Origin of the sequence: Hymenobacter jejuensis, from assembly GCF_006337165.1 — a bacterium.
Lineage (GTDB): Bacteria > Bacteroidota > Bacteroidia > Cytophagales > Hymenobacteraceae > Hymenobacter > Hymenobacter jejuensis.
Window position 1 is genome coordinate 1,902,024 of record NZ_CP040896.1, and the last position, 57,072, is coordinate 1,959,095.

Sequence of the window (57,072 nt, forward strand, 5' to 3'; positions counted from 1 at the left end):
CGCGGCGAAACATGGCGGGCAATGCCAGAAGCGTAACCGGGTGAAGCGGATAGGCGGCGCGGGCCAAGTCTGGGAACCGATCGGCGAGGCCACTGGGCAGGAGGTAGGACTGTGGATTCAGGACGGGAGCCAGCTGTGCCGTGAAGGCACCATTGAGATGAAGTTCCGGCTTCTGTTCAAGGGCGCGACCAATTAGATCCATGCGCTCTACGTCGGATGGAAACAGCGGTAATTGCCTGAAGCGTTGAGCGACTTTCGCCCACTCCCCTTGTTGAGCCCGGCCGAGCCGGTGCGCATAGGCCTCCGCATTTTGGTGCAATATGGTCAGCACCCACAGTTGGCCCTGCTGAGGGGCGCGGGCGGCCGCTTCAGCCAACTCCTGCAGCACGAAAATATCACCAGCCTGAGGATGGTTGGCCGCATATTCTAGAAATTTGCCGGCCTCATCGACCAATAGCAATAAGCCCATGTGCTGACCGGCACCGGCTATGGCCTGGGCAGCAGCAAGATAAGCGTTGGCAAGGTTGCGCGGGGTCGGCTTGCTCTCTGCCGTAAGCAGGGCAGCAGGAATAGCTGGTGCGCCGGGGGCCGTTTCCAGAGCATGGCGCAAGGCTGTGAGCAGCACTGGTCCCAGCGCAGCGCGGGAGCCAACGACAGGCACGGGCAGCAAGTCTGGCGCTTCAGGTATATTATCGGGCAGCTTCGCCGTTTCACGGAACGCTGGCTCCGACACCAAACGAGCCAGGAAAGTAGCGAAAGCACTTTTACCTGCGCCGTAGGGACCGATCAAAGTAAGGGCGCGATCCGAGGGCGTATGCTGGGCCCGGAGCACCCCTTGTAGGGCTTCGAGGGCCGAAGTAGTGAGAAAGTAGCCGTTTGTGGCAGATCGAGCCGCCAAGTCGCGCTCTAAGTGCACCGACCGGCCAAAACGGGGCCGAACGGAAACGAAATTGGCAAGCGGTTTAAGGGTGATAGCGGGCATGAATACTTAAGCGAAGAGCTGGGCGGCGTAGTGTTGTTGCAGAAGGTCGGCAGGCTGAATCCCTTCCGTAGTGGTCTGCACAACCTGGCGTACCAAAGGGGTATCCTCGAAACGTAACGCACCAGCTGTGAGGGATTCTAACTGGTCGAGGTAAGCTAAAGCAGAATCCTCATCAAGCTTGAACACGACACCGGGTGAACCCTCGCCGTGGGCGATATCACGAACAGAAATAGTACTCGATCCAGGAAATTTCCACTCCCAGAATTTCAGCAGGGCCCAAGTAAAAATGGCGGCGGGCAAACTTGGTTTGGGGCCGATGGCGAAAGTGTATTGCTCCTGGCTACCGAAACCGGAGCGCAGCAAACCCAGCTCACGCAGGGGGCAATCGAGCCCATCTTCGGCATTTTGGCTACGCTCAGACGAGGCCACGTAGGTTTGCAGGAACACGTTTACATCGCGATCTACGGTTTCAGGCGAAGAAGTTTTGGCGCTGCTAGCCCGGGCAGCTGTAAGAATGGCTGTGCTGAGAGCCGGGCGGGTCCATTCCCACTCTCGCCATACATTAAAGGCATACGCCCAAGTGTAAGCTTGACTGCCGGGGCCACATAGGTTCCAATGGAGCACCCATAGGGTTGCAGGGTCTTCGAGGTAGGGGTCAGCCCCGTCGTCAGCAAGCAAGAAATGCCCGAGCTCGGTAGGGAGAATATAGCTGCTGCGTTCGGCAACTGGCTTTACCAGTTGAGTAGCCAGCAGCCAATGGCGAATGGCCGAAACCATGTTTTTACCAACGCCTAATTCTACCAGTGCTTCTTCGGAGGAGAAAATACTTGGATTGGTGGCCAGTGCATCTATTCCTTTTTTGAGCCAAGAAGAGCGCAGAGCAAATGTCTGGTGGCCCGCAAAGCTGGGCGGCTGAGGCAGTAAAGTTTGAGCGGTAGTTTCGAATAAAGTATGTACCTCAGTAACAGTCGAATGGACAGACATATAACTTAAACCAGCTTATTAGAGTAATCTTAGTCATTACTAACTAATAGGCAATGTCGGCAAAGAATGCGTAAGAAGCTACTATGGTTGTGTACTCGTTCCTAAGCTTTAAGAGCTGTAATGCAGGGCCACAAATGCACTCAAGGAGGCGAGATGAAGAATATACGGGCTTTGAATAGGCCAAGCAGCTACAAACCCTGCGTTAGCTATTCTAATTGGCAAAGTAAGGGAAGCCCAGCACCAGTTAGATCAGCAAAACAATTGGCTCAAGGGAAGAAGATTGGCAAAGTAACACAAATAGGACTATGCTTTGAAATTCACTTGGACGTCCTTATACCAAGATTTGTAACAGTATTTGTGAAGACGGGAGCAGAAATAGATCAACCGCCTCTGCCCTGCCCTATTTTTCACTAAGTAAGGGCACCTCACTTATTCCTCAATTGTAACATCATCTCTACCGCCAATAGTAACTACTACATCATAAAGGCCATTAAATTCTTCGTTTTGCGCAACGCGTTGCAATTTTGGAGTAAGGAACTCTGCCAACTTCGTATAGGCATCAAGGAATTCTTTGCCCTGAAGGCCCCGCAAATTCGCAAGTATCTCCTCAGCCGAGATGTTGGCTAGAACATCGTTGAGGACCTCGCGTACTTGCGCGGTCGCTACGTTAGCGGCACCTTGGGGCCGGCCCAGAGGGTTTCCGCTTATTCCGGGTTTGAAAGGCATATGATTGTTCTTTATTGTTCTTTACAATAGGGTGGCCCTTTCCTGCTAATTTTTCTCACTCGTCCCAATCCGGCGGGTAGCCTGGCCACTCGCCTAACAGCACATCAGCTGCGTCATAGCCGGCTTGCCGCTCGTCCTCAGTTACTATTTTTTCTAGCTCATCCGACACATCCACATTGAAACCCAGACCGCGCAATTCCAGTGCCTTCGTTTGCCACCTTTCATAAGCCCCCGCGTCTGGATACAGCACGATGCGACGTTTCCGTAGCGGTTCTAGTCGGCTAGGCGTCAGATATGAAATGCCCATTGTCGCCAGCCAAATGAATTCCGGCATGTAGACCGTTGTTACTATTGCAGTTTTGGCACTTTCTACCAAGGCTACGGGCTGTCCGGCGGGAGCATTGGTCAGCTGCGGCAGGCCAAACAAGCACGGGCTTTTTTCGCCGTACTCCTTATACTCTATTAGCCAACTGGGCAAGGGCTCTCCGCGCCGCTGATAGGCTTGGCTTAAGGCCGTGTGCACCCAGCCAGTATGGCGGCAAATGCTGCCGTCAGGTCGCTGATGTTTAAGAGTATGCCCCGTTTCATCGAATTGCACCACCTGACCGCCTCTCACCCGGCCTTGCTCGTCAATAAGCCAGAACACAGTGGCCCCCGGCCAGTAAGCACAAGTTCCAAGGCAGAACCGGTCCACCAATGCGTTGGCAGTGCCTACCCCGAAACGCTCCCGCAGCAGTTGGCCTAAGTTGTTGTCCTCGTAGCGTCGTAACGTGGCCGTGACTACCTCCAACGGAATACTCAACACGGGCTTCGGCGCGGGCGGCTTAGGCAAGCGTAGTGGCGGGGGCGATGCTATAGGCTGGCTCTGCTTCGCTTCCCGGCGTACCTGCTTCGCGTAGCTCAGACCTCCACTGGCCGGTCTAGTATAGGGATTAAGGTGATAGCCGCAGTTCGCTATCCGTTCGCATCGTCCATATGCATAGGGTAGCAGCTCGTTGGTTTCTGTGTCGACGTAGCGAGTAAAGCAGCCTGCTTTACCGCAGGAAGGACAGGAAACGTGTGATTTAAAGCCAGCGTAAGGCTGTAGCGTGTAACGATAAGATGAGAGAACCATAAAAAAAAGATGTTTTTAGCCTAGCACTTTTGACACCATTGACACCCATAGCCCAATAGATGTGCTAAGGGCGTCAGCGTAAAAGGTGTCAACGGTGTCGAAAGTGCTGGCCGGAAAAGAAGATATTTTATGCGGCCCTGCTTAAGTAGGAGGGCTGAGTCAGGAGTAGCACTCGGCCGGTTTTACGGCGCTCTTCGGCAATTCCTGCGGCGGCCATACGGGCCACAAACTTATGCCGAGACACGGGGAAGCGGTAGCCGAAGTCGGTACAGAACTGCCGATAGTTGCTGTACACTACCGCCGTGTGCTCATACAAGCGGGGGCTAGCTGTGTACTCGAACTCGTCAAGAAATAACTTCACGCTATCCGTTTGAAGCTTATACAAATCGAGTTGCTGCCGGGCGGCTTCGCAATCACTGAACCTTTGTTGAGCCTGTAGTCGCTTCAGGCCGTCTAATACCCAGTTAAATACGCCGGGCAGCTCTTCCTGAATAAGTTTTGTCGCTAAGGTTTTGTCCTGCTCCTCTTCAGGGATGGTGATGGGAAACGGCACGATCAAAAACCGCCGAAAGAAAGCAGGGGTTTGCTCAACTTCAGAAGGCAGCTCATTGCAGTTGAAAATCAACTTGGCGTAATCCGTTAAGATGAAAGGTTGCCCATACGGCAGCCGGGCTTCCACGGGTTCCCCTGAAACCAACTGTTTGAACGTGTCGGCTTCCAACCGGCCGTTTAATTCCGATGCATAGTTCACCAGCTTCGTTCCCAGGTGGGCGCGGGAGTAAGCTGGGTCGCCCGTAAGGGATTTAAGCGAATAATTGCTGATGTTCTCCGGGCCTAGGAGAGCGTTTACAACTTCGAAGAAGACCGATTTACCATTCGCACCCGTACCGTACAGCAGCAGGACTTTCTCCAGCTTTAATTGCGAGGGAGATGCGAATACATACCCTATGTATTCCGCCAGCAATTTCTGGCTAGCAACATCTGGAACAACGCGATTGAGAAACGACTGCCATTGGGGCGCGGTGGCTGCTGGGTCATAAGCAAAAGGCAACTGATGCGTTAAGAAATCCTCAGCCATCGGCAGGCGCAACTCCTGCGCTTTGGAGCCTACATCAAAGGTGCCGTTCAGCAGGTTGATCCTCACCACGGTGCGAGAGTTGGCTACGGGGACGGGCAGGTAAGCTGTGTCGAGGAACTGCTTATACAGCTGCTCGCTAAACCCATGATGCCGGGCAGTCATCCGAGGAACGCCCATCTGCTCCGCCGCTTTTTTAAGGAAGGCACGAAGCGTCGGTTCATCCAGCTGCTTCCAATAGGCCCCATTGTAAGAGTACAGAAACCCTTGTCGCTGGCAGAGGCCCCAGCTGTTGCGGAGGGCCAACTGTAGCAGTTCCTGCACGACCAGCACCACGTAATGCGCTGTGCGCAGTTTGTCTCTCTCAGCATCCAGCTCAGCTAAGGCACGGAAGTCTACAGGCTGCACCTGGCCCAATAAGTCCGCCAATACCTGCTCGTGCGTTACGGCGGCCGGCAGGGCAGCACGGCGCTTTGCGTCCGCCTGCAGCCGAGCCGTGAAAGTCTGAGGCGTGCCGGCATCCAATTGTGTATCTTTGGCTTGGCATCCCGCCATACCTAAAGATTTGGGGTCGTTGATCTGTTGCATCAGATTAACGACCCTTTTCTTGCCCGTTGCCGCGCTTACCGGCGGCGATCCAGGCCAGCAGATCGGCCCGGTTGAAGTACAGCTTATTTCCACGCTTAGCATGGGGAATGGCGCGCTCGGATACCAGCGAGTAGATGCGCGCTTTGCTGAGGCGAGTTACCGCTTGAGCCAACTCAAGTCCGCCTAGCTCTTCGGGTGGCTCTGGCGCATTACCATGCAGCGCTCGTTGTACCAACTCCTCAATGCTGTCCAGCCGGGAATTGATGATTTCAAAAGGGTTGCTCATACTTACCATCGTTTTGGTTTAGGATGGCAAGGTGATCAATGCTTATGAGTACTAGTTACCTAATAGGTAATTCAGGTAATTCAGGTAACATATTCATACATAGCTTATTAATTACTATCGATTACGCTTATCCTTTTCATATTTCTCCAGTTCCTTCTTTACGCCTTTAAAAACAATTATCTGAGTTTTCGAAAATTCCTCTGGTTGAAAGAAATCTTTGTTCCTTTTTAAAGTTTCAACTATAGAATTTAAACTACGCCCGCTGAATTGAGAAGCGATCGCCCAACGGTCAATTTCGGGTGGGCTTCCAACTAAATAATCGCCCACCGTGAGTGCGCGGAATGCCGCCGCCCACTCGCCCGGCTGATTATAAATTGAACCAATATTCAGGGATTTAAATATTTCTCGTACTTCATCGATACTGATATTTCTTAATACGGCTGCTTTAGCTTGGCGCCCCTTATGATTTGTCGCTGGCACAGGGGCTGCTGCCGGGCTGGGGCCCTGAGTAGGCTGTTCCCCTTCATGAAACTTATTCCACGCCAATCTGAAAAGGTCTATTGTCGCCCATAAATGGCCGAGGTAGTGCCATGCCTGCACATCGGTACCACTAAATATGGAAGAAAGCCTGCCTACTTTAAATTGCTTGATGCGGGTAATGAGATTGTCTTTTTGCCATTCGGGAACACGCGACTGCCAACCTACCCCGTATGCGGTTAGGTTGTGCCTTCCTTGCTCTGCGGTATCTAATCCGGTTTGGTGCTTCAGTCGAAGACTAACGAAGCGCAGTTCTTTTGCCCAGTAATGGCGCTCATCATTAACTAGGGCAATTTCCTTCTCATGGATGCGCACTTCGGCATCATATCGCTGTTTTCTACTTCTTTTAATTTCCTGATAGCCAGACCTCCTGTTTTTATTCTGCGCAGGTGTGTACCAACACGTTGAAAACTTCTTGGCAAAAGCTTCCATATCCAGATTGAGAAGTAATTGCCAAATGGGCATTACCTCTTTCTCGTAATCTGCTATCGCCCGGTAGTGTTCCTTCTCAACCGCCTCCATTGCTCTTTCCTAATAGCCTCGAAACTGATTAAACCACTATGCGCAATCGGACAGCCTGCTCATTTGCATCAGCTGTACCAGAGAGGTAGTATGGTCGGTACTGTTTCTGCTTCCTGCTGTTAACAGTGGAAAGTCCAGATCGCCAATCACAACCAGCTAAATATTAGCCCCTTCAGAGCAAGTGCTCGAAAGCGGAATCCACCGTAGTGGAAGCGAAGGAATCTAAATACACAGCGGTGACTGCTTCCGACTTGTGGCCCATCGCTTCACTGATCACGGCCGTTGCAATGCCTTCTCGTTTCAGGTGCGTAGCAAATGAGTGCCGCGCGACGTAAGTAGTCAGAGGGGAGGCAATGCCGGCTAGTGCGCCCAGTATTTTGAGATCCTGATTGACCTGCCCGAGAACTTTGTGCAATCTGTCTTGAATTTGCACGGGTGTTGAGTGTTTCGCGGCAGTAAGTACAGGAAACAGATAGCCGTCCGGACCGGTGTAAGTAAAAGGACGATAGGCAATTAGAATTGCCGCCGCCGGTGGCAGAAGGCGCAACGTGAACCTACCACCCGTTTTTTGGCGGATATAAGTAAGACGGGATACCTCGGCATCTAGGACCACGTTGCGCCAGCGAAGTTGACCCAAGTCCACGAAGTTGATGCCCCCGCAGTAGAACGAAAACAGAAAGACGTCCTTGGCTAAGCGGAGCCGCTCTGTAGCAGGCTCAATCATCTCCAACCGGCGGATATCCTCCCGGCTGATCGCCCGCTTTGTAGTGCTTACGTTAAATTTGCCCACGTTAAATTTATGGTGCTCCGCCACGTTGCGCGCAAAGGGATAGTGCTCCGGCTTGGCAACGCCATTGGCAATGGCTTTGTTCAGCACAGCCCGCAGCGTGCGGAAGCGCTGGGACAGGGTAATTTCCTCTACGCCGCTCGTGCGCAGGGCTCTCTCCCAATCGTTGCAGAAGGCCACTGTCATGCGGTCGAAGGCTAGGTCTTGGGAATCGTATTCTTTCTGCACATACTTGGCTAGCTGGTTGCGCAGGTCGCGGTACACGCTGGCGTTGCCAAGCTTCCGAGTTTCCATCATTGCCGCGACTAGTTCGTCAATGTAGGCCAGCAGTTTTATCCGCCGCGTCGCCTTCCGTTTTTCGATGGCCTTACTGGCCACCGCCCGGACATCGTGTACTTCGTCCGCCTCGGCCAGCTGTCCGGCCGCTGTCGCATACTTCTTTTCCCAATCCCGTAGATCCTCAATCAGCTTCTCACGGGCCAGATCGGGATAGCTGCGGCGCACTTCCTGCTTTTTCTCGTTCCAGTAATTAGGATGCAACGAGAGCCCAGTTGCAATGTATTTGCGTTTCCGGTCTTTGGTTATGCGTACGAGAAAAGGATGGCTACCATCAGCTAAAGTTTTGCTAGTAAAGTACACCACCTTTACACTCGCCTTTCCTTCTTTGTGCTCAGTTGTTTTGCTCATAGCGGCAAACCGCGTTGGTTTACACGTCGGTTTACACAAACCTAATAAAAAGCACAGTAACAACAACAACCAATGACAATTTAAGTACCTGTTTATCAGCAAATTATTATGATAAAATGATACTAACGACAACCGACAAGTACGGCTAAATTGGTGCATTACAAGCAGAGGGTCGTAGGTTCGAACCCTACATCTCCCACCAAAAGGACAGTCGGAAACGGCTGTCTTTTTTTCGTTTTAGCCGCTCAGTAATGCGGCTTGCACTCAGAATATGGGAACCGGCCTAAGGATTTGGCTTGGTGGCAAAGGCTCGGCATTACCGTGATCTTGCCCTACCTTTCGCGGACCATTGTTTTCATTTATTAAGCCTTTTTGTTGCTTGATGCCAACGGCTTCCGCTTCTGCCCAACCTTTGCGCCGTGTGGGAGTACCGCTCTTTTTTGGCTTGCTGTTGCTATTGGGAGTATGGGTGTACCGCGACTATGGGGTTTCTTGGGATGAGGCCAACAATCATCTCAATGGGCTAGTCGGCCTGAAATATGTGGCGCAGGTTTTGGTGCCCAAGCTGGCTGCGCGCGAAGCGCTCAATCGCCCTTGGATTCCGGATATCCGGCAGTTTCCGGACAGCGACCACGGCGCGGCTTTCGAAATGGCCGTTTCGGTATTAGGTTACTTATTTACCGACGGCGATTCCCGATCATTTTATCTCCTGCGCCATCTGTCTGTGTTTCTGATGTTTGTGATGGGCGTCTGGGCGCTCTACCAACTGGGGAAACTGCGCTTTCAGGATTGGCGATTGGGTCTGCTTGGAGCGAGCCTGCTGGTAGTATCGCCGCGGATGTTTGCCGAAGCTTTTTACAATGGCAAAGACATCGTGTACATGTCGTTGTTCCTGCTGGCGATCTATACCCTTGCCCGCCTGCTGCAACGTCCAACCTTGATGCGAGCGCTGGTTCACGGCGTGGCTACTGCCGCAGCCATTGACACCCGCGTACAAGGGTTACAGTTGATTATCATCACGTTCGCGATGCTGGCGTTGGAGGCTCGCTTCACCAAGCAACCCGTCAAGCTCTCTGGCTGCGTGTTGGTTTACCTAGTGGCTACGGTAGTTTTTGTGGTGATGGGATGGCCCTATTTGTGGGCTACTTCTGTTCCCGACCTGCTCACGGCCATTCCTAAAATGGGAGTGTACCCGTGGCCGATGACCAATCTGTACTTCGGGCACTTGATTCCGGCCAGTCGTGTGCCTTGGCATTACACGCTCGTCTGGATTTTCATTACCACACCGCTGCCATACAGCTTCGCCGCCGCAATAGGATTTGGCTCTTGGCTGAAGGAGGCTGTACGTACACGGCTCAACACCCTACATACATTCAGTGGCCGCCTCGATTTCTTGATAGTGCTTTGGCTATTGGCACCTATTACGTTTACAATCGTCTTCAAATCAGCGCTTTATGATGGATGGCGCCACCTCTATTTTGTCTATCCGGCCTTGTTGCTGCTGGCTATTCGAGGCTTGCTGAGTATTGGGAGAGTTGCCAAGCGCTACGGCCAGTGGCGCCGCTTGGCTCTTGGCACGCTCGTCCTGGCCGGCTCGGAAGTAGTGCACACGGCGGTGTGCATGGTGCAGATGCATCCGCACGAAAACGCCTACTTCAGCTTTTTGCCGGGCTCTGTTGCTGAACGCCTTTTCGAACGCGATTACTGGGGCTTGTCGTATAGGCAAGGGCTAGAATGGGTGCTCGCCAACGACCCCGCACCGCAAGTGCCAATCAGCGTACCGTGGTACATCACGTATTACAATAACTCCCTGATACTAACGCCCGAACAGCGGGCACGCCTGCTCTATTCGCACCGCGATTCGGCGCATTTCCGCTATTTCATCACGGCGTATCGCTGGCACCCGCAAAGCTACGGCGATAGTGTGGGGCACGAAGTACACGCCATCAGGGTAGGCGGCGTTAAAATATTGTCCGTATTCAAAAAGAATTAACTAATTGATTTACAATATATTACATAATCTCCATTCTATTAGGTGACTCTCTAACCAGTATACCCCGTTAATGCGCCGACGCTTTGTTTTTTCCCCGCCGCCCCAGCGCTTCGTTAGTCTGTTCTTTGGACTGCTGTTGCTGCTGGGCGTGTCGCTCTACCGCGACTACGGCGTTTCCTGGGATGAGCCCGTCGACCACCTCAATGGGTTGGTGAGCGCCCGCTACGTGGCTCACCGCCTGGCACCTAAGTGGGCCGAACGCCAAGCGGTGCTGGAGCGGGCGCCGGATTTTGAGAATTACCACGACAACGACCACGGCGTGCTGTTTGAGCTGCCGTTAGCATTCTGGGACCAGCTACGGCCTTCTTCCGACCTGCGCGCCTTTTACCAGCTGCGCCATCTGTGCATTTTCCTGACGTGCCTAGCCGGCACCTGGGCGCTCTTTCGCCTGGCGCGCATCCGGTTTCGGGATTGGCGGCTGGGCTTGCTGACGGCGGGTTTGCTGGTGCTCTCGCCGCGTATGTTCGCCGAATCGTTTTACAACGCCAAGGACCTTGTCTTTCTGTCGGTTTTTACCGTGGCCATGTACACCTTGGCACGGCTGATGCAGCGCCCCGGCCTGTGGCGCGCCTTGCTGCACGGCGTAGCCACGGCGATGGCCCTCGACATGCGGGTGCTGGGCATTTTGGTCGTTGGCCTGACGGTGGGCATGCTATCGCTGGAAGTCCTTTTTGCTCCTTCTCCTAAGCGTGCGGGTTTACGGATGGCAGGGTATGTTGCAGCTTATCTATCTGCTACAGTGGTCGTCACGATCATAGGTTGGCCGTATCTTTGGGAGGCACCCGTTGCCCATTTTTTGCTGGCTTATCAGCATCTGAGTCATTACCCGTGGCTGGGTGAAGTGTGGTACCTCGGGGCGCCGGTGTATGCGCTCAACCTGCCTTGGCACTACGCACCCGTCTGGATTGTAGTGACCACGCCGGTGCCGTACGTGCTGGCTTTCTGCCTCGGGATGCTTGTTTGGCTGTATACCATTGTGCGTAGCCGGCTGGCAGTGCTAGCCACTCTGGAGGGCCGCCTCGACCTGCTGTTCGCAGCTTGGTTCGGACTTCCACTGCTCATGGTAATTCTCTTGAAATCAGTATTATATGATGGCTGGCGGCATCTGTATTTTGTCTACCCAGCGTTGCTGCTGATTGCGGTGCGCGGTGGGCAAGCCTTGTGGCAGATCGCACGCTTACGCGCCCGCAGCCGGCAGGTGGTGTTGTTTCTGGGCCTGATTGCCAGCTTTGAAGTTGCCCACACGGCAGTGCGCATGATCCGGATGCACCCTAATCAGCAGGTTTATTTTAGCTTCCTGTCGGCCGGGCAGGCTGGCCGACTTTTTGAGCGCGATTACTGGGGTCTTTCGTATCGGCAAGGAGTAGAGTATTTGCTGAAACGCCACCCCACCGGCCGGATTCCCGTGGATAGCCCGCATCCGCTGCTACTCACCAATAACACGTTGCTGCTGAACCCAATAGATCGCGAGCGCTTTCAATTTACCGACTCGGCGCCCAACCGGTATTTCTTAGCCGACTACCGGATGCACCCCGGACCGTACCCCGACAGCGTGGGGCGGGAAGTGTATTCGGTGGCACCGGAAGGCCTCAAGATCTTGTCGGTTTTTCAGCGGCAGCCCAGGCGGCCATGACCGAAAGAAATCCATTCGGGCTCATCCTTTGTTGCAAAGCGTCGTACGTTTCTCCTTTTATTTCTCTTTAGCCGACCCCAATGCCCTTGCTCGAAGTTACAGATGCCCTGCGGGCGCGTCAGTTCCGCGACGTAGCCGCTCGCCTCTACCAAGGTTACTCGTATTACATCGCGCCGCTCGACGATGAAATTGAAGCGGTATTTGATCCGAAGCGCAATCCTAACTTCGACAACGGCGAAGCCATCCGCTGGATTCTGACCGATGAGAACGGCGTAGTACAAGGTCGGGTCGCGGCGTTCATCAACCATGCCACGCCCCAAGCCGATAGTACGCTGCCAACGGGCGGCATGGGCTTTTTTGAATGCATTGATAATCAGGAAGTTGCTAATCAACTATTTGATGCTTGCAAACAATGGCTAGCGGCGCGGGGCATGGCCGCCATGGACGGGCCGATCAACTTTGGGGAGCGCGACCGTTTTTGGGGGTTGCTGGTTTCGGGCTTTACCGAGCCTAACTACGGCATGTTCTACCACCCCGCTTATTACCAGCAACTCTTTGAAAACCATGGCTTTAAGGTATATTTCAAGCAGTACACTTACCATCGCCGCGTGGCCGAGCCGCTGCACCCCAGCTTTCATCGTACGGCCGAACGCTTTGCCCGAGAGTTGCCGGCTTACCGTTTCGCGCACGCCACCCTCCGCGACCCCGAACAGCTAGCCCGCGATTTTTTCCACGTTTATAACTTGGCTTGGGCCAACCACTCCGGCGTGAACCCCATGACGCTGGACAAAGCTCGCAAGCTGGTAGAGCAGATGCGCCCGGTTATGGACCCGCGCCTACTCTGGTTTGCCTATCATAACGATGAGCCGGTGGCGTTTTTTGTGAGCCTGCCCGAGCTAAACCAGATTTTCAAGCACGTTGGACGCCGGCTGAACTTGTGGGGCAAGCTGCGGTTTCTGTGGGAAAAGCGCCGGTTTGAGCGTCGTCAGCCGCGCAAAATGTTTGGCGTGATCTTCGGCGTTGTGCCTGAGCATCAGGGCAAAGGCGTAGAATCGGCCATGTTGGTGCATGCCCAGCAGGCGTTTATGGATATCGGCTACACCGACATCGAAATGAACTGGATCGGCGATTTCAACCCGCGCATGATGGCCGTGACACGCTCGATCGGCGCGCGTATTTACAAAACGCACATCACGTATCGTAAGCTATTCGACGAAAACCGGCCGTTCGAGCGCTGCCCTATTATCCGGTAGGCAGCGTCTGGTGGCTCAGCAGTTCGTGGTGGAGCTTCAACACCTGCGGAATCAGCAAGTGCTGATCATCGTTATACAGCACGTAATCAGCACGTTGCATCTTCTCCTCCTCGCTCATCTGCTTGCCCACAATGTTGAGAACATCGTCGGGAGTGCGGTGCGGATCGCGGTGCAGTACGCGGGTTTGCCGCACCGCCAGCGGCGCAAATACCGTAATGATCTTGTCGAGCTGCCGATAGGCGCCCGACTCATAAAGCAGCGCGGCTTCTTTCAAGACGTACGCGTGGCCGGCTTGTTGTTGCACGGTGGCCCACTGCTCAAAATCGCGGCCAACATGCGGATGCACCAACGCATTCAGCACTGCTAATTGCGCCGGATCGGTGAAGGCCATGCGGGCCAGATACGTGCGGTTGAGCTGGCCGTGGGCGTCGAACGTTTCGGAACCAAAGGCCATCTGCAATTCAGTGCGCAGCGATAAATCATTCGCCATCAGCCACTTGGCCTGATAATCGGAATCGTATACGGGCACGCCCAATAACTTAAACAGTCGGCACACTACACTTTTGCCCGAGCCGATTCCTCCGGTTATTCCAACGCGCAGCATACTCAATGGCTTCTAAAAACCCGCACGCGGGGCGTAAGCACTCGCACACCCCGGGCCAAGGTAGGTGCCTCCGACAACACGGGTTGCAACACCGAATCGGGGCCGACGAGCTGGCCAAAATGCAGAATCACATGCAGTTGGCTGAGTTCGATGCGAGCCGTATCCTCGGGGAAACTCTGAATTTGCACCCGCACCAGCGCCGGCCGCAAGCGAAAAGCCTGATCTTTGGGAAAGTCACGCAACTCAGGCGTTACCTGCACCGAACGCGTGATCAGGGGGCGCGGCTGTAGGCGAATGCGCACATCCTGCACGTTGGTCTGAACCAGCTCGGGGCCGCCAATGGGCACCCGAATTTCGCCGCTACTGCTACCTGCTGGCGCCTGCGGCAAATGCACCGGATATGGATTGGCCAGCTTGCTTACCGTGGCCTCAGGCCCCCGAAAAATAATGGTGGCTGGCACAAAACGCGCTGCATAGGGCAAGGCGGAGCCATCCGAGGCCGGACTGAGTGTGAGCGGCAACCGGCGCGATACCAAGCGATCAAACTGCACCCACAGCGTATCGGTCACGACGTAGTTGAACTGCAGCCCTTCCATGGCCGTTTGCAGGGCCGGCCGCAACGACTGCCCCGTGATGTAACGGGTGGCGGGCAACCGCGCCAAGCGCACTTCGGCTGGGCGCACATCCAGCGACAGGTTTTTGCGCAAGAGCTTCCAGCCCCGGCCCGTGACATTGACCGCCACTTCTCCCGGCAGCGACTGCACCGGAATGTAGCGGGATTCATCGTAACGCCACGCCAACGGATAGGTGATGCGCGTGGTGTAGGTCTTGTTCAGGGCGTTGAGCAGCCAGAACGTAGAAGCCGCTAGAAAACAGGCCGTTACCGCTCGCCAATAGCTGCCCTCCTGCCCGTAGAACGGGCTGGAAAACCAGCGAACCAGACGAACAGCACGAGTAAGCGGCAAGGCAACGGTTTTAAAAGTTAGGCGTTAGGCGCTGGGGCAGACGATTTTGAGGCGACTTCGCGGGCAATGGCCGTACGGTCGAACTTGAGGCGAGTGCCCCGATCAACTTCCACTATCACTGTTTCTTCGTTGACTTCCACCACTTTGCCGTGTAAGCCGCCAATCGTTACAACGGTAGCCCCTTTGGTAAGTGCCTCGCGGAATTTTTTGGCTTCGGAAGCCCGTTTCTGCTGGGGCCGAATCATGAAGAAATACACCACTAGGCCAATGGCAATAGGAAACAACAGCGAAGTATATCCTTCGCCGGCCGGCGCTTGCAGCAGGAGTGAAAGAAGCATTCTACAGGAAAGTTAGAGTGAGGGTAAGCTTAAAAAGGCCCTAGTTACAACCATTTGACAATCAATCAGTTGCAACTAGAGCCTTTCGGTAAGCTTATTTGGTAGCAGCAGCGGCAGCACCCGTCTCGGGCAGGATGTTGGCGCGAATGGCAATCTGGGTGATGCTGGGCTGAGTATTGGCCCGGATAGCTACCTGCTTGTTTTGCAGGCCGCTCTTGCCGTGGCTATCAAACTGCACCTCGATGGTGCCTTTGTTGCCGGGCGCGATGGGTTCTTTGGTCCAGTTAGGCGTGGTGCAGCCGCACGAAGCCGTCGCATTTTCGATGAGCAGCGGCTGCTTGCCGGTGTTGGTGAAGTTGAACGTGTGCTTGACCACGTCGCCGGGCTTAATGTCGCCGAAGTTGTACTCCGTCTCGGCAAAGCTCATAACCGGGGCGTTGGGGTTGGGCGCTTCGGTTTCGCTGGCCACATTGGGGTTGTCCACGGTGGGGTTGGCGGCGTCGGCGGCGTTGGTGGCCGCGGCGTTCATGCCTTCGGCTCCTACTTCAGCGGTTTTGTTGTTGTTGCAAGCGCCAAACAGCAGGGCACTGGACAGGAAAAGAGCAGAGAAAAGAGTGCGTTTCATGTAGTTATGTCGAAAGCCGAACGGCGGCTACCTGAATATAAAGTTAAAATTAAAAAGCCAGTGCCCCGCCTTAAAAGTAGGCGGGGCACTGGCTTTCGTCCTTAGTTTTTCGCTAGGTTATCGATGATGGCTTGCGCAAACTCGCTGGTCGAAGCCGAGCCGCCCAAATCGCCGGTGCACTTCTCTTTGTTCTTCAGCGTGGCTTCCAGTGCTTTCTCAATGCGGTCGGCGTACTGGTGCTCCCCGATGTGGTGCAGCATCATCAGAGCCGAGCGGAGCAATGCGGTCGGATTGGCTTTACCCTGACCCGCAATGTCTGGCGCAGAGCCGTGTACGGCCTCAAAAATGGCCATGTTGTCGCCAATGTTGGCCCCGGCTACCACACCCAAGCCACCTACCAAACCGGCGCAAAGATCGGAGAGCAAGTCACCAAACAGGTTGGTGGTCACGATCACATCAAACTGCTCGGGCTTGCCCACGAGCTGCATGCACATGTTGTCGATGATTTTGTCTTCGAACACGATCTGGGGAAACTCGTTGGCAGCTTCTCGGCAGGCGTTAAGCATCACAGTACCAGCCATTTTGATGATGTTGGCTTTGTGGGCCAACGTCACTTTTTTGCGGCCGTGCTTGGCGGCGTAAGCAAAGGCTGCGCGGCAGATTTTGCGAGAGCCGGCTACCGTCACGCGCGCGATTGCATCGGCAATACCCAGGCGCTCATCCCATACTTCCAGCCCCGAGTACAAGCCTTCGGTGTTTTCGCGGAACAGCACCAGATCAATGCCCTCGTAGCGCGTTTTGATGCCTTCGGTAGTTTTGGAAGGCCGCACGTTTTGGTAGAGGTCGTATTTCTGACGCAGCGTGACGTTGATCGAGCGAAAACCCTTGCCCACTGGCGTCGTGATAGGGCCTTTCAGGGCCACCCGGTTCTTTTCCAGCGAGTCCAACAGTGCCTGCGGAATCAGTTCGCCCGATTGGTCGAAGGTGGTTTGGCCGGCGTTCTGTTCTTCCCACTGTACGGGCACTTGGGCCGCGGCGAAAATATCCGTGACAGCCTTCGTGATTTCGGGGCCGATGCCATCGCCAGGGATCAGGGTAATGAGATGCATGGTATGTAATGTACTGATTTTAAGCTACTTATCTAAGCCACTAAACGTCTGTCATCCTGAGCTTAAGCGCAGGAACTTTACACGAGTGCTAAACACTACCAATAAAGATCCTGCACTTAGGCTCAGGATGACAGACGAAGGATTATAGCGCCGTTTTGCGCGAGTTGATTTGGTTGATGAGCTGATCAACGTCGCCAAGCAGCTGTTCGGCTTTGCTTTTGGCGTCCTGAATCACCCGTTGGCCTTCCGACTTGGCCGACGAAGGGCCCGAATCGGTGCGGCTGGTGACGAGGTTTTCAGTTAAGTCAGCGAGGATTTCGCGGTAGCGCTCAAGCTTGTAGCTGAGCCAGCTCCGGGTTTCGCGACCTTTTTCGGGGGCGTAAAGAAGCGCGACGGCAGCTCCGGTGAGGGCGCCGCCCGCGAAGCACAGAATGCCGGTAGTGGTTTTGCTACCCATAAATCGGAAAACGTGGCGTGGTGGGAAAATAGGAAAGGAAAGAATCTAAACTGTAGACGAAGTGAAGCCCCGGCGGGTTGTCGGGGGCTTACTGGTTGTCCAGCAGCCCGCGGCCCGACTTGCGGATGGCACCGCTGGCAGTCAAGTCTTGGGCCAATTTATCCAGAATACCGTTCACAAATTGCTTGCTCTTCGGTGTGCTGTACAACTTGCTGATTTCGATGTACTCGTTGATGGTCACTTTGACGGGAATGCTGCGGAATAGGTGCATTTCGCACAACGCCATCTTCAAGATAATCTTGTCGATGAGGGCCACGCGCTCCACGTCCCAGTTCTGCACCGAGCCTTCGATAAGCTTTTCGTATTGCTCGTCGGCCTGCAAGGTTTCCTTATAGAGTGTTTCGGCAAACTCCTTGTCGTCCTGCCAATTAGCCGACAACGACATCAGTTCCATGTTCTCGTCGGCCTGCTCGTCAAGCATTTTCAACGTCTTGACAACCAAGTTTTTAACCACCGAGCGGTTTTCTTCCCAGTTCAGGTCGTCTTCTTCGATGCGGTCGGGCAGGCTTTCGCCTTTGAACACAAACTCCTTAAACAGGTGCTTCAGAATCTCTTGGTCCTCGGCGTAGTTGCCGGCCGGGGCCGCGAGGTAACTCTGAAACTCGGCATCGGCCTTAATCTCCGAACGCCAGGCTTTGCGCAGGGCCTCCATCTCCTCTTCACCGTTCCATTTCAACGAACGACGAATGGTGAGATCCTGCAACTGCTTGTTGCTGAGCAACTTCTGCAAGGCAGCATTCTGTTCGAAGCGCGTCGTGTCGAGGGGTGCTTCGGTCGCGGGCGTGAAACGACGAGCCAACCGATCTTTCTCCTCCTCAATCACCCGCAACAAGGCTTCGGGCAAGTTGAGCAGATGAATGTACTGATCGTGAATGCTTTCGGCGCCGTGCACCATCTGCCCCGCGAAGAAAGTGGCGTCTTTGGCCTTCTGCTTCTGGTAGTACTTAATGGCATCTTCCACGGCGTCGTTTACGTCGGAGTCGTCGGTTTTTTCCGACTCGGCGCCGGTTTTATGCCACTCTTTGAAGATTACCTCGGCCATTTTGCGCTGTCCCTGCAACGTGCGCCGATCCTGTGGTTCGGGCGAGGTGAGGTCAGGCGCAAAAGCCTCCGCAATGCGGTCATTGGCCAACATAAAATCAGAGCCTACTGCCTGATGATAGGCGTAAAGGGCCTGCATGACCTTGATGCGAAGCGTGCGACGGTTTAACATGGGTTGGATTAAGGGCTTAGAGACTCGGAGGCTCAGAAGCTTAGGCCTTGATCAGCCAGTGAAGAAATGGCTAGTTCAGATTTCTAAGGTTCCGAGGCCCTAAGCCCCTAAAGTTTAATAGGTTGATTTGACTTTACCGATGGCCGCAATGCGCTCCTCGGCCTGCCGGATGGCAGCTTTTTGCGGGTGACTTCCCTCCTGCTCGGCTTTGTTGAGCACTTGCAGAGTGAAATCGTAAATTTTTTCAGTTTGGTTCAGTGCGGCCTGCCGGCTGGTGCCCACGACTTCCGAATACACGTTGATCAGACCGCCTGCATTGATCAGGAAATCAGGAGCGTATACGATGCCGCGGTCGACCAAGGCTGGGCCGTGAATGTCTTCGTTTTTGAGCTGGTTGTTGGCCGAGCCAGCAATCACGCGGCATTTCAAACGGCTGAGGGTATCGTCGTTGATGGTAGCTCCCAGCGCGCACGGCGAGTAGATGTCCATGTCCTGATCGTAGATCTCGTCGATGTCCACGGCGATGGCCTTGTATTTGGCCGCCATTTCCAGTTTCCGATCTTCGTAATAGTCGGTCAGGATAATTTTAGCGCCTTCCTTCGCGAGGTGCTCCAGCAGATAACCGCCCACATGGCCTACGCCCTGCACGGCAATGCGCTTGCCGGCGAGGCTATCCGAGCCAAACGCTTTTTTGGCGGCGGCTTTCATGCCCATGTAAGTGCCGTAAGCCGTTACGGGCGACGGGTCACCCGAGCCGCCCATGGATTCGGGCAGACCCGCTACGTGCTTGGTTTCCATGTGGATATACTCCATATCCTTGGTCGTCATCCCTACGTCTTCGGCCGTGATGTACTTGCCGTTGAGGTTTTGTACGAAGCGCCCAAACTTGCGGAGCAGGGCTTCGTTTTTCTGCGTTTTGGCGTCACCGATGATGACGGCTTTGCCACCGCCCAGGTTCAAACCCGAAATAGCGGCCTTATACGACATGCCACGCGAGAGGCGCAACACATCGTTCAGGGCTTCGGCGTCGGAGGCGTACTGCCACATGCGCGTACCGCCCAAAGCGGGCCCAAGTACCGTGTTGTGGATGCCAATAATGGCCCGCAAACCGGTTTCGTGATCGTGGCAAAAAACCACTTGTTCGTGCTGATGCTCGGCAATCTGACCGAAGACCGACGTATCGGTCAACTCTTGGATTTCAATCATTCGGGTGGGAGAAAAGGGTGGGTGGGGGGGGGTTGTTGTATCTTTGTGGAAGGGAGTGCGTAGCTCCTCCAATCCGGGTGCAAAAGTACCTGTTTTTTCCTTACGCCTACGGCATCCCGTAGCTTTTGCCTACTGCTGAGCCACCCGAATCGCCCGGCGTTTGCCCATCCCACAACTGCCCAATCCGTCTTTCTGTGCGCGCTTTAGCTTCTACCAATAAATACATCTACCGCTACAAATGGCACTTCCTTGGCGGGGTGTTGTTCGTGGCCCTGAGCACGCTGCTGGCCATCTTTCCGGCCCAGATCGTACGCTATGCCTTCGACCTGGTAAGCGAAGGCATTGACCTGTACCACCTCTACGCCGGCACCCAGGCACAAAGCTTTGTGTATGAGCTATTTGGCCGCAACATCTTGCTGTATGGCCTGCTGATTGTGACGATGGCTTTGCTGCGGGGTATTTTCCTGTTCTTCATGCGTCAGACGCTCATCGTGATGTCGAGGCACATTGAGAACGATCAGAAAAACGAGATTTTCCAGCATTATCAATCCCTGCCGCTGAGCTTCTATCGCCGCCACAGCACCGGCGATCTGATGTCGCGCATCTCCGAAGACGTAGGGCGCGTGCGCATGTATTTCGGGCCGGCCATCATGTACTTCCTGCAGCTGGTGGTGCTGTTCGTGCTGATCGTGCCGTTGATGCTGATGGTCAACGTAAAACTGAGCATCTATACGTTGCTGCCGCTCCCGATTCTGTCGGTGAGCATCTACTACGTCAACAACCTGATCGAGCGCAAATCCGACGAAATCCAGCGCTCGCTCTCCGACATGACGACGTTTGTGCAGGAAGCGTTTTCGGGCATTCGGGTGCTCAAGTCGTTTGTGCGCGAACAGGATTCGCACCAGCAGTTCACCGTGGCATCGGACAACTACCGGGAGAAGTCGCTGAGCCTGAACTTCGTCAATTCGCTGTTTTTCCCCTTGATCCTGTTCTTGGTGGGCTTGAGCACCATCATCACGGTTTGGATTGGTGGTCAAGAAGTTATCCGCGGCACCATCACCACGGGCAGCATTGCCGAGTTCCTGATTTACGTCAACCTGCTTACGTGGCCCGTTACGGCCTTGGGCTGGACCAGCAGCTTGGTGCAACGAGCCGAAGCGTCGCAGGCTCGCATCAACGAATTCCTCAACCAAAAAACGAATATCATTTCGCAGAAGAACGTCGAGCGCGAAATCCAGGGCGACATCGTCTTCGATCGCGTTTCGTTTACCTACCCCGACACCGGCATTCAGGCCCTGAAGGACGTGTCGTTCCGCATTCGGCCGGGCAACACGCTGGCTATCATTGGCAACACGGGTTCGGGCAAGAGCACCGTCGCGGCTCTGTTGTGCCGCCTCTACGACGTCACGGCGGGCGATATTCGGGTCGATGGCGTGGACGTGCGCGACTATGCGCTGGAGTCGCTGCGCGAGCAGATCGGCTACGTGCCGCAAGATGTTTTTCTGTTCTCCGACAGCATCCGCAACAACATCAACTTTGGGTTGGATAACCCGACCGAAGAACGCATGCTCCAGGCTGCCAAAGACGCCAATGTGTACGAGAACATCATTCGCTTCCCGGAAGGCTTCGATACCAAGCTCGGCGAGCGTGGCATTACGCTGTCGGGCGGGCAGAAGCAGCGCGTGAGCATCGCGCGGGCGCTGGTCAAAGAGCCCAAGATCCTGATTCTGGACGACTCCCTTTCGGCCGTGGACACCAACACCGAAAACGCCATCCTCAACAGCCTGCAGCGCATCATGACCAACCGCACCAGCCTGATTATCTCGCACCGGGTTAGCTCCGTAAAGCTTGCCGACCACATTCTGGTGCTCGACGATGGCACCATCGTGCAGCACGGCACCCACGAGGAGCTGATGGAACAGGAAGACGGCCTCTACCGCGCACTCTACGAGCGGCAGCTCCAGAGCGAGGAAGCATAGCCGCAAGGCTCTCTACAAATATTTAATAATCAATTAGTTATCTAAATGCAAAGCCCGTTTTCCCAACGTTGGGAAAACGGGCTTTGCATTTGAGTAAAACTTGTGGCTTACTGTCCTAGCAGAATGCGGCGCATACCCCGGCGCTCACCGGAAGAACAATGCACAATGTAAGAACCTGATGGCAAAGCACTTACGTCAAGCACGGCAACCTGATCGCCCACAATGAGATCGCGGGTAAGCACTGGGTGCCCTTCAGCATCGTTGACTTCCACGCGGGTTGGGCCGGTAGCGTCGGTGTGCACCGTGAGGCGCTTCGTGACGGGGTTGGTTTCCAGCCGCACCTTCAAGGCATCCGAAGAAGGCGTGGCCTGCTCCATTTTGTCCGTGATCAGTGCGGGCGGGGCAGCCTTGGGGGAGGTAGTATTAGCAGCTACGGGCTGCGTCTGGGCCTGCGCTGGCCGCACCCAGCAGGTCGCGGCAAAAAGGCAAAGTAGAAGAGTAACTGTTTTCATACGCGGCCCTAACGAAAAAGTGAATATTCCGGTATCTGGTAAAAGTAAAAATTTGACACCACTCTTTTGCAAAGAGTTTGGATTTTCTGCTTTAGCAAACTCATTGCCAAGCTTTAGCCAGCGCAAATTGCTACGCCAGCAGCACTGCTACAGCGTCGCTCAGATGATAAAAAAACAGGATTGCCTATCACAGATTCAATTTTTATCTCCTTTGACCTTGCGCCGATGCCGTACTATCTACTACATTTGCAACTCAATTCTCTCGGGGTGTAGCGTAGCCTGGTATCGCGCCAGCATGGGGTGCTGGAGGTCGTAGGTTCGAATCCTGCCACTCCGACTGAAGAGTTTTTGCTCGAAAAGCCTCTGGACTTCGGTTCGGAGGCTTTTTTCGGCAGAAAAATTTAATTTTCGTGGTGCTCCGGCAGCACCACTCCTCGGGGTGTAGCGCAGCCCGGTAGCGCGCGTCGTTCGGGACGACGAGGCCGTAGGTTCGAATCCTGCCACCCCGACTGAAAGCATTTACTTTCTTCTCAAAAGCCCACGGAACTTCGGTTCCGTGGGCTTTTCTACTTTTCAGCAATACTGGCTTGGTGCTGACAGCGAAATAGTTAGGTGTTTGGCTGCATTTGAATTTGGAGATGCGTGCTGCCAAGGGGAAAGGGAGGAGCTACATTCGCGCTTTCCATTATTCTTTTCTACCCGTTTTATGAAAAAACTTATTCTGAGTGCGTTGGTACTTGGCTTCTCGGCGCTGGGTGTGCAGGCCCAAATTGCGGCCAGCACTACCCTGCTCGGCGGCAACGCGGGGTATTCGAGCCAAACCCAAAAGAGCGAATTCGCCAATAGCCCTTCCAGTGATCCCGATAACAAGTACCAGCAGTATGAGTTGGCACCGACGTTTGGCTATTTCATTGCCGATAACCTCGCTGTAGGAGTCAGCTTTGGGCTGGCCGGCACTCAACAGAAGCAAAAAAACTACAACGGTAATTTCTCCTACACCAACGAAACGAAAATGCGGTACTTGTCCGTGGGGCCGCTGCTTCGGTATTATAAGTTTGTGGGCGAAAAGGCGGCTTTCTACGGTCAGCTCGGCGCGGGCTACATCAACAATTACTCGGTACAGAAATCCTCTACCAATTATGCGGGCGACAATATTGCTCGTTCGCAGGGATATTACAGCCAACTATTACCGGGCTTTGTGTTCTTCCCAACCGATAAGTTTGGCTTGGAATTGACCATGCGGGGCTTCTCCTACAATCACCTAGAGCAAAAGCTCGACGACAAAAGCGACGATAAATACGTCAACAACGGCCTGGATTTTGGCTTCGGCTTGCGTGATCTGCGGTTGGGTGCTTTCTTCTACCTCGGCCGCTAATCTTAAGTAAGCAATCCTATTCTACAGAAAAGCCGATCCGGAATAATTCGGATCGGCTTTTACATAAATATCACATTATCAAATAGTTATATACCAACAACAGCTATCACTTCGTTGGCACCCGTGTCGGGAAAGCGTTCGAGGTACACTTGCAACAGCTTCAGGTTGTGGCGTTTGGCGTACTCTTTCACGCCTTCGTAAAGTTTGCCCGGCGCCACCATGTAGCTGGCCTCAATGCGCGCCCGAACGACTTGCTGCTGGGTGAAGAAAGTCGTGTAATGAAAGCCCGCTGGCAGCTTCTGCGAAGTTGTGTCTGCTACCACGAGGCCAATAAAGGCTTTCAGGGAGTCGCTGGCGGCGTCGGGGTCGTTGTAGTAAATGTTGCCCAGATCGCCGTGCAGCTGGCCGCTGGATTTGATTTGTTGCGCCTGCCGAAACATCGGACCAAACCCGGGGCTATCGGCTCGGCCTTTGAAGTGCTGACCAGCCAGATAGATGGGCTGCGGTACAGTAGTCAACGCCACTTCGGGTTGTTTGAAGCCCCCCAGGTACGCATAAACAGAGGCGCCGCCCACGAAGACGACCAAAAACAAGATCAATAACCAACGATTCATTATTCAGCGGGGGTGTTCAGCGCGTCTTTGTACTGCATTTGATAAAGCTGGGCGTAGAAGCCGCCGTGGCGCAACAGCTCCTCGTGGTTGCCGGATTCCTTGATTTCGCCCCGGTCGAGCACGATGATGCGGTCGGCTTTCTGGATGGTGCTCAGCCGGTGCGCAATCACGAGCGACGTGCGGCCCTGCATCAGCTTTTCGATGGCTTCTTGGATTAGCTCTTCCGTTTCGCTGTCGACCGACGAGGTGGCTTCATCCAGGATGATGATGCGCGGTTGATATACCATCGCCCGCACAAATGAAATCAACTGCCGCTGCCCAACGGAAAGCGTCGCACCGCGTTCCATTACCTTGTAGTTCAAGCCATTAGGCAAACGCTCAATGAATCGGCGGGCGCCTACCAGTTCGGCGGCTTCCCAGATTTGGGCCTCGGTGATGTCTTTGTTGCCCAGCGTGATGTTGTCGGCGATGGTGCCCGCAAACAGAAACACGTCCTGCAACACTACCCCGATATGCCGGCGCAAGTGCTTTAGGTCGAACTCCCGCAAGTCGTGCCCGTCCACGCGAATGGTGCCCTTATTGATTTCGTAGAACCGGCTGAGCAGGTTGATGATCGACGTTTTGCCCGCGCCGGTTGCGCCCACAAAGGCGACGGTTTGCCCGGCCTGCACCTCAAAGCTGATGTCTTTGAGCACGTATTCCTCGTCGTTGTAAGCAAACCACACGTGCTCAAACTGCACATCGCCGCGCAGGTGATCGGGGGCATATGTGCCGTTGTCGGCGATAAGCTCCTTGCTATCAAGAAGTTTCAACAACCGCTCGGTGCTGACCAGCCCCAGTTGCAACGTATTGAACCGGTCGGCAATTTGGCGTATTGGCCTGAAAAACAGACCATTATACATAATAAAGGCAATTAACGCGCCTTTGGAAATAGTCCCTTCGATTTGGCCCTGCGCAGCGTACCACACCAGCAGGCCCACACCCATAGCCGCCAGCACTTCGGCCACCGGAAAATAGATCGAATAATAGAGCACCGAGCGAATGTTGGCGCGGGTGTGCTCCTGATTGATGGCCCGAAACTTTTTGAACTCGCGTTCTTCGTTGTTGAAGATCTGCACCACGTTCATGCCCGTAAGGTGCTCTTGCACAAAGGAATTGAGGCTGGCGACGGCCGTCCGTACCTCTTGAAACGACTTCTTGACCTTCTCTTTAAACACGTAGGTGCTGATGAGCAGCGGCGGCACCACGGCCAAGCTTACCAACGTCAGGCGCCAGTCAATCCAGAACATGAAGCCGACGATGAACACCAATTGCAAAATGTCGCCGACCATAGCCGCCAAGCCTTCGCTAAACACATCCGACAGCGTTTCCACGTCGGAAATGTTGCGGGTCACGAGTACGCCGATGGGTGTACGGTCGAAGAACTTAAGGCGCAGGTCGAGGATGTGACGGTAGAGATCCACGCGGATGTCGCGCACGATGTATTGACCCAGCCAGCCGCCATAATATGTTTGCAGATAGCTGACGATGGTGTGCGCGATTAGCAACACGACCAGCAGCCCAAACATTTTGTTAACGCCCTGTACGTCACCCTGTTCGATGCTTACATCGACCATTTTCTGAATCAGAAAGGGGCGCAACGTACCAAGGGCCGCGGTGGCAATGGTGAGAAAAATCAGGGAATAAAAGACTTTTCGGTAGGGCCGCACATAGTTCATGAGCCGGCTGAGCACCTGCCAGTCGAAGATGTTGCCAGTTTTGGTGGCGGTGGTTGCCTGCTCCAAGTGGGTGGGATTTGTAGAACGCTTACGAAAATCAGTAACCAACGCGGGACCCGCAAGGTTGCACTACTTGCCGCGGCGACAGAATCAGCGGTTGGCAAAGTACGGCATTCCCGACGGCAAGACGGCTGTGGCCACTAGCTCGGCCGGGTACTCCACGCGGGTCAGGAACAAGCCTTGGGCGGGCGCTGCCCCACTCGCTTCTACCCTACTTTGCGCGGCTAGTATTTCGCCAAACGCCGCCGGCGTCAACCGGCCACGGCCTACGCTCAGCAGCGTACCAACCACCAACCGCACCATGCCCCGCACAAACCGATTGGCCCGAATGCGAAACACCAAACCGCCGGGCACCGGGTGCCAGGCCGCCTCATACACTACGCATACGTAGTGCTTTTCGGCACCCTTCACCTTGGAAAAACTAGTAAAGTCGCGCGAGCCCAGCAGCAAAGCGGCGGCCGTATTCATAGCCGCCAAGTCGGGAGCGCGATCGAGGTAGAGGGCGTGCCGGCTGCTGAAGGGGTCGGGCACAAGGCGCACGTGGTATTCGTAGGTGCGGGCTTCGGCATCAAAGCGAGCATTGGCTTTGGGCGGCACTGGATGTAGCGCGTAGCCGGCAATGTCGCGGGGCAAGGCGCGGTTTAGGCGGTACAGCGTAGTGGCCTCATCGAGGTTGGCGGGCATTTCGGCTTCAAAATGCGCCACCTGGTGGCTGGCATGCACCCCCGTATCGGTGCGGCCGCTGCCCAGCGTGAAAACCGGCTGGCGCAGCACCTGCGACAGCCGCCGATTCAGTTCTTCCTGCACCGTAACGGCGTTGGGCTGGGTTTGCCAACCGTGGTAATCCGTGCCATCGTAAGCCAAGTGAAGAAAGTAGCGCACTGCAAGTATTGCTGAAGTATGCAAGTAGAACGAGCGCCAAAAGACTCGCCCGCACTCTCACACAACTATCTAATTATCAATTAATTACACAACAAGTGCATACAAAAGCCCGTCGAAGGTTTCGCCGTCTTTGGTCATACTTTTGCGCAGGCATCCTTCCAGTTCGTAGCCGGCTTTTTCGAGCACCCGCGCCGAAGCCGCATTGTGCGCGAACACCGTGGCGTACAGCCGGCAGATGTCGAAATGGCGGAACACGTAGTCGGACAATACTTGTACGGCCGCCGTACCGATGCCCCTTCCCCAGTAGCGACGCCCCAGCCAATAACCGATTTCGGCACTGCGGTAGTGCACGTCGCTCTTGAACATGATGCTGATGCTGCCTGCCGCCTCGCCGTCTACCTCGAAGGCCAAATGCACATCGCGGGAGTGCACATCCGACACAAAGTTGATGTACCACTCGGCGTCGCCCACCGAATAAGGATGCGGGAAGACGTCGCGCAGGTTTTGCCACACTCCGCGGTCGTTGGCCTGCTCGGCTAGCACCGTAGCATCAGCCGCGCACCACGGACGCAACCGAGCTCCGGGGACGGGCAAATCCAACGTCGGACGGAGCAGGTTTTCGGCCATAATGCGCGGCTAACGACTTGTTTATTAAACTTTTTCGTAGATGATAGCAATGCCCTGACCCACGCCGATGCACATGGTAGCAAGGCCGTAGCGCACCCCTTCGCGGCGCTGCATTTCGTGTACCAACGTGGCAGTAATACGCGAGCCGCTAGCGCCCAGCGGGTGACCAATGGCAATGGAACCACCGTTGACGTTGATCTTTTCCGGGTTCAGATTCAGCTCCCGAATGCAGGCAATGCTTTGGGCAGCAAAGGCTTCGTTGAGCTCAATCAGGTCCATGTCGTCGAGGGTCAGACCGGCGCGCTGCAATACTTTTTGCGTAGCCGGCACCGGACCCAGGCCCATATACGCCGGATCGACGCCTGCCACGGCCGTAGCCACCACGCGCACCATCGGCTTGAGGCTGAAGCGCTTCAGGGCTTCTTCTCCTACTACCATTACTGCTGCCGCGCCATCGTTGATGCCCGCGGAATTGCCCGCCGTAACAGTACCGTCTACGGGTTGGAAAGCCGGCTTGATGCTAGCCAGCTTTTCCATCGTCGACAAGCGCGGCGGCTCGTCGGTGTCGAATAAGGCCGTGTCGCCTTTGGGCTGCCCTACGAACACCGGCACGATTTCGCGACGAAAGCGCCCTTTCTCCTGGGCGCGGTGGTATTTGCGTTGGGAGTTGAAGGCGAACTCGTCTTGCTCTTCCCGTGTGATGCCATACTTACGGGCCACGTTCTCAGCCGTTTCGCCCATGGCATACGGGTGGTGCATTTTGGCTAAGCGCGGATTGACGAAGCGCCAGCCCAGCGTGGTATCGTGCGCAGTGAAGTCACGCGCAAAAGCGGTCGTCGACTTAGCCATCACGAAGGGCGCGCGGGTCATGCTTTCGGCACCGCCAGCCAAGTATACATCACCCTCGCCCGACCAAATGGCGCGCGACGCATCCATGATGGTTTGCAGCCCGGAGCCGCAAAGACGGTTGACGGTCACGCCGGGCACTGTGATGGGCAAACCCGCTAGCAGCGCCGCCATACGGGCAACGTTGCGGTTGTCTTCGCCGGCTTGGTTGGCCGCACCGATAATTACATCTTCTACCGCCGCTTTGTCCAGCGAAGGATTGCGGCGTAAAAGCTCGCGCAGAACGTGCGCGGCTAGGTCGTCGGGACGTACGCTGCTGAGAGCACCCCCAAATTTGCCGATGGGCGTGCGGACGGCGTCCACGATATAAGCAGTTGACATTGGCTGGTAATGCGGTTATTCCGCTCGTTGTTGGCTACTTTTGCCGGCCCGACCGCCCAAAGCAAGGCTAGCCGGAACTGACAAAACACAAAGATGATACAAAGAATCCAAAGCGTATTCCTGCTGTTGCTGGCCGTAGCCATGCTCAGCGTGGTGTTCCTGCCGATCTGGAGCAAAACCGACCCTCTCAGCAAGCAGGAACTTGTCTTAACTTCCACAAAGATAGCCTACGCCCACACCGATCCGGGCATGTCGGTCACAACCAGCACGTACGCCATTGTGGCATTGGCGCTGGCCTCGGCGGCCGTAGCCTTGTTCGAGATTTTCCAGTACCGCAACCGCTTTCTACAACTGAAGCTGGGCTTTTTCAACCTGCTTCTGATTGTGGCTACCATCGGGGCCAGCTATTACTACTCCGGGGTGGCAGAACAAATGCTCAACGTAAAAATTCCCGGCACTTTTGAAGCCGGCTTCTATTTGCCCACGTTGGCCTTAGTACTCAATCTGTTGGCCAGCCGTTTTATTCGGCGCGACGAACAACTAGTACGATCGATGGATCGGTTACGCTAGGCACAACAAGCTCTCCAAACAACAAAAAAGGCTCTCGCGGAATATCGCGAGAGCCTTTTTTGTGTAAGGGCATAGTTGGTCTATCGACCGCCGCGGCTTTGCTCGACGTAGCGTTGCAACTCCTGCACGTTGGAGCTAAAATCGAAGCTGTCGTAGACGCGATAAAAGTTCTGACGATCAGCCACTTGCGGATAGGCAAACTTGGCCAGCTCCAGCCGTGATTTGTCGAAGGAAAATTCTTTCAGCAGCATTCTCAAATCATCGGCCCGCACGACCGATTCGCTGAGCGCCTGCCGGGCGATGGCCATTTTGTTGTCGTCGAAAGAAGTACTGTGCACCGCACGCAGCAACTGGTCTACCTCCTGCGGCGCCAGCAGCGGCAAGTCGTCGGTGCCGTTGTAGTAGCCACCGTCCCGCGGCGGGTAATTGCCACTGCCGGAGTTAGGATAGCTACCCGAGTTGGGATAGTTATTGGGGTTCGGCGCCGGATACGATCCGCCAGGGTTAGGCGGGTTGCCGGGAGCAGGATAGGCCCCGCCGGGGTTGGGCTGATTGTAGCCGCCTCCGTCGTAAGTGCCATTAGGATAACGCGGATCGGGTGCCGGAACCGGATACGCGCCACCTGGGTATGAGCGCCCGTACCCGCCGCGGATGGGCACGGCTGCTACCATACGCAGCGTCAGGGGGTAACCCGGGCGGGCTACCAGCACGAAGCTAGACTCCAGGCCGGAATCCAGAAATACGCGCGTCCGAAAGTTTACGGCCCGCCCCCGGCCCGCCGGCACCACAAATTCGGCCATGTGATAGCCCGGCGCCAGTCGGTCGATGTGCACTTGGCTAATGGCCCCGCGCGTCAGCGGACGGCCGTCGAGCACCAGCTGGAAAAGCACGCCGCGTTCGGAAGCAAAGTTCGCATTGGCCGGCGCTGCCTGTAGTGCCGAAGTGAACAACAGGAACAGGCCGAAGCAGATAAGTAATGCCTTTTTCATGGCAGGAACAGCTTACACAAGGCGATCCATTCGCCCCGGTAGTACCATTAAAGCCAAGTATTGTGCCAGAGAAATCCCAAAACATAGACTTTGTTGAATTTACGGCTGTCCGGCTTGGCATCCCTAATTCAACAAACAAAAAGAGCCGTTTCGAATGAAACGACTCTTTTTGCAACTGTCTGATTATCAATTATTTATTCATCAATGCGTGTCACCTTAAATTCGGTGCGGCGGTTGCGCTGATGTTCGTCTTCGGTTTTGGCGGCCTTAATTACGGGGCGCGTTTCGCCGTAGCCTTTGGCCGTGATACGGGCTTTATCGATGCCCTTCGAAATGATGTAATCGACGGCCGATTGGGCACGGCGCTGCGACAGGGCTAAATTGTACGCATCCTTACCCCGCGAGTCGGTGTGCGAGCTTAGCTCAATCGTGATTTTGGGGTTGTCGTTGAGGGTTTGCACTAGCTTATCCAGCTCCACGGCCGCATCCGGACGAATATCGGCTTTGTTGTAATCGTAGAAGATGTTTTCCACCACGATAGCTTTATTCTTGACGATTTTGGTCAAGGTCAGCGTTATCGGAATGCGGATGTCGGTCATGTCTTCGGTCAATTGCTCCTGCGGGGGCGTGCGGCCTACCGTAGTCAGCGAATTGCGCGCGGTGAAATATCCCGGCCGATCAGCCACGAGCGAATACGTAGCGGCGGTGTCCAGCTTAAAACTGAATTTGCCATCGGGTCCGGCTGTAATATCCTGCGGTTTCTGGCCGTTGGGACCAAATACTGTTACGGTTTCGCCAGCCAGCGGCGCCACCTTCCCGGTCTTATCATCGCGCTCTACTACGGTGCCATCGGCGTAGAAGGTCACGAACTTATAGGTCTGACGCTTAAAGCGGTACAGGTCGTCGCTGCCCTTACCCCCTGCCCGATCGGAGGAAAATACACCGGTATTCTTGCTGACGAAATACGGGGCAAAGTCGTCGCCGCTGCTGTTGATGGGGGCGCCCAGGTTCTTCACCTTGCCCTTGTCTACCATAAAAATATCGAGCTTGCCCAAGCCCGGATGCCCATCGGAGGAGAAGTAAAAGGTACCGTCGGGCGCAATAGCCGGGAAGCTTTCGTTGCCGGGCGTATTTATTTGATCACCAAGGTTTTCCGGCGGCGAGAAACGGCCGTTGGCACCTAGCGTGGCTTTGTACAGATCGGTACCGCCCTGCCCGCCGTTGCGGCCCGAAGCGAAGTACAGCGTCTGGCCGTCGGGTGAAAACACGGGCGAAAAATCGTCGGCCGTGCGGTTGTTGATGTTGATCAATGCTGGTTCCGTCCAAGCGCCGCTGCGGAAGTACGATGCCCACAGATCGACGCTGAGGTAGCCTTTCTTTTTGCCGCTGTTGGAGCGCGCAAACACCACCGTTTTGCCGTCGGGCGAGTACGTGGCGCTGGCTTCGTGCATATCCTCGGTATTGAAGATGGGCTCCAGCTTGCGCACCGTACCGCCGGTCATCTTCTCGACATCGTCAAATTTGACAGCATATAAGTCATTGAATCCCTGTCCATTACCCAAGTACTTTTTACCATCGCGGCCGGAGGCAAACACCAGCTCTTTGGTATCGGGCATGATGGTCGCACTGAAATCCGACGATTCGGAGTTGACCTGATCCAGGGGCGTTACTTGGTCGCGGTTGCGCATGGCTACCACGTCTTTGCTGAGGCGCGCGTTCTTGGCTTCTACTTCGGCCCGCACAGCTAGCTGCCGGTTCTTGCCGTTTTCGACGTAGTTATCGAACAAAGCCGCGGCTTCGTCGAGCTTGCCGTTGGTTTTCAGAGCCAACGCATAATAAAACGGCGCATCGCCGTTTTTCACCCCGCCGTCGATGGCAGCCTTATAATACCCCTCGGCCTGCTCAATGCGGTTCGATAAGCGATACGATTCGGCGACGCGGTAATTGGCTTGCGCAATGTTGCGTCCTTTGGCCACGTCCGCCTTATACATTTTGATAGCCGTCTCAAATTCACCGCGGGCAAAGCGCTTATCGGCCTTACTCATGGGGCCACCGCTTGAGGCAGCGCACCCGCTCAGCAGCGCCGACGAGCCCGCCACAACATATAGTAACAGTAGTTTTCTCATGGGAAGATACAGGAATAAAGAGGTCGTCGGGTGGGACTGGCGTTGGTTCGCTACGACTGGCAATAATACTAATTTACGCAGGAATAGTACGGTTCGCTGCGCCAGCGAACCCAGCAGATTTAGCGGACCACAGACGGTTGAAAATACCGCGCCAGCCACGTTTGGGCGGCCGGAGCAGGCCATGTAGCAGCAAGCTGTCCGCGTTGGGCCACAGTATTATCGAAGTAGAGGGTATCGGGGCGCAAACGGCCTTCGGCAACGGCAGCCCGCAATTCGCGCCGGTCCATCAACTCCACTTGGTCATTGACCAGAAAAGCCAGCTGTGATTTTTCGAGCAGCGTCACTCCCCAGTAGGCTTCCAACTCCCTCACAAAACGCACCGAAGCATCAATGGAGCAGCCGCTGGCGTCGGCAATTGCCTCATCCAAGCCGATAACCAAAAACTGATGGTGCAAAATGGCGGCAGATGCCTGCAAAGCCCGGCCGTGGCTGGTCCAGTCAGCGGAAAACTGAGCGAGCGCTGGCTGTACGGCCGCTAGTTCCGCGTCGGTTAGGCGCCGGTTGGCCTGATAAATCCAGATGCGTGCGTGCGCTGGAAGCTGATCGAAAGAAACAAACATATTATTTATAACTACCTGTTATTCAAATACTTAAAAAGCAAAGCATTTGGGTTGCTTTGCCCTTGGCCTTCCATATAACGGCACAAAGGCAAATTCATTTTCTACAAAAGAAACTGCCCCGCCGGGAAGTTCCGGCGGGGCAGGAAATGTAGCGATAACGCACCTGTAGTGCGCCTTTTTGCTTAGGCGTTTAGCCCTTCGGCCGAGGCAACCAATTCGGCCAGGTCAAACACTTGCACGTTGTTTTCGCGCTCTTTGCCTTTCACGCCGTCGCTCATCATGGTCATACAGAATGGGCAACCTACCGCGATGATGCTGTTTTGGCCGTTGCCTTTCGGAGCCGGAGTGGCACCCGCATTGCCACTTTCAACGCCGTAGAGGTTGTCGAGGGCCGCCGCGTTGCCGTCGAGCGTAGCCAACGCCTCCTCGGTGCGCTCGATGTTGATGTCTTTCTTGCCCGGCTCGGGCTCTTTCCACATCTGCGCGCCGCCGGCACCGCAGCACAAGCCGTTGGCCTTGCTGCGTTTCATCTCAACTAAGTCAGCATCAAGCGCTTCGAGCACGGCGCGCGGCGCTTCGTAGATGTTGTTGGCCCGACCCAGGTAGCACGAATCGTGAAAAGTAATGCGACGGCCTTTGTAAGATTCGCCTCCTTCTACTTTCACACGCCCCTCGTTGATAAGCTGTTGCAGAAATGTGCTGTGGTGAATTACCTCGTAGTTACCGCCCAGCGCCGGGTATTCATTTTTGATGGTGTTGAAGCAGTGAGGGCAAGCCGTCACGATTTTTTTGATGCCGTACCCTTCGAACGTAGTGATGTTCTGCATGGCCTGCATCTGAAACAAAAACTCGTTGCCGGCACGCTTGGCGGGGTCGCCGGTGCAGGTTTCTTCCATGCCCAACACGGCATATTTCACGCCTACGTGCTCCAGAATTCGCACAAAAGCACGCGTCACACGCTTGTAGCGGTCGTCGAAAGCGCCAGCGCATCCTACCCAGAACAAAATCTCGGGCTCTTCGCCACGAGCGGCCAGGTCGGCCATGACAGGAACGGTTACGGGACGCTTGGCAGTTTGCTCAGCCATATATTCAGTTGACGGTTGTCGGTAAGTTATGATTCTTGCAGTTCGCCAAGGAGGCAAGCTGCCCTAATTAAGCTGTGGCAATATTCTGTTTATCAGCCACATACAAATCGTCGGCCCAGTTGAAACGGTCCGAAGGCGAGAAAGCCCACGGCGCGCCGTTGTTCTCAATGTTGGAGAACATCACATTTAGCGAGTTGGGCGCCGCCGATTCTTCCAGTACCAAAAAGCGGCGCATCTCCACGATGCTTTCCAGCGGGTTGATGTTCACGGGGCAAGCTTCTACGCACGCATTGCACGTGGTGCAGGCCCACAGCTCCTCGGGGGTAACGTAACCTCGAAGCAGCGTATGATTCTCTTTGTCAATTACTTCTGCTTCCGCATGCTTGGCCTCGGCGCCGTACAGGTTGGGCTGAAATATCAACGGGGAGTTGTATTTCTCCTCCATCCGGTCGCGGGTGTCCATGATGACTTTGCGCGGCGAGAGCAGCTTACCGGTTAAGTTGGCCGGGCAAACGGAGGTACAACGACCACATTCGGTGCAGGAATAGGCGTTCAGCAGGTTCGTCCAAGCCAAGTCGTTCACGTCTTTGGCCCCAAACGGCGTGGGTGCGGCCGCCGAACCATCGGGATTGGTGGCCGGCGCGGGCACCTGGTAGCTAGGGTCCATCATGGCCTTTACTTCGTGGGTGATGCTGTCCACGTTCGAAAACTGCCCCTGCGGTACCAAACGCGAGTAATACACGTTTGGAAAAGCCATGATGATGTGGAAATGCTTCGAAGAAGGTAAGTAGTTCAGGAATAACAAGATACCCACAATGTGCGCCCACCAGCCTACGCGCTCCAGCACTTCCAGCGCCGTGGCGTTGCTGGGAAATAAGCCCGTCAGCAGGGAGCTAATGGGGAAGGCGCCCGCCAAGTCGCGGCCTTCCAATTGATGCAACTTCAGATCGGCGGTGTTCATGGTAAACAAGGCCAGCATCAGGATCACCTCCACGTACAGAATGATGTTGGCGTCGAGCTTAGGCCAAGCACGTAGCTCAGGACCCGTGAAGCGGCGTACTGGCTGCGAGCGGTTGCGGCGCCACCAAAACGCGGCTACGGCTAGAACCACGAGTGCCCCCAGGATTTCGTTGGTGCCCGTCAGGGCGGCGTACACTGGCCCCATGAAGCCCAAGACCCGATGGGTGCCAAAAATCCCGTCGATCAGGATTTCAATTACTTCAATATTAATCACCAGAAACCCCACGTAGACCACCAAGTGTAGCAAGGCCGGGGTGATGCGCTTAAACATCTTTTGCTGCCCAAAGGCGACGAGCAGCGTTTTGTTGAGGCGCTCGCTCACGTTGCCCGACATATCGCGATCGCGGCCGGCAAGGATGTTGGCGCGGATTTTCCGCACTTGCCACGCAAATAGGCCGAAGCCGGCAATGGCTACCAACAGGAAAATGATATTCTGAATGGTCACAGGAAAGGGCTAGGTTTAGGTTGGGTTCCGAAAAATACTCGTTATGCCTAACATATGTAGGCTTTTCGCTGAAAACTTTTTTACTCCAAGGCTTGCGCTATTGTTTTGGTTTACTACTTTTGCGACTCCCAATGCGAAAGCGACGGAAAATGGTGACGTAGCTCAGTTGGTAGAGCAAAGGACTGAAAATCCTTGTGTCGATGGTTCGATTCCATTCGTCACCACAGAAAAGCCCCTTGTACATTGCGTATGAGGGGCTTTTCCTTTTCAAGGAGTTCGTTATGCTCACAAAACTCCAGGCTATTACAAGTGACTAATAATCAAATACTTGCAATAGTATAGGGTTTACTGCCCAGCCGCCCGCCGCTTTTCGTCTTCGGCACCGGTGGTGCGCTTGCGAGTGGGCGCTACTTTGTCGTTGCCGAAGCGATAGCTGAACGAGAGCGTCACGACGCGGGTATCCTGCGAAGAATTAAAAATCTCTTCAAACACCGTGTAGCGCGAGGTCGCGTGCAGAATATTGGTGTGCAGCACATCCGTTGCATTCAGGCGCAGGGTGCCTCGACCATCGTAGACGCTTTTCTGTACGCCCACGGCCAGTTGGCCAAAACTGCGTTGGGTCAGGAACGCGTAGCGCTGTCGGGACTCGTAGCTCGCGTTCACGTCGGCGGTCCACGTTTTGCCCAACTGCAAGGAATTGTTGGCGCTCAACAGAACAGCAAACTTCCCTGTCGGCGGGATCGAGCTCAGCAGACTGCCGTTGTAGTTGGCGAAAAACAACTCGGCATTGCCATAGAACTTCCACCACTTGGTGGGCTCTAGTGGGGCAGTCAAGGAAAGAGAATAGTTATGTAACGCCTTCAAATTCACATCCGTAGACCGAACCAGTCGATCACTGTCCAGCACATACACACTCACGAACGGCTGATCGGTATAGGCGTAGCTGAGGCTGGTAACGATCTTTTGGCGAAAGGTGTGCGTCACCTCAGCCCGGTAGCTGGCCTGCGGTTTTAACAACGGATTACCCGCCCGATACGAAGTCGCATCAATGTAAAAGCGAAACGGGTTGAGCTGGTTGTATGTCGGGCGGTCGAGGCGACGGCTAAGCGACAGCCCCAGTTCGTGGTTCTTGTTGAGCTTGCGGCTCACATTCAGGTTGGGGAAGAGTTGCAAATAATGCCGATCGAAATCGGCATTGGGCTTGTCCGTTTCCTGCCGGCCTGTGGCATTGGTCTGCTCGGCGCGCAAGCCGGCGTTGAGCGTGAAACCGGGGAGCGTGTGCCCAAAATTCAGGTACGCGGCGTTGATATTTTCGTCGTACTGAAAGTGATTTGATTTGTCAGGGTCGAGGAGGCTGTTGCCGTTGACCGTTCTCACGAACACTAAGTCATTGACAGACTGCACTTTACTTGCTTTTCCGCCGGCCTCTAGGCGCCAATGGTGGCGCATCGGGCGCGTATAATCGACCTTCGCCGACTGGATGGTGAGCTTACCGTCTTGCTGCCCCGTAAGCAGCCGCGGAGCGCGACTCGGCACATTATAAGTAGTCGTCAGCCGTTGTTGACGATCGGTGGTGTAGCGGGCCATGTCGGCATCAGCCGTGAGTTCGGCCGCGCCCAACGAGTCGGCCGTGAAGAGGTAGCGGAGCGTGAAGTTGGCCGCGCCGTTGGGCGTATGCCAGGCCCGCTTGTTGAGAACAGAGTAAAGACTGTCGGACTGGCTCTGCGAATTGAAAAACTCCGACACGTTTTGGGTGGTCGAGGGATACCGGTTGGCCAGACCGCTGAGCATTGCCCCTAGTGTAAGGTGCTGATTTACTGTATAATCCAGGCCGGCTTTCCAGGTGTGCGACTGCAAGTTGCTGCGCACGTCATTGCGCTGATGAGTCCGGATCAGGAGCGCGTCGTTGTCGAAATACTTACGGTCGAACGTGAGCAGCTGGTAATTCTGACGGTCGAGGTAGGCGTAGCTGCCGTAGGCGTTGAGGTTTTTCTGCCGGTAATTCAGCGACAGGCCCGTGTTAAATTTGCCATAGCGTCCGCGGCCGTAACTGATGTTGGCGCTGCCGTTAGCGCCCATACGTTGGTCTTTTTTGAGATTAATGGCAATGATGCCGGCCCCGCCCTGCGCGTCGTATTTGGCCGAAGGATTTGTAATCAACTCAATAGTAGACACTTGCTCCGCTGGCAACGCCCGCAAGTAGTCCGCCAGCTCGGCGCCCGTCAGGGGGATGCGTTTGCCATTTATCTGGACCAACAACCCCTGCCGACCCCGCAACGACAGGTTATCGTTTCCATCGACCGACATGCCAGGCGAGCGGCCAAGTACATCCAGCGTGGTGTTGCCCGCGGCCAGCGAGCTTCCTTCCACATTTACCACCGTACGATCCGGACGCTTCTCAAACAGCGGTTTGCGCTCCGTCACGGTTACGCCCTGCAATTGGGTAGCCGCGCTAGCTTGCAAGAGGAAAGCCAACGGCGGTACCGCGCCATCCGCGACTTCCAGCGGCCCCGCCCATGCGCGCGTGAACCCAATCTGAGCTACGGACACTAAGTAACGTCCGGCAGGAACTGGCTCTAGTCGAAAATGACCTTCGACGTCGGTAAAATCAGCCTTAACAACTACCGAATCAGTGGCCCGCAGCAGCGTAACGGTAGCATACTCGATCGGCAGCTCAGTTGCTGTACGGACCGTGCCCGTTACCAAAGCGGGCCGAACCTGCGCTGCCAGGGGAAAAGCCAGCAGCCAAGCTACTATCAGGAAAAAAAATCTGCTCTGTGAACGCAGCAAGCAAAAGAACATGAGCACAATCCGGTGGTTTGGGACGGAAAGTGCAATAGGTGTAAGTTGGTCGGGCGAATTGCTGAAAAGGGTGTCAGCCGATTCGAGGGGGCGGATTGCCTTTCTAATACCAGCCGCTTGGGCAAGTAGCAGAGGAAGCAATAGTTGGGAAAGATAACAAGAATCTGATTCTTTTCAGGCGCACCTTCTCCCGTGACGTGCTAAAGGGCAGAACAGCCTAATAAAATACGGCGGGCCAAGTATATTTTTATAAACTAGCACTCATAACTCCGGCATCTCCCTCGAAGAGATCGCGCCGGCCCTTTCCTTCCTGGTTCTTCATTCGCAGCGCTATTCATTTTTCGCCATGCACTCTTTCGAAAACCATCCCGCCGAACGTATTCCTACCACCATTTATCCCGATTCGGAAGAGGCGTCCGTCGCCGTTGCCCGCGACATCGCAACGCTGATTCGCAACCGGGCGGCCGAAGGGCGCATGTGCGTGTTGGGGCTGGCAACCGGCTCCACACCTACGCGCATGTACGAAGAGCTCGTGCGCTTGCATCAGGAGGAAGGCCTTAGCTTCCAGAACGTTATCAGCTTCAACCTGGACGAGTATTATCCCATGCAGCCCAACTCTTTGCAGAGCTATGTGCGCTTCATGCACGAATACTTGTTCGATCATATCGACATTCGGCCCGAGAACGTGCACATCCCCGACGGTACGGTACGCCAAGAAGAAGTAGCCGAGTTCTGCCGGCACTACGAAGAACAGATCCGGGCCGCGGGCGGCATCGACATTCAGATTTTGGGCATTGGGCGCACAGGCCACATCGGGTTCAACGAGCCTGGGTCGGGGGCCGCGTCGCGCACGCGCCTCATCACGCTCGATCACATCACCCGCACCGATGCGGCCAGTGATTTTTATGGGGAAGAAAATGTGCCGCGCCGCGCCATTACGATGGGCGTCGGGACCATATTGGAGGCGCACAGCATTGTGCTGCTGGCCTGGGGCGAAGGCAAGGCGGCCGTGGTAAAACGCATGGTAGAAGGCGAAATGACCGATTCGGTGCCCGCCACCTACCTGCAAAAACACCCGGAAGTAAGCGTCATTCTCGACGATGCCGCCGCGGCCGAACTCACCCAGCGCAAAACGCCTTGGCTGGCCGGTTTGCCCTGCAACTGGCAGGACGAAGCCTTGGTGCGCAAAGCCCTCACGTGGCTGGCGCGCACGCTGCAAAAGCCCATTCTAAAGCTAACCGACGAAGACTACAACGAAAATGGGCTTTCGGAACTACTGAACGAATCGGGGCTGGCCTACAACAGTAACATTCGGGTTTTCAACGAGTTACAGCACACCATTACGGGGTGGCCGGGTGGCAAGCCCAACGCAGATGACACGTACCGACCCGAGCGGCAGTCTCCGTTTCCGAAGCGCGTACTCATCTTCAGTCCCCACCCCGACGACGACGTTATTTCGATGGGCGGTACGCTGTTGCGGCTCGTCGATCAAGGCCACGACGTGCACGTAGCCTACCAGACCAGCGGCAACATTGCCGTTTTTGACGACGAAGCCATTCGCTTCGCCGAGTTTGTAGCCGACTACGACGCGGCTTTCCGGCTGGATGAGCAACAGGCCGAAACGCTGTACGAGCGGGTAGTAGATTCGCTCAAAAACAAAGCTCCCGGCCAGGTGGATTCGGCAGAGGTGCAACTAATCAAGGGGTTGATTCGCCGGGGTGAGGCCAAATCGGCTTGTCGCTATGCCGGCATCCCCGACGAAAATGCGCACTTCATGGACCTGCCCTTCTACGAAACCGGCCGGGTGCGCAAAAAACCGTTGGGCGAGGAAGACATTCGGCTCACGGTTGACCTGCTGAACCAAGTTCGGCCCCAGCAAATCTACGCCGCCGGCGACCTCTCCGACCCGCACGGTACGCACCGCGTTTGTTTGTCGGCGGTTTTTCAGGCGTTGCAGCGGCTGAAAGCCGAAGGCTGCGAGTGGCTGAAAGATTGCTGGGTGTGGCTTTACCGAGGCGCGTGGCAAGAGTGGGACATCGACCGCATCGAGATGGCCGTTCCCATCTCGCCCCAAGAGCTAACGCGCAAGCGTCGCGCCATTTTCAAGCACCAGTCGCAGAAAGACCGACCGCTGTTTCCGGGTGCCGACCAACGCGAATTTTGGCAACGCGCCGAGGAGCGCAACCGCACCACCGCCAAAATCTACGACCAACTCGGCCTACCCGAATACGAGGCCATCGAAGCCTTTGTCAGATGGAAAATATAACTAGTTACTAATCAAGTATTTATATTTTCCATGATTTCATAAATCCGGAGCATGGGTGCACCTCGCCCGGGTCAGGGGCAGTTTTGTCGGCGGGCTTCGTCGGCGTAAGCGTAGCCCAACGCGACGGCACGCCTGAAAAATTCGCAGGCGGCTTCTTCGTTTCCTTCCTGTTGTGCCAAGCGCCCAAGCAGAAAATGAACCTGCCCATTGCCCGGATTAGCGATCAAAACCTGCCGATAATCTTCGCGCGCCGCCCCAAAATTCTGAATCTTGAAGCTGGCTAACCCACGATAGGTCAAATATTTATAATCTATAGGCCGTCCTAGTTCGGCGCGCTGGCGCAAGCCGGTGCTGAAGTCCTGGACGGCGGCCTCAAACCGCCGTTTGTCGAAGAGCCGAACTTCGCCGCGCGTGAGCCAAGCGCCACTCATCGTCGAATCGAGGGCCAACGCGCGGGTAAGGTTGAGCTCCGCCGAATCGGGCCGATTTAAGCTGGCTTCACATTGGCCCATCCGAAAGAGCAGCGGCGCCACTTCCCCAGCCGAATGGGCCTCGCGCAAAGCAGCATAATAGTCGGAGTGGGCCCCTTTGTAGTCGCGGTATACCAGTTGCCTGATTTCGGCCCGCCGTTGAAGAGCCGCCGCATAATCGGGCTTAAAGCGCAGTGCTTCTGACAGATAGCTGTCCGCCGTACTCCACCTGCGCTCGGTGTAGGCACGCAGGCCGTCGTTGTAGTTGCTAACGGCCGCAAAATGGTCCATGGTTACCTTAACCGAAACCAAAAACAGAATCAGCATTCCGACAACTGCCGCTGTCAATTGGTAATCGCGACGCGTAAACTTGGCCTGTCGCTTAGGGATGGGCCGGTAATGACGCTCCGATGAAGTTGATGGCCGGCGGGTGCGCAGCGGCGCAGGCGGCGGCATCGGCACTCCGTACACACGCTGCGACTGCGACCGAAACTGTTGCTGCCGGAGTATGGCCTCGGCGCGCAGCACTTCCTGGCGCAGCTGATGGTCGTAAGCAGCACGACGGGCGGGGTCCGACAGCACCCGATAAGCCGCGTTCACCGCCTTAAATTGCTCCTCGAATTTCGTGCTACCGCCGTGCTTATCGGGGTGGTACTGGATAGCCAACTGCTTGTATGCAGCCTTAATTTCTCGGTCTGTGGCCAAGGCCGAAACGCCCAGCACATGATAATAATTCTGACTCAAAGCACGGCAGTATAAGGTAAAAGTAACGCAATTTTCAGACAAAAAGCTCCATTTGCCGTATGGAAGGGGCAGCCAGAAATTGCAGCTTGGGAGCTGTTTTTCTGCGCTTTGCTTTCTATACATCGTTTTTCGCACCTCTATTCTTTCGCCGTATGGCTACCGACGACGACGCTACCAAAACGCCCCGCAATGACAGCCTCATCGGGAATCTGATGGGCTACCTCGATACCCGCATCGACTTGGTGCGCCTCGAAGTACAACAGAAGGTCAAGAATGCTTTTATCGGCACGGCACACGGCGTTACGATGGGCCTGATCGGGCTCATGTTTCTAATTTTTCTGAGCATATTCGCCGGCTTGGCGCTCAACGACGCGCTCGACAGCACCTTTTGGGGCTTTGGCATTGTGGCCGGCTTTTACCTGCTGTTGCTCATCATCTTTGTGGTGGGCGTCGACAAAAAACTCTTCCAGGGTTTGGCCGACAAACTGCTGGACAATACGATTTATAAATCTGACAAACGTCAAGAATAACTACACGCATGGCAGAGCTGAACAATCCGCTGTTCGAAGACGAGAAAGAGTTTTTGGAGCGTCAGAAGCTTGAGTACGAACGCGCTCTTCTGGGCGATGTTGATAACATAAAAGAGAAGACCCAGCAGGTCGGCAAAATAGCGCTGATTGGCGCTGGCTTGGTCGGCAGCATCTGGCTCATATCCAAAGCTTTCCGCAGCAAAAAATCATCGCACGACGAGCCAGACGGCCTTGACGCACCGCGCTCGAAGCGCCAACTCAAGCAAGCCAAAAAAGCGCGTGTGAAAGCACCTGCGCCAGTAGCTAACGCTTATGGGGCTACTTCCGATGATTTAGGCTTTGGTGCCGGTAGCCACAGCTTCGACCGGGGCAATGTAGCACACAACCGGGCACACATTGCGCCCGACGTGTATCACACCGATGCCGATCCGTTTCCGCCGTTGGCTTCCGATGATGCTCGTCGTTTCCCGCAGAAATCATCCGCTTCTTCTGCTTACTCGCAGCCTGAAGCCTCTTCCATTGTAGCCTCGGCTTTTCAGTCGTTTATGGCGTCCGATACGGGCAAAATGCTGATTGCCCAAGTCACTGCGGTGCTCATGGCTTACGTGGCTAAAAAGGTAGGCGAGTATTTGCCTCTGGACAAAAATCCCGACCTTGCAGGCACAACGACGGCTTCGGCACAAGAACCCGAAACGCACGACATCAATTTTACTTACCATACCGACGCGGATGCGCCTCAGCAGCCTCTATGAAGCTCTTTGTAAACGCCGGGCGCGCGGCCAGAAGTCTCTGGCCGTGTTGCTTGATCCCGACCACCTGAACGAGGCGGGTTGCCGGCATTTACTGGAACTGAGCGAGTCTCATCCGATTGATTACTTCTTTGTGGGCGGCAGCTTGGTGATGAATTCTCACCAAGCGTCGCTCATTCGGCTTATAAAAAGTCGCAGTGCAGTGCCTGTGTTACTATTTCCAAGCCACAGCCTACACCTCGACTCGCAGGCCGATGGGATTTTGCTTTTGTCTCTGATTTCGGGTCGAAATCCAGAATTCCTTATTGGTCAGCACGTTATCGCGGCTCCTCTGCTGCGAGCCAGTGAGTTGCAGATTCTTCCCACCGGCTACATGCTCGTGGATACTGGCCGCCAGACGACAGCGAGCTACATCAGTGGTACTACTCCCCTGCCCTACGACAAGCCCAATATCGCCGCCTGCACCGCCATGGCTGGCGAACAGCTTGGCTTGCGCCTCATGTACCTCGACGGCGGCAGTGGTGCTATGTATCCTGTAGCACCTGCCATGATCCGCGCAGTTCGGCACGCCGTAGACGTGCCGTTGATCGTTGGCGGCGGCATCAATACCGCTGAGAAAGCCCAAACGGCCCTCGCTGCGGGTGCTGATGTACTCGTAGTAGGTAACCACATTGAGAAAAATCCCGATTTTCTCCCGGAAGTTTCCAGAATTGTTCGTACGTTCAACTCGGTGCTCGACCTGAGTATGTAATGTATCAGAGTCTGCGTAAGATTTACTCTACATAGACTACATAGATATAAGCAAGAAGGCCCGGACTGTAAAGTCCGGGCCTTCTTGCTTGCAACCAGCTAATAAGTAGGTTATTAGATATTCATTGCGGATTCCCGACGGCGCATTTTGCCGGCTGGAATGCCAAACATCATCTTGAAACGACGGCAGAAGTAAGCCGTGTCTTTGTACCCAACTTCTTTGCCGATGTCGCGGATGCTTTTCTTGGTCGTACGAAGCAGGAATACAGCACGTTCCATGCGCTGGTATTCGATGTAGTCCTGCGGGTTGATGCCCGTCAGCATCTTAAAGTACTGACCTACATAGTCCTCCGAAACGTTGGCGACGCTCGACAGCACTTTGTTGGACAAATCGCCGCCGATGTTCTCCTTGATGTAGTTGAACAGATCGATCAGACGCGGATCCTTGAAGTAGGTGCTGTTGGTGGCCAGTTGCTCCACAAACATCTTATTGCGCAGAATGTAGCGCACAATCTCTACAACGAGGTTCTCGGTATAAATCGTGATCAGACGTTCCCGACCAGGCAAATCCTGCAAGCTTTCCTCAACAATCTTAATGACGAGGTTTGCTAGCTTCGAATTACCTGTGATCAGGAAAGCTGGCACGTCCAGCGAAGCAAAGAAGTTGACGGAGTCAAATACTTTCGCTTCGAAGCTTACGTGACTGTGGCTTTCTTCCGCGTCGCCGATCAGATCCAGATCGGTGTTGGAATGAAAGAACTTATCTTTATTACTAATCAGATCGTCGTTGGTAATTACTTTACCGCCGCCTTCGCCGTAGCTTACTTTCGTAGCACGGCCCCCTGGGATGAACAACATTTCACCCTCCTCTACCACTTGTTCCTCATCACCGAAGGCAATACGGCCTTTGTGCAACAGTATGAGATTGTTGCCAACATCATAATAATTGCGCACGGTGAAAGGCTGCTGGAGCACCAAGTTTTTCGCTTTAATGTAGCGGACTCCAAGCGACTCAATCACTTTATTGTAATCTTCCATCTTTCAGGGCTGGTTGGATTGCCGGGAAAATCCAGCCGATAGGTCGTCTGGATTTAGACAATGCAAAATAACATATAAAAATTCACAAAAACGAAAAACCCAGCCAAATTTTAGCTGGGTTTTGTGCAACGTTTCTGCTTTTCAGGCAATTCTTCAATTATTTCAGAATTTCCCGTGAGATTACAATTTTCTGGATCTCAGAGGTGCCTTCGTAAATCTGAGTGATTTTGGCATCGCGCATGAAGCGTTCTACATGGAATTCTTTCACAAAACCGTAACCACCATGTATTTGCACGGCTTCTACGGCGCTATCCATAGCAACTTTTGAAGCAAACAGCTTCGCCATCGCGCCCGACTTGGCATAGTCGAGGTGTTGGTCCTTGTCGTGGGCAGCTTGTAAACACAATAAGCGAGCAGCGTCGATGTTGGTGGCCATGTCCGCCAGCTTGAACTGAATTGCCTGATGCTTAGCGATTTCTACACCAAATGCTTTCCGTTCTTTGGCGTATTTCAACGATAGCTCCAAGGAACCCGAGGCAATGCCAAGCGCCTGCGCGGCAATACCGATGCGCCCACCGGCCAAGACCGACATGGCGAACTTAAAGCCGAAGCCGTCTTCGCCGATGCGGTTCTCCTTGGGCACCTTCACGTCTGTGAACATCAACGAGTGCGTATCCGACCCCCTGATGCCCAGCTTGTTTTCTTTCGGCCCAATCACAAAGCCCGGTGCGCCTTTCTCCACGATGAAGGCGTTGATGCCCCGGTGCTTAAGCTCGGGGTTGGTTTGCGCAATAACCAGATAGACAGAGGCCGAGCTACCGTTGGTGATCCAGTTTTTGGTGCCGTTGAGCAAGTAGTAGTCGCCTTTGTCTTCGGCAGTGGTGCGTTGCATGGTTGCATCCGAGCCGGCTTCAGGCTCGGAAAGGCAGAAAGCGCCAATTTGCTCGCCGGTGGTCAGCTTAGTCAAGTACTTCTGTTTTTGCTCTTCGGTGCCGTATTTCTCTAACCCCCAGCAAACTAAGGAGTTATTAACCGACATAATTACCGAGCAAGAGGCGTCTACTTTGGATATTTCCTCCATAGCCAGCACGTACGATACCGTATCCATGCCGCCGCCGCCGTACTCGGGGCTCACCATCATGCCCAAAAAGCCGAGCTCGCCCATCTTCTTGACCTGCTCGGCAGGAAACTTCTGATGCTCGTCGCGTTCGATGACGCCGGCCCAGAGTTCGCTTTGGGCAAAATCGCGGGCAGCCGCTTGCACGGCAAGTTGTTCTTCGGTGAACTGAAAATCCATTGTAAAAACCTTGGGTGGAAAATTGTACCGCTTATGCGGTTGGGTGGGGAAATGAATTCAAAATTAGCCATATCCTGTACAGCTTTGCAACAATCCCGTCAGGACATAAGTTGGCCCTCTGAATTATTTAGTTCTGGGGGCAATTGCATAAAAAAACACCTCGCTGAAAAACCAGCGAGGTGTTCCTAATAATCTAGAGAGCGCCGGCTTAGCGACGACCGCGGCTACCCATAAAAATACTCACGTAATAAAGTAACGTAGCCAGTGAGGCCAGTGCCGCCACTACATACGTCATGGCTGCCCACCACAGCGCATCTTTGGCCATGGCATGTTCTTGCGGAGTTACGATGCCGCGCTTATCAATCCAAGCCAGTGCCCGGCGGCTGGCGTCGAACTCGACGGGCAGCGTGACGAACGAGAACAGCGTCGTGAGTGAGAACAAAGCAATACCTAACCCTAAGGGAATGAGCGTGGTACGAATCATGAAGATACCGGCCAGCAGAATAAAGGGCATAAACTTGGAAACCGCGCTCAGTGCGGGCACCATGGCCGAGCGGAACTGCAACATGCTATAAGCCGTGGCATGCTGTACGGCGTGGCCGCATTCGTGAGCCGCGACGGCGGCCGCTGCGGCGCTCCGTTCTTCGTATACGGCTTCGCTGAGATTAACCGTCTTGTCGGCTGGGTTGTAGTGGTCGGTAAGCTTGCCCTCGGACGAGATCACGCGAACGTCGGTAATGCCGTGGTCGGCCAGCATCAGCTCCGCAATTTGGCGGCCCGACAGGCCCGAATGCAAGCCGACTTTGGCATATTGGGAAAACTTGCTGCGCAGTCGCCACTGAATCAGCCAGCTCACAATCATCGCCAGAATGACGAGGAAGTAAATGGGACTTGCGTTGTAGTACATGGGTGGTGTGTCTTTTTAAGAGTGAAGTTGCGTGCGGATGCGTTCGACGATGCGCGTCGTGCTGTAGCCAGCGACGAGTGGTACGGTAAGCACCTGCCCACCGCTATTCAACACCAACTCGTGCCCGACAATTCCACTGATATCGTAGTCGTCGCCCTTCACCAGAATGTCAGGTCGAACTACTTCAATCAGCTGCAACGGCGTCGGTTCGTCGAACAGAACCACGGCATCTACAAACAAAAGGGACGCCAGAATCCGAGCACGTGACACTTCGTCTTGCAGCGGCCGGCCGGGCTTCAGACGGCTCACCGAACTATCTGTGTTTAAGCCAATTATCAAAGCCCCGCCCAGATGGCGCGCTTTCTCTAGATAGTCAACGTGGCCGAGATGGAGCAGATCGAAGCAGCCGTTGGTAAAGACGATCTTTCGTCCTTGCGCACGCCACTCTTCCAAGACTGGCCCAACGGCCTCACGGCTGAATATCTTGTCTTTACTCCACATCGAGCGCTACCGTTGCGGGTATGGGCTCGACGGCTAATTGCCGGGCTGCCCGTCCCGATTTTATCATGCTCATGACAAAGCTGATACCGCCCATGAGCACCACCAGCAGCGTTTGGGTTCCGTGCACTACCAACGCGTATGCAATGCCGGCTTCTTTAGACACACCATACACCAGCAACGTGCTCTGTACCAGCAAGTGATACACGCCGATGCCGCCTTGCACAGGAGCCGCCATACCAAACGTACCGAACGTAAGCACGGCGAGAGCCGCCATCGCGCCCAGGTTATGCGTAGCGGGGAAAGCAAAAAAGGCCAAGTAGCCCATGAAATAATACACCGACCACGTAAAGACGGTGTGCAGCAGGAACAATCCTTTGTGCTCTAGCTTGCGAATGCTGAATATGCCCGCCAACAGACCGCGTACAAAGCTTATCAGACGGTTGAACAGCGCATGTTGCCGAAGCCGCTCCAAGTTGCGAAACAGCAGATAGCCCGTCAGGACAAGTAGCACTACGATGATTAGAGCAGCGATGAGCAGCGTGGTTTGGTTCTGCGCGATGGACTGGTATTTATCTGAAAATAAGCTTGTTACAAAACTCCAGAATTTGTCAAATTGCAGCAGTAAGGTGGCGCTCAACACCAGCAGCAACACAAGCACATCAATGATGCGCTCAGTAATCATGGTTCCGACTCCTACTTGCACCGGCACGCCGCTGGTGCGGCGGAGTACAGAGCACCGGAGTACTTCGCCCAGGCGCGGCAGCACGAGGTTGGCCAAGTAGCCAACCATCATGGCGTGGTACACGTCCCAGTAGGAGGGCTTGTTGCCAGTAGCATCAATTTGCATTTTCCAGCGGTAGGCCCGGCTGAAGTAGCCCATCGCCGAAATAATAACGGTGAGGCCCATCCAGAAGTAATTGGCCTCCAGCATATGTTGCCCGATTCGACTAAGGTCTTGGCCACGAACAGCGTATACCATGAGGGCCCCGGAGAAGGCAAGCAGCAAGGCATACTTCAGAATATTAAGCAGCTTCTTCACGCGTATAACGTTGGTTTATAGACACTTATCGGGCAATACCAAAGCCTTACTGTGCGCAAATTACACCAACCGATTGTGCTGGTCGGGGAATACTAAGGTCGGCTTGTGTGTGCGCGCTTCCGCAAAATCGATAAGAGCGTAGGAAAAAACAATAATAATATCGCCGACTGCTACTTTACGCGCCGCCGGCCCGTTGAGGCATACCATACCCGAACCGCGTTCGCCCCGAATGGTATAGGTCTCGAACCGCTCGCCGTTGTTGACGTTTACGACCGTCACTTTCTCGTTCTCCACCATGTTGGCCGCATCGAGCAAATCTTCGTCGATGGTGATGCTGCCGACGTAATGCAGTTCGGCTTGGGTAACCTTGGCGCGGTGAATTTTGGACTTGAGTACCTCGATATGCATGGGGCAAAAACCAGTTGAATAAGACTGGCAAAGTTATGCTTTTCACCCCGAACGCTGGCAGGGCGTTCAGGTAGCTGCCCTGACCGGAGTTGCAGCGCCAAAACATTACGCTCCGACTCGAATTCGAGACTAACCTGCACGCAAAACGTCCCAACAAAGCAGGCACATTTTCCTGCCTCGTTAGGACGTTCTTTTAGTTAGCCTCAGTTACTGCGCGATACGCATTTATACGTCCGTAGCCGTTGTACGGATCGCGACCGGGCTTGCCGAGGTCATCGGCTGAAGCACGCAGAACGGCCTCTACGCGGGCGGGGGCCATATCGCCGCCATTTTTACCGATGACAAGCGCCGCTACCCCTGCTGCGTGCGGGGCGGCCATGCTCGTACCGGCAGAGAAGGAATTCCCGCCAGGCACCGTGCTTAGCACCATGTCGTAGGCGTAAGCCCGGATTCGGATACAGCGTGAAGTCGCCACCAGGGGCCGCGAAAGAGATGTCGGGCGTGCCATAGTTGGAATAGGAAGCAAACGCATCCAGATTTGTAGCCGGATTCTAGAGCCACCCACGAGGACCGGTAGCCGAAATGGAAATCACGCTTGGTGCGCCAGCTGGCAAGTTGATCAACGACTGATCTTTGTTGCCGTCGTTGGAATCGTTGCCTGCCGAGGCAATTACCGTTACGCCGTGCTGCTTGGCATGAGCCGTTACTTTATCAATGGCCACAATCAGCTCCTGTGTGCCTTTGGCATCCGTGACCAACGAAATCATCGGCGGGGTTGTCAGGAGTGCCGTTGTCATCTAAATATTTGCCGTTGCGCAAGAACGTTCCACCCAAACTCATATTGATAACGTCGGCTTGCTGCGTTACGGCGTAGTAAATGCCGTTGATCATCCACGAAAAGCTACCCGAACCACCATCGGCGAGCACTTTCACCAAGATCAACGTTGCTTCCGGTGCTACCCCTACTACGCCAATCTTGTTGTCGACGGCGGCAATGGTGCCGGCCGTGTGCGTACCGTGGCTAAAACCCGTCCCAACAAATTGCACCCCTTCTTTGGGCACGAAGGACTTGCTGGCGGCCACATCGATGTTTTGCATATCTTATCATATCTTATATTTATGATACCATATTCTATTCGACGCTTGTAATCCATACTATTATATACATGAGGCATTGATTATAAACGTATTATGCATATAATAGAATGGATTAAGCAACGTCAACAATGACGTTATCAATAAGCCTGACATCCCCCAAATGCGCTGCTAGACAAAGCGCTATTGCCCGGCCAGGAGTCCACGCCTTTTCTACCGACTGTAGGGTTTGGGCATCGGCAACTTCAAAATACTCGAGCTTAATTGCTTCTGCACTAGCCAACTGTGCTTGCACTGCCTGTCGGATGGATGATGGAGATTGTCCTTGCTTCACCATTTCTGCGCCCAGTTGCAAAGCTTCGTACAACCGCGGGGCCACGGCCCGATCTGCGGTCGACAAGCGCCGATTGCGCGACGACATAGCCAAGCCATCGGATTCACGAATAGTGGAATACGCAACTAGCTCTAAGTCAAAGGATAAGTCCGCAACGAGCTGCCGAATAATGGTAACCTGCTGCAAGTCTTTCTGCCCAAAATAAGCCCGGTGCGGACGTGCGAGGTGAAAAAGCTTGCTCACGACCGTGGCCACTCCGTTGAAGTGCCCCGGGCGGTGGGCACCTTCCATTACCCGCTCCAAAGGACCGAAGTCGAAACGGAGCACCGTAGGCTGCGGATACATCTGCTCAACAGAAGGCAGGAATAGCGCCGTGCAACCAGCCGGTGCTAGCAGTGCCGCATCCGCTTCGGGCAGGCGCGGATAGAGCCGGAAGTCTTCAGGATTATTAAACTGAGTAGGGTTGACAAAAACGCTGGTTATCACCACGTCGTTTTGCGCGGCGGCAGCGCGTACCAGTTGCAGGTGTCCTTCGTGCAAAGCCCCCATTGTGGGAACTAGCCCAATACGTTGTCCGTTCCGGCGCCAAGTTTCAGTTAGTGCTTGCAACTCGGCGGCCGTTTGCAGTATCTCCATGTGTGTAGCAGCCTTACGAACAGGGTCGCAGGCAGGTTTTGTTGAAATTTCGCTCAAAATTGTTTAATTTTGTGCATCCCAAAGTGTTGCCTTACCCCAATCACCCCAACTGAGCCGATATGTCCAAGTTGAGAATACTCTACGCTGCCACGGAGATCAACCCGTTTTTACAAACAACCAAGGTAGCCGAGTTTCTGCGGATGTTGCCGCAGGGGATGCAGGAAATGGGGATGGAAATCCGCATTTTCGTACCTCGTTTTGGCATTATCAACGAGCGTAAAAACCGCCTGCACGAGGTGGTGCGCCTGTCGGGCATCAACATTGCGGTAGGGGAAGACGAAAAGCCTCTGATCATTAAGGTGGCTTCTATTCCGAATGCCAAATTGCAGGTGTACTTCATTGACAATGAGGATTATTTCCACCGCAAATCGGTATTGGTTGACAAAAACGACAAGTTTCACTCCGACAACGACGAGCGGGCCATCTTTTTCTGCAAAGGTGTACTGGAAACTGTTAAGAAGCTTGGCTGGGCGCCTGATATCGTGCACTGCAACGACTGGATGACTGGCCTGATCCCGATGTACCTGAAAACGACCTACAAAAAGGATCCGATTTTCAAGGATGCCAAGTCGGTGTTCACGATTTACAACAACGAGTTTGATTACAAATTCGAAGGCGACATCATCGAAAAGGCTAAAATGCTGGACATTGATGATGAAATGCTGGCGGCCTTAAAGTCGGCGGACTTCGGCGGCTTTATCAAAGTTGGGATGGAGTATGCCGATTCGGTAGTGAAGTCGGACGAAGACTTCAGCGACAACCTCAATGCCTTGTTCACCGAGTACTCGCAGAAAAAACAAATCGGCCAAGTAGGCGCCGACGAAAACCTGCTTACTTCATACTACGCGCTCTATAATGAATTGGCTAGTTAAGGCCTACCGCCTCACGACGGTTTCTCTTTTTTCTGCGGGTCTGCTGCTCACGTCAGGGTGCGAAGATCCAAATGCCATTGGTGTAGAACTTCCGGGAACGGCACCAGCAAACACACAATACCGCGATTTGCCCGTTACTGCCTCCACGCTGCTGCAAGACTCTTTGCAGACGCTAAAGGCCAATAGCATACTCGTAGGCAACATTCGCGATAACAACCTAGGTATCAATACTATAGCAAGAGGCTACTTTAATCTTGCTATAACGTTGCCCAATTTACCTTTTGCACTTAGTGATTCTTTGCCCGCCAAGTTCACTAATCCGCAGCTTGACTCGGTAGTGACTTACCTGAGTTACAACCAGCTTTATGGCAACACAACCCAGTTGGCCCACTTTGATCTGTATAACCTGCAGCAGCGAATTGGCGATCGGGAGGTTTATACGTCCAGCACTACGTTGCCTTTAGGCGAGGCGATAGGCACTAATTTAGTTTCGTCGCTTACCCGTACTCGAAAAACACGGGTCAAAGTAGCCAGTGGCGGAGCAACTGATACCAGTACGGTGGTGACCCAAGTTGCTGATCCAAGTCTGCGGCTAGTCTTACACAAGCCGGCACAATCCTCCAGCTTTGCTACTGCTTTGTTTGAGCAGTTGAAAAACAGCAATTTCAACCAAGCTGCATTGGATGCTTTTTGGAAAGGTTTGGCAGTGGTGCCTTCCGCTGGCTTTACCGGTACGATGGTGGGGCTGGGCTACAATCCATCAGCAGTTACCAGCCAAGTTTTGGTTTACTATCGGGTGCCAAGCGATCCGGAGACGCCAACCAAGAAGAAATGGCGCAGCTATTCCATCTTTCTGGGTACTTCTCTTTCTGCTGGCAATGCAGGAGCCGCCCGTTATTTCACGCAGATAACGCCTGACCTGTCGGGTGCCGGTGCCTTTGCCCGCCTGACCGACGATAGCAAAGAAGTAACCGCTGCTGAGGCTAACGGAGTTACGTATATGCAGAATGGTGTGGGCTTGGGCACCAAGCTCGTAATTCCGGGTCTCGAAGATTTGCGCAAAGAATCAGGGTTGGCCATTAACCGGGCCGAATTGATCATTCCGGTAAAAGGCTATAGCAACTTACTCTTTACCAGCCCTTTACAGGCCTATCTGTACGAAATCAATAGTCATAACCGAGTGTTGCAACGCACGGTTGGTATTACGCCCATCAAACGCCTTGTGCAGGCCGATGGCGAGAACCAACAGAGCCAGCGGGCGCACAGTTCAAATGCGCCAAATTCGGAGGCTACAGTTACTTACTACGACCTTGGCGCTAACAACAAGTACTACAGCGTAGTAATAACAAGCTACATCCAAGCCTACTTATATAATCAATTGGGGGGTGAGCTTCCGGCTGGGTTACTGCTATCTCCAAGCCTGGATTTGCCTACCTCAATTGAGGCTTCCTTACCCTTGAACCTAAACCGGGCGGTACTGGATGGCAATAATATTAAATTGCGCATCTATTATTCCAATTTACGCTAGAGCATAGTCTGGCTGTTTTCCCCCATGGCTTTACGGCACGGCCTTTGTAAAAAGGCCGTTTTCGTTCATTTACTGCTTTTACCACCCCACTCTGACACACGAAGATTATGTGCGGAATTGTCGCTTACATTGGGCACCGTGAGGCCTGTCCTATCATCCTAAAAGGTCTGCGCCGCCTCGAGTATCGTGGCTACGACTCAGCGGGCATTGCTTTGCTAAACGGCGAATTAAACGTCTATAAGAAAAAAGGCAAAGTAAATGATCTTGAGGCATTTATCGCCGACAAGAACATCCACGCCCAAATAGGTATGGGGCATACGCGGTGGGCTACCCACGGCGAACCAAATGACGTAAATGCACACCCGCACTACTCTACATCGGAGCGGATTGCTATTATTCATAACGGTATTATCGAGAACTATGCCGCGCTGAAAACTCACTTACAGCAGCAAGGGCACGAATTTCACTCTGATACTGATACGGAAGTCTTCGTTAATCTGATTGAAGAGATTCAGCAAAAGAATCACTGCACGCTGGAAGAAGCAGTGCGGTTGGCTTTGCACGAAGTAGTGGGTGCCTACGCCATCGTAGTATTGAGCAAGGATGAGCCAAATCAGTTGATTGCGGCTCGTAAAGGCTCGCCGCTGGTAATTGGCATTGGAAAAGATGAGTTTTTTCTGGCTTCTGATGCCACCCCAATCATTGAATATACCAACGAAGTTGTTTATGTAAACGACTACGAGATTGCGGTTATTCGGAATGGAAAGTTGGATATTCGCAGCCGTGAGGACGTACAACAGACTCCTTATATTCAGAAGCTGGAGCTTGAACTTGACAGCATCGAAAAAGGTGGCTATGAGCACTTTATGCTGAAGGAAATCTTCGAACAGCCCCGATCCATTTTGGATTCAATGCGTGGCCGTTTGGAATTAGAGGCCGGCCATTTGAATATGGGTGGCGTGCGTGCTTACGAGCGGAAATTTGTCAATGCCGACCGCATCATCATTGTAGCATGTGGCACCTCGTGGCATGCCGGTCTCGTGGCAGAATATCTGATCGAAGACTTGGCACGTATTCCGGTCGAAGTTGAATACGCGTCGGAATTTCGGTACCGCAACCCTGTTCTGACCGAGCGCGATATTGTCATTGCGATCTCTCAATCGGGCGAAACTGCCGATACCTTGGCTGCCCTAGAGCTAGCCAAGAGCAAAGGCGCTACCATCTTTGGTATTTGCAACGTAGTAGGTAGCAGCATTGCCCGCGCTACCGATGCGGGTGCATACACCCACGCGGGCCCCGAGATTGGGGTAGCCTCTACGAAAGCATTCACGGCTCAAGTCACAGTCCTCACCATCTTGGCGATGGTAGTAGGCCATAAGCGCGGTACCCTTTCGGATACCAAATTGCGCGAGCTGATGGTGGAGCTAGAAAACATTCCTTCCAAAGTTGAAAAGGCGCTGCTACTCAACACGGAGATCCTCCAGATTTCGGAAATCTTCAAAGACGCTACCAATTTCCTCTATCTAGGCCGTGGGTACAACTTCCCGGTTGCGTTGGAAGGTGCGCTTAAGCTCAAGGAAATCAGCTACATCCACGCCGAGGGTTATCCGGCTGCGGAGATGAAGCACGGTCCGATTGCGCTCATCGACGAGAATATGCCAGTGGTCGTTATTGCGACCAAGGACAGCTCCTACGAGAAAGTGGTATCGAACATTCAGGAAGTGAAAGCCCGTAAAGGACGCATTATCGCAGTCGTAACAGAAGGCGACACTGTCATTCCGCCGATGGCCGAATTTGTGATTGAAGTGCCTGCAACCAGCGAAGTACTGATGCCGCTGGTGTCAGTGGTGCCGTTGCAGTTGCTTTCCTACCACATCGCCGTATTGCGGGGTTGCAACGTCGATCAGCCGCGCAACTTGGCTAAATCCGTAACAGTAGAGTAAGCCTCTGATTGTCAATTAGTTAAAAGGGACACTTCGGTTACGAAGTGTCCCTTTTATTTATCTGGTATTGAAGCTTTGCGTAGAGCTACAGGGCGAAAGATTCGCCTTTTAAGTGCATCGACTTCAACAGAGGGCAAGCTTTGTAGCGCTCTTCGTGCGTGTCATGGTACAGGGCCTCCAACGTTTCGTATACCCGACTAACTCCGATGGCATTCGCCCACTCGAAAGGACCACGCGGGTAATTAGTGCCCAGTTTCATGCCCAAATCGATGTCGCGGACGCTGGCGGTGCCTTCCTGCAGCGTATAACACGCTTCGTTGATGATCATGCACACGACGCGCGGCGTTACTAGGCCAACTCGATCAGTTACAAGCCGATATTCTGTATTCAGCTTCTGGCATGTGTCGGTTAGATCCGCAACATGCTCTTCACGCAAAACACTTACTTCCAGATACTTGCGATCAAGCAGTGTAGGCAGTAGGCACAACCCAAACACCGGCCCGAACGGCGGCTTTTCGTTGTGAAAGATCTGCGCCAACGACTGGCAGGTAGTGTCATAGAATAGCGGCTGGCGTGGCTGCTCATAGTGCAACTCCGGCCACGGACGCAGATCGAAGGCAACATCGGCAGCGGCAAGACGCCCGGTAAGATCGGCAGCGGCAGCCGGACAAAAATCGTAGGTGTGCTGGGGCCCGAATTTGTGACGGAACTCGGTTTCGAGGTGTTGGCCTTCGACAATGAACAGGTGCATGCTTTTCCGCTTACTTTTGGCTCAAAGATAGGTTTCTCATTTGCATTCCATTCGTCCATTATGCCCCACACAATCGTTTACTCCGCCGACGCGCCCGCGCCCATTGGGCCTTATAGCCAAGCTATTCAGGCTGGCGACACCGTTTACGTATCGGGCCAGATTGCCCTGGATGCCACAAGCGGGCAGCTTGTAGGCGATGGCGACGTAACGGCCGAAACCCACCAAGTGATGCGCAATCTGCAAGCGGTGCTGCAAGCGGCCAGCCTCACGCTGCGTGAGGTTGTCAAGTGCAGCATCTTCGTGAAAGACTTGGGTAACTTTGGAATTATCAACGAGATCTACGGCAGCTACTTCGATGCCGATTATGCGCCAGCCCGCGAAACCGTGGAAGTGAGTCGTTTGCCAAAGGATGTGCAGGTCGAGATATCGTGCATAGCCGTAAAACCTGCTTAAACCAGCCCATCGAGAAAGACAAACCTGTATAACTTATTATTAAACAGGTTTTTACGCTGCAAATTAATTCTATCAAACTATATCACCTTCCACATGAAAGAGTTAGGCCTCGGATTATTTCTGGTTGGATTAGTGTCGTTGGCATTGCCTTTTCTAGGCATGAAGTTTATGTTCCTGACTTGGATTGAGCAATGGGGAGTGGCCGTTTCGTGGGTCATCCGCGGAGGCATCACCTTGCTGGGGCTG

General features: G+C 54.3%; 55 protein-coding genes, 3 tRNA genes and 1 pseudogene (2 of these 59 running past the window's edge). 18 read left to right on the plus strand and 41 right to left on the minus strand.

The features are described from left to right. The 9 genes and pseudogenes from FHG12_RS07695 to FHG12_RS07730 form a co-directional block, all read right to left on the minus strand. Positions 1-982 carry the start of a hypothetical protein gene (locus FHG12_RS07695; RefSeq protein ID WP_139515178.1) on the minus strand. The gene continues 2,360 nt to the left of window position 1, outside the view, so only the first 982 of its 3,342 coding nucleotides appear in the window; its start codon is at positions 980-982; its stop codon lies beyond the left edge, outside the window. 6 nt (positions 983-988) lie between these two features. After that, the gene (locus tag FHG12_RS07700; protein ID WP_139515179.1) at positions 989-1,966 is read right to left on the minus strand and encodes a DUF4007 family protein; all 978 of its coding nucleotides are present in this window, start codon (positions 1,964-1,966) and stop codon (positions 989-991) included. Positions 1,967-2,395: 429 nt separating this feature from the next. Beyond that, positions 2,396-2,692, minus strand: a complete 297-nt coding sequence (locus tag FHG12_RS07705; RefSeq protein ID WP_139515180.1) for a hypothetical protein — start codon at positions 2,690-2,692, stop codon at positions 2,396-2,398. A 55-nt stretch (positions 2,693-2,747) separates the two neighbouring features. After that, positions 2,748-3,524 (minus strand): DUF6371 domain-containing protein, encoded by a 777-nt coding sequence (locus FHG12_RS07710; RefSeq protein WP_139515181.1) that lies wholly within the window; start codon positions 3,522-3,524, stop codon positions 2,748-2,750. Positions 3,525-3,674: 150 nt separating this feature from the next. After that, a pseudogene (locus tag FHG12_RS21405) lies at positions 3,675-3,806 on the minus strand (DUF6371 domain-containing protein); the annotation flags it as partial. Positions 3,807-3,933: 127 nt separating this feature from the next. After that, on the minus strand, positions 3,934-5,469 hold the full coding sequence (locus FHG12_RS07715) for a DNA primase family protein (RefSeq protein ID WP_230471322.1): 1,536 nt from the start codon (positions 5,467-5,469) through the stop codon (positions 3,934-3,936). Positions 5,470-5,473: 4 nt separating this feature from the next. Next, on the minus strand, positions 5,474-5,755 hold the full coding sequence (locus FHG12_RS07720) for a helix-turn-helix domain-containing protein (protein ID WP_165699334.1): 282 nt from the start codon (positions 5,753-5,755) through the stop codon (positions 5,474-5,476). Between the two features lie 114 nt (positions 5,756-5,869). Beyond that, on the minus strand, positions 5,870-6,724 hold the full coding sequence (locus FHG12_RS07725) for a hypothetical protein (RefSeq protein ID WP_139515183.1): 855 nt from the start codon (positions 6,722-6,724) through the stop codon (positions 5,870-5,872). 262 nt (positions 6,725-6,986) lie between these two features. Beyond that, a complete protein-coding gene (locus FHG12_RS07730) occupies positions 6,987-8,288 on the minus strand; it encodes a site-specific integrase (RefSeq protein WP_139515184.1) in 1,302 nt (433 codons plus the stop codon). A gap of 421 nt (positions 8,289-8,709) precedes the next feature. On the opposite strand from FHG12_RS07730, the gene FHG12_RS07735 reads away from it, so the two are divergent. From FHG12_RS07735 to FHG12_RS07745, 3 genes are all read left to right on the plus strand, one after another. Continuing rightward, on the plus strand, positions 8,710-10,281 hold the full coding sequence (locus FHG12_RS07735) for an ArnT family glycosyltransferase (protein WP_165699335.1): 1,572 nt from the start codon (positions 8,710-8,712) through the stop codon (positions 10,279-10,281). A 70-nt stretch (positions 10,282-10,351) separates the two neighbouring features. Continuing rightward, a complete protein-coding gene (locus tag FHG12_RS07740) occupies positions 10,352-11,974 on the plus strand; it encodes a hypothetical protein (protein ID WP_139515186.1) in 1,623 nt (540 codons plus the stop codon). An 80-nt stretch (positions 11,975-12,054) separates the two neighbouring features. Then, complete coding sequence (locus FHG12_RS07745) at positions 12,055-13,227, plus strand: hypothetical protein (protein ID WP_139515187.1); 1,173 nt, start codon at positions 12,055-12,057, stop codon at positions 13,225-13,227. Here the strand turns inward: FHG12_RS07745 and coaE are convergent. The 8 genes from coaE to FHG12_RS07785 all read right to left on the minus strand — a co-directional run bounded on the left by coaE (position 13,217) and on the right by FHG12_RS07785 (position 19,804). Beyond that, positions 13,217-13,831: a dephospho-CoA kinase gene (coaE, locus tag FHG12_RS07750; protein WP_139515188.1), complete on the minus strand. Its 615-nt coding sequence runs from the start codon at positions 13,829-13,831 to the stop codon at positions 13,217-13,219. The two genes, FHG12_RS07745 and coaE, sit on opposite strands and share 11 nt — an antisense overlap. 2 nt (positions 13,832-13,833) lie before the next feature. Then, the gene (locus tag FHG12_RS07755) at positions 13,834-14,796 is read right to left on the minus strand and encodes a YbbR-like domain-containing protein (protein WP_139515189.1); all 963 of its coding nucleotides are present in this window, start codon (positions 14,794-14,796) and stop codon (positions 13,834-13,836) included. Between the two features lie 17 nt (positions 14,797-14,813). Beyond that, a complete protein-coding gene (gene yajC / locus FHG12_RS07760; protein ID WP_139515190.1) occupies positions 14,814-15,134 on the minus strand; it encodes a preprotein translocase subunit YajC in 321 nt (106 codons plus the stop codon). Between the two features lie 94 nt (positions 15,135-15,228). Continuing rightward, positions 15,229-15,759 (minus strand): DUF1573 domain-containing protein, encoded by a 531-nt coding sequence (locus FHG12_RS07765; RefSeq protein ID WP_139515191.1) that lies wholly within the window; start codon positions 15,757-15,759, stop codon positions 15,229-15,231. A 101-nt stretch (positions 15,760-15,860) separates the two neighbouring features. Continuing rightward, on the minus strand, positions 15,861-16,868 hold the full coding sequence (locus FHG12_RS07770) for an isocitrate/isopropylmalate dehydrogenase family protein (RefSeq protein WP_139515192.1): 1,008 nt from the start codon (positions 16,866-16,868) through the stop codon (positions 15,861-15,863). Between the two features lie 142 nt (positions 16,869-17,010). Beyond that, positions 17,011-17,325 (minus strand): YtxH domain-containing protein, encoded by a 315-nt coding sequence (locus FHG12_RS07775; protein ID WP_139515193.1) that lies wholly within the window; start codon positions 17,323-17,325, stop codon positions 17,011-17,013. Positions 17,326-17,413: 88 nt separating this feature from the next. Then, a complete protein-coding gene (gene nusB / locus FHG12_RS07780) occupies positions 17,414-18,598 on the minus strand; it encodes a transcription antitermination factor NusB (protein WP_139515194.1) in 1,185 nt (394 codons plus the stop codon). Positions 18,599-18,712: 114 nt separating this feature from the next. After that, on the minus strand, positions 18,713-19,804 hold the full coding sequence (locus tag FHG12_RS07785; protein WP_139515195.1) for a Glu/Leu/Phe/Val dehydrogenase dimerization domain-containing protein: 1,092 nt from the start codon (positions 19,802-19,804) through the stop codon (positions 18,713-18,715). 194 nt (positions 19,805-19,998) lie between these two features. Between FHG12_RS07785 and FHG12_RS07790 the strand changes: the two genes are divergently transcribed. Beyond that, positions 19,999-21,783: an ABC transporter ATP-binding protein gene (locus tag FHG12_RS07790; RefSeq protein ID WP_139515196.1), complete on the plus strand. Its 1,785-nt coding sequence runs from the start codon at positions 19,999-20,001 to the stop codon at positions 21,781-21,783. A gap of 107 nt (positions 21,784-21,890) precedes the next feature. Here the strand turns inward: FHG12_RS07790 and FHG12_RS07795 are convergent, their stop codons facing one another. After that, the gene (locus tag FHG12_RS07795) at positions 21,891-22,295 is read right to left on the minus strand and encodes a T9SS type A sorting domain-containing protein (RefSeq protein WP_139515197.1); all 405 of its coding nucleotides are present in this window, start codon (positions 22,293-22,295) and stop codon (positions 21,891-21,893) included. Between the two features lie 263 nt (positions 22,296-22,558). Between FHG12_RS07795 and FHG12_RS07800 the strand changes: the two genes are divergently transcribed. From FHG12_RS07800 to FHG12_RS07810, 3 genes are all read left to right on the plus strand, one after another. Further along, positions 22,559-22,632, plus strand: a tRNA-Pro gene (locus FHG12_RS07800). Between the two features lie 98 nt (positions 22,633-22,730). Next, a tRNA-Pro gene (locus FHG12_RS07805) sits at positions 22,731-22,804 on the plus strand. A 197-nt stretch (positions 22,805-23,001) separates the two neighbouring features. Continuing rightward, positions 23,002-23,670, plus strand: a complete 669-nt coding sequence (locus FHG12_RS07810; RefSeq protein WP_139515198.1) for an outer membrane beta-barrel protein — start codon at positions 23,002-23,004, stop codon at positions 23,668-23,670. Between the two features lie 86 nt (positions 23,671-23,756). Here FHG12_RS07810 and FHG12_RS07815 read toward each other — a convergent pair whose 3' ends face one another. From FHG12_RS07815 to FHG12_RS07835, 5 genes are all read right to left on the minus strand, one after another. Continuing rightward, positions 23,757-24,284, minus strand: a complete 528-nt coding sequence (locus FHG12_RS07815; protein ID WP_139515199.1) for a hypothetical protein — start codon at positions 24,282-24,284, stop codon at positions 23,757-23,759. After that, the gene (locus tag FHG12_RS07820; RefSeq protein ID WP_139517724.1) at positions 24,284-26,002 is read right to left on the minus strand and encodes an ABC transporter ATP-binding protein; all 1,719 of its coding nucleotides are present in this window, start codon (positions 26,000-26,002) and stop codon (positions 24,284-24,286) included. Before FHG12_RS07820 ends, FHG12_RS07815 begins: the two co-directional genes overlap by 1 nt. 150 nt (positions 26,003-26,152) lie before the next feature. Beyond that, on the minus strand, positions 26,153-26,944 hold the full coding sequence (gene truA / locus FHG12_RS07825; RefSeq protein ID WP_139515200.1) for a tRNA pseudouridine(38-40) synthase TruA: 792 nt from the start codon (positions 26,942-26,944) through the stop codon (positions 26,153-26,155). A gap of 84 nt (positions 26,945-27,028) precedes the next feature. Beyond that, positions 27,029-27,571 carry a GNAT family N-acetyltransferase gene (locus tag FHG12_RS07830; protein WP_139515201.1) on the minus strand — a complete coding sequence of 181 codons (543 nt, stop codon included), beginning with the start codon at positions 27,569-27,571 and terminating at the stop codon, positions 27,029-27,031. A 24-nt stretch (positions 27,572-27,595) separates the two neighbouring features. Continuing rightward, a complete protein-coding gene (locus tag FHG12_RS07835; protein ID WP_139515202.1) occupies positions 27,596-28,798 on the minus strand; it encodes a thiolase family protein in 1,203 nt (400 codons plus the stop codon). A gap of 93 nt (positions 28,799-28,891) precedes the next feature. Here FHG12_RS07835 and FHG12_RS07840 point away from each other — a divergent pair, with 93 nt between their 5' ends. Next, on the plus strand, positions 28,892-29,368 hold the full coding sequence (locus FHG12_RS07840) for a DUF4293 domain-containing protein (RefSeq protein ID WP_139515203.1): 477 nt from the start codon (positions 28,892-28,894) through the stop codon (positions 29,366-29,368). An 80-nt stretch (positions 29,369-29,448) separates the two neighbouring features. Here FHG12_RS07840 and FHG12_RS07845 read toward each other — a convergent pair whose 3' ends face one another. From FHG12_RS07845 to FHG12_RS07865, 5 genes are all read right to left on the minus strand, one after another. Continuing rightward, on the minus strand, positions 29,449-30,357 hold the full coding sequence (locus FHG12_RS07845) for a DUF4476 domain-containing protein (RefSeq protein ID WP_139515204.1): 909 nt from the start codon (positions 30,355-30,357) through the stop codon (positions 29,449-29,451). Between the two features lie 194 nt (positions 30,358-30,551). Further along, positions 30,552-32,483 (minus strand): OmpA family protein, encoded by a 1,932-nt coding sequence (locus FHG12_RS07850; protein WP_139515205.1) that lies wholly within the window; start codon positions 32,481-32,483, stop codon positions 30,552-30,554. Between the two features lie 119 nt (positions 32,484-32,602). Next, positions 32,603-33,103, minus strand: a complete 501-nt coding sequence (locus FHG12_RS07855; protein ID WP_139515206.1) for a hypothetical protein — start codon at positions 33,101-33,103, stop codon at positions 32,603-32,605. Positions 33,104-33,285: 182 nt separating this feature from the next. Further along, positions 33,286-34,146: a (Fe-S)-binding protein gene (locus FHG12_RS07860; RefSeq protein WP_139517725.1), complete on the minus strand. Its 861-nt coding sequence runs from the start codon at positions 34,144-34,146 to the stop codon at positions 33,286-33,288. A gap of 109 nt (positions 34,147-34,255) precedes the next feature. After that, complete coding sequence (locus FHG12_RS07865; RefSeq protein ID WP_139515207.1) at positions 34,256-35,653, minus strand: 4Fe-4S dicluster domain-containing protein; 1,398 nt, start codon at positions 35,651-35,653, stop codon at positions 34,256-34,258. Between the two features lie 151 nt (positions 35,654-35,804). Here FHG12_RS07865 and FHG12_RS07870 point away from each other — a divergent pair. Continuing rightward, positions 35,805-35,877 (plus strand) — tRNA-Phe (locus FHG12_RS07870). Positions 35,878-35,998: 121 nt separating this feature from the next. Here FHG12_RS07870 and FHG12_RS07875 read toward each other — a convergent pair. Beyond that, the gene (locus FHG12_RS07875) at positions 35,999-38,443 is read right to left on the minus strand and encodes an outer membrane beta-barrel protein (RefSeq protein ID WP_165699336.1); all 2,445 of its coding nucleotides are present in this window, start codon (positions 38,441-38,443) and stop codon (positions 35,999-36,001) included. 358 nt (positions 38,444-38,801) lie between these two features. Between FHG12_RS07875 and nagB the strand changes: the two genes are divergently transcribed. Next, positions 38,802-40,721 carry a glucosamine-6-phosphate deaminase gene (nagB, locus tag FHG12_RS07880; protein ID WP_139515209.1) on the plus strand — a complete coding sequence of 640 codons (1,920 nt, stop codon included), beginning with the start codon at positions 38,802-38,804 and terminating at the stop codon, positions 40,719-40,721. Between the two features lie 71 nt (positions 40,722-40,792). Here nagB and FHG12_RS07885 read toward each other — a convergent pair whose 3' ends face one another. Then, positions 40,793-41,935: a J domain-containing protein gene (locus FHG12_RS07885; protein ID WP_230471323.1), complete on the minus strand. Its 1,143-nt coding sequence runs from the start codon at positions 41,933-41,935 to the stop codon at positions 40,793-40,795. A 152-nt stretch (positions 41,936-42,087) separates the two neighbouring features. Here FHG12_RS07885 and FHG12_RS07890 point away from each other — a divergent pair, with 152 nt between their 5' ends. The 3 genes from FHG12_RS07890 to FHG12_RS07900 are packed head-to-tail and all read left to right on the plus strand — an operon-like array spanning position 42,088 to position 43,965. Then, positions 42,088-42,465, plus strand: a complete 378-nt coding sequence (locus FHG12_RS07890; RefSeq protein WP_139515211.1) for a phage holin family protein — start codon at positions 42,088-42,090, stop codon at positions 42,463-42,465. A gap of 8 nt (positions 42,466-42,473) precedes the next feature. Further along, complete coding sequence (locus FHG12_RS07895) at positions 42,474-43,217, plus strand: hypothetical protein (protein WP_139515212.1); 744 nt, start codon at positions 42,474-42,476, stop codon at positions 43,215-43,217. Further along, the gene (locus tag FHG12_RS07900; protein ID WP_139515213.1) at positions 43,195-43,965 is read left to right on the plus strand and encodes a geranylgeranylglyceryl/heptaprenylglyceryl phosphate synthase; all 771 of its coding nucleotides are present in this window, start codon (positions 43,195-43,197) and stop codon (positions 43,963-43,965) included. Before FHG12_RS07895 ends, FHG12_RS07900 begins: the two co-directional genes overlap by 23 nt. A 113-nt stretch (positions 43,966-44,078) precedes the next feature. Here FHG12_RS07900 and FHG12_RS07905 read toward each other — a convergent pair whose 3' ends face one another. From FHG12_RS07905 to panC, 10 genes are all read right to left on the minus strand, one after another. After that, complete coding sequence (locus tag FHG12_RS07905; protein ID WP_139515214.1) at positions 44,079-45,002, minus strand: helix-turn-helix domain-containing protein; 924 nt, start codon at positions 45,000-45,002, stop codon at positions 44,079-44,081. A 157-nt stretch (positions 45,003-45,159) separates the two neighbouring features. Further along, entirely contained in the window at positions 45,160-46,299 is a 1,140-nt protein-coding gene (locus tag FHG12_RS07910) for an acyl-CoA dehydrogenase (RefSeq protein ID WP_139515215.1), read from the minus strand. A gap of 208 nt (positions 46,300-46,507) precedes the next feature. Continuing rightward, entirely contained in the window at positions 46,508-47,206 is a 699-nt protein-coding gene (locus FHG12_RS07915) for a zinc metallopeptidase (protein ID WP_139515216.1), read from the minus strand. 15 nt (positions 47,207-47,221) lie between these two features. Further along, positions 47,222-47,707 (minus strand): D-glycero-beta-D-manno-heptose 1-phosphate adenylyltransferase, encoded by a 486-nt coding sequence (gene rfaE2, locus FHG12_RS07920; protein WP_139515217.1) that lies wholly within the window; start codon positions 47,705-47,707, stop codon positions 47,222-47,224. Beyond that, complete coding sequence (locus FHG12_RS07925) at positions 47,697-48,746, minus strand: lysylphosphatidylglycerol synthase transmembrane domain-containing protein (protein WP_139515218.1); 1,050 nt, start codon at positions 48,744-48,746, stop codon at positions 47,697-47,699. The genes rfaE2 and FHG12_RS07925 overlap by 11 nt, the downstream gene beginning before the upstream one ends. A 60-nt stretch (positions 48,747-48,806) precedes the next feature. Continuing rightward, a complete protein-coding gene (panD, locus tag FHG12_RS07930; protein ID WP_139515219.1) occupies positions 48,807-49,154 on the minus strand; it encodes an aspartate 1-decarboxylase in 348 nt (115 codons plus the stop codon). A gap of 193 nt (positions 49,155-49,347) precedes the next feature. Continuing rightward, positions 49,348-49,662, minus strand: a complete 315-nt coding sequence (locus FHG12_RS07935; protein WP_165699337.1) for a S8 family serine peptidase — start codon at positions 49,660-49,662, stop codon at positions 49,348-49,350. Positions 49,663-49,705: 43 nt separating this feature from the next. Next, on the minus strand, positions 49,706-49,921 hold the full coding sequence (locus FHG12_RS07940; protein ID WP_165699338.1) for a S8 family serine peptidase: 216 nt from the start codon (positions 49,919-49,921) through the stop codon (positions 49,706-49,708). Next, positions 49,866-50,252, minus strand: coding sequence for a S8 family serine peptidase (locus FHG12_RS21335; protein WP_139515222.1), 387 nt, complete (start codon positions 50,250-50,252; stop codon positions 49,866-49,868). Before FHG12_RS21335 ends, FHG12_RS07940 begins: the two co-directional genes overlap by 56 nt. Positions 50,253-50,364: 112 nt before the next feature. Beyond that, complete coding sequence (panC, locus tag FHG12_RS07950) at positions 50,365-51,219, minus strand: pantoate--beta-alanine ligase (protein ID WP_139515223.1); 855 nt, start codon at positions 51,217-51,219, stop codon at positions 50,365-50,367. 119 nt (positions 51,220-51,338) lie between these two features. Between panC and FHG12_RS07955 the strand changes: the two genes are divergently transcribed. The 3 genes from FHG12_RS07955 (at position 51,339) to glmS (ending at position 55,622) form a co-directional block, all read left to right on the plus strand. Continuing rightward, positions 51,339-52,151, plus strand: coding sequence for a glycogen/starch synthase (locus FHG12_RS07955; RefSeq protein WP_139515224.1), 813 nt, complete (start codon positions 51,339-51,341; stop codon positions 52,149-52,151). 127 nt (positions 52,152-52,278) lie between these two features. Next, a complete protein-coding gene (locus FHG12_RS07960; protein WP_165699339.1) occupies positions 52,279-53,679 on the plus strand; it encodes a DUF4270 family protein in 1,401 nt (466 codons plus the stop codon). Between the two features lie 107 nt (positions 53,680-53,786). Next, entirely contained in the window at positions 53,787-55,622 is a 1,836-nt protein-coding gene (gene glmS / locus FHG12_RS07965; protein WP_139515226.1) for a glutamine--fructose-6-phosphate transaminase (isomerizing), read from the plus strand. A gap of 85 nt (positions 55,623-55,707) precedes the next feature. On the opposite strand, the gene FHG12_RS07970 is transcribed toward glmS, so the two are convergent. Further along, a complete protein-coding gene (locus FHG12_RS07970; RefSeq protein ID WP_139515227.1) occupies positions 55,708-56,373 on the minus strand; it encodes a 3-hydroxyacyl-CoA dehydrogenase family protein in 666 nt (221 codons plus the stop codon). Positions 56,374-56,433: 60 nt separating this feature from the next. Between FHG12_RS07970 and FHG12_RS07975 the strand changes: the two genes are divergently transcribed. Together FHG12_RS07975 and FHG12_RS07980 are read left to right on the plus strand one after the other, a co-directional pair. Further along, entirely contained in the window at positions 56,434-56,826 is a 393-nt protein-coding gene (locus FHG12_RS07975; protein WP_139515228.1) for a RidA family protein, read from the plus strand. A 93-nt stretch (positions 56,827-56,919) separates the two neighbouring features. Further along, positions 56,920-57,072, plus strand: partial view of a hypothetical protein gene (locus FHG12_RS07980; protein ID WP_139515229.1) — the 5' portion only. Its footprint extends 33 nt past the window's final position; 153 of the gene's 186 nt are visible here — the first part of the coding sequence; the start codon lies at positions 56,920-56,922; the stop codon falls past the right edge of the window.

Excerpts from the sequence above, each read along its gene's own strand:
- FHG12_RS07700 (WP_139515179.1), bottom strand. The coding sequence starts at position 1,966 with ATGTCTGTCCATTCGACTGTTACTGAGGTACATACTTTATTCGAAACT.
- FHG12_RS07705 (WP_139515180.1), bottom strand. The coding sequence starts at position 2,692 with ATGCCTTTCAAACCCGGAATAAGCGGAAACCCTCTGGGCCGGCCCCAA.
- FHG12_RS07715 (WP_230471322.1), bottom strand. The coding sequence starts at position 5,469 with ATGCAACAGATCAACGACCCCAAATCTTTAGGTATGGCGGGATGCCAA.
- FHG12_RS07720 (WP_165699334.1), bottom strand. The coding sequence starts at position 5,755 with ATGAGCAACCCTTTTGAAATCATCAATTCCCGGCTGGACAGCATTGAG.
- FHG12_RS07725 (WP_139515183.1), bottom strand. The coding sequence starts at position 6,724 with ATGGAAGCTTTTGCCAAGAAGTTTTCAACGTGTTGGTACACACCTGCG.
- FHG12_RS07730 (WP_139515184.1), bottom strand. The coding sequence starts at position 8,288 with ATGAGCAAAACAACTGAGCACAAAGAAGGAAAGGCGAGTGTAAAGGTG.
- FHG12_RS07740 (WP_139515186.1), top strand. The coding sequence starts at position 10,352 with ATGCGCCGACGCTTTGTTTTTTCCCCGCCGCCCCAGCGCTTCGTTAGT.
- FHG12_RS07745 (WP_139515187.1), top strand. The coding sequence starts at position 12,055 with ATGCCCTTGCTCGAAGTTACAGATGCCCTGCGGGCGCGTCAGTTCCGC.
- coaE (WP_139515188.1), bottom strand. The coding sequence starts at position 13,831 with ATGCTGCGCGTTGGAATAACCGGAGGAATCGGCTCGGGCAAAAGTGTA.
- yajC (WP_139515190.1), bottom strand. The coding sequence starts at position 15,134 with ATGCTTCTTTCACTCCTGCTGCAAGCGCCGGCCGGCGAAGGATATACT.
- FHG12_RS07765 (WP_139515191.1), bottom strand. The coding sequence starts at position 15,759 with ATGAAACGCACTCTTTTCTCTGCTCTTTTCCTGTCCAGTGCCCTGCTG.
- FHG12_RS07770 (WP_139515192.1), bottom strand. The coding sequence starts at position 16,868 with ATGCATCTCATTACCCTGATCCCTGGCGATGGCATCGGCCCCGAAATC.
- FHG12_RS07775 (WP_139515193.1), bottom strand. The coding sequence starts at position 17,325 with ATGGGTAGCAAAACCACTACCGGCATTCTGTGCTTCGCGGGCGGCGCC.
- nusB (WP_139515194.1), bottom strand. The coding sequence starts at position 18,598 with ATGTTAAACCGTCGCACGCTTCGCATCAAGGTCATGCAGGCCCTTTAC.
- FHG12_RS07785 (WP_139515195.1), bottom strand. The coding sequence starts at position 19,804 with ATGATTGAAATCCAAGAGTTGACCGATACGTCGGTCTTCGGTCAGATT.
- FHG12_RS07795 (WP_139515197.1), bottom strand. The coding sequence starts at position 22,295 with ATGAAAACAGTTACTCTTCTACTTTGCCTTTTTGCCGCGACCTGCTGG.
- FHG12_RS07810 (WP_139515198.1), top strand. The coding sequence starts at position 23,002 with ATGAAAAAACTTATTCTGAGTGCGTTGGTACTTGGCTTCTCGGCGCTG.
- FHG12_RS07815 (WP_139515199.1), bottom strand. The coding sequence starts at position 24,284 with ATGAATCGTTGGTTATTGATCTTGTTTTTGGTCGTCTTCGTGGGCGGC.
- FHG12_RS07820 (WP_139517724.1), bottom strand. The coding sequence starts at position 26,002 with ATGAACTATGTGCGGCCCTACCGAAAAGTCTTTTATTCCCTGATTTTT.
- FHG12_RS07830 (WP_139515201.1), bottom strand. The coding sequence starts at position 27,571 with ATGGCCGAAAACCTGCTCCGTCCGACGTTGGATTTGCCCGTCCCCGGA.
- FHG12_RS07835 (WP_139515202.1), bottom strand. The coding sequence starts at position 28,798 with ATGTCAACTGCTTATATCGTGGACGCCGTCCGCACGCCCATCGGCAAA.
- FHG12_RS07840 (WP_139515203.1), top strand. The coding sequence starts at position 28,892 with ATGATACAAAGAATCCAAAGCGTATTCCTGCTGTTGCTGGCCGTAGCC.
- FHG12_RS07845 (WP_139515204.1), bottom strand. The coding sequence starts at position 30,357 with ATGAAAAAGGCATTACTTATCTGCTTCGGCCTGTTCCTGTTGTTCACT.
- FHG12_RS07850 (WP_139515205.1), bottom strand. The coding sequence starts at position 32,483 with ATGAGAAAACTACTGTTACTATATGTTGTGGCGGGCTCGTCGGCGCTG.
- FHG12_RS07855 (WP_139515206.1), bottom strand. The coding sequence starts at position 33,103 with ATGTTTGTTTCTTTCGATCAGCTTCCAGCGCACGCACGCATCTGGATT.
- FHG12_RS07860 (WP_139517725.1), bottom strand. The coding sequence starts at position 34,146 with ATGGCCGACCTGGCCGCTCGTGGCGAAGAGCCCGAGATTTTGTTCTGG.
- nagB (WP_139515209.1), top strand. The coding sequence starts at position 38,802 with ATGCACTCTTTCGAAAACCATCCCGCCGAACGTATTCCTACCACCATT.
- FHG12_RS07890 (WP_139515211.1), top strand. The coding sequence starts at position 42,088 with ATGGCTACCGACGACGACGCTACCAAAACGCCCCGCAATGACAGCCTC.
- FHG12_RS07895 (WP_139515212.1), top strand. The coding sequence starts at position 42,474 with ATGGCAGAGCTGAACAATCCGCTGTTCGAAGACGAGAAAGAGTTTTTG.
- FHG12_RS07900 (WP_139515213.1), top strand. The coding sequence starts at position 43,195 with ATGCGCCTCAGCAGCCTCTATGAAGCTCTTTGTAAACGCCGGGCGCGC.
- FHG12_RS07905 (WP_139515214.1), bottom strand. The coding sequence starts at position 45,002 with ATGGAAGATTACAATAAAGTGATTGAGTCGCTTGGAGTCCGCTACATT.
- FHG12_RS07910 (WP_139515215.1), bottom strand. The coding sequence starts at position 46,299 with ATGGATTTTCAGTTCACCGAAGAACAACTTGCCGTGCAAGCGGCTGCC.
- FHG12_RS07915 (WP_139515216.1), bottom strand. The coding sequence starts at position 47,206 with ATGTACTACAACGCAAGTCCCATTTACTTCCTCGTCATTCTGGCGATG.
- rfaE2 (WP_139515217.1), bottom strand. The coding sequence starts at position 47,707 with ATGTGGAGTAAAGACAAGATATTCAGCCGTGAGGCCGTTGGGCCAGTC.
- panD (WP_139515219.1), bottom strand. The coding sequence starts at position 49,154 with ATGCATATCGAGGTACTCAAGTCCAAAATTCACCGCGCCAAGGTTACC.
- FHG12_RS07935 (WP_165699337.1), bottom strand. The coding sequence starts at position 49,662 with ATGGCACGCCCGACATCTCTTTCGCGGCCCCTGGTGGCGACTTCACGC.
- FHG12_RS07940 (WP_165699338.1), bottom strand. The coding sequence starts at position 49,921 with ATGATTTCGTTGGTCACGGATGCCAAAGGCACACAGGAGCTGATTGTG.
- FHG12_RS21335 (WP_139515222.1), bottom strand. The coding sequence starts at position 50,252 with ATGCAAAACATCGATGTGGCCGCCAGCAAGTCCTTCGTGCCCAAAGAA.
- panC (WP_139515223.1), bottom strand. The coding sequence starts at position 51,219 with ATGGAGATACTGCAAACGGCCGCCGAGTTGCAAGCACTAACTGAAACT.
- FHG12_RS07955 (WP_139515224.1), top strand. The coding sequence starts at position 51,339 with ATGTCCAAGTTGAGAATACTCTACGCTGCCACGGAGATCAACCCGTTT.
- glmS (WP_139515226.1), top strand. The coding sequence starts at position 53,787 with ATGTGCGGAATTGTCGCTTACATTGGGCACCGTGAGGCCTGTCCTATC.
- FHG12_RS07970 (WP_139515227.1), bottom strand. The coding sequence starts at position 56,373 with ATGCACCTGTTCATTGTCGAAGGCCAACACCTCGAAACCGAGTTCCGT.
- FHG12_RS07975 (WP_139515228.1), top strand. The coding sequence starts at position 56,434 with ATGCCCCACACAATCGTTTACTCCGCCGACGCGCCCGCGCCCATTGGG.